The organism is Dactylosporangium sp. NPDC051087, from assembly GCF_055586325.1.
Genome location: NZ_JBVJIJ010000001.1, coordinates 143341 through 199835 on the forward strand (window position 1 = coordinate 143341; position 56495 = coordinate 199835).

Sequence of the window (56495 nt, forward strand, 5' to 3'; positions counted from 1 at the left end):
GATGTTGTGGGCGGTCACGGTGCAGGTGAGACCGGCGGCGGGTCTGGCGGCGCGGAGGATCGTGGCGCACGAGGCGACGGCGGGTCTCGTGGTGCGGAGGGCCCAGGCGCTGTCGGCGGTCGCGGTCCAGGTGAGACCCGCGGCGGACCTCGCGGCGCGGAGGATCGCGGTGCGGGTGAGACCGGCGGCGGGTCTGGCAGTGCGGGGGATCGCGGCGCAGGGGATCGCGGCGCAGGGGACAGCGGCGGGTCTCATGGCGCGGGCGACGGCCGCGGCGGGTCTCGTGATGCGGGCGACGGCCGCGGCGGGTCTCGTGATGCGGGCGACGGCCGCGGCGGGTCTCGTGATGCGGGCGACGGCCGCGGCGGGTCTCGTGGTGCGGGCGACGGCCGCGGCGGGTCTCGTGGCGCGGGCGACGGCCGCGGCGGGTCTCGTGGCGCGGGCGACGGCCGCGGCGGGGTGAGTGGTCGTGCGGAAGCCCCCGGCGTTGTGGGCGGTCGCGGTGCAGGTGAAACCGGCGGCGGGTCTCGCGGTGCGGAGGGTCGTGGCGCAGGGAATGGCGGCGGGCCTCGCGGTGCAGGGAGCGACCACCCGGCCGGTCCCGGCGTTGCGGAGGGTTCCGAGGCGGAGGGTGGTGCCGGGGAAGGGGAAGGCCGCGAGCAAGGGCACGCCGCTGCGGACGGGCGCGACACGGAGGGACGTCGCGGTGCCGAAGAAGGCGACGTGCTCGCGGCGCGGCTCGGTGCGGCGGGGACGTTGTTCGCCGTGGAGGAGGCCGTGGAGGAGGACGTCGACGCCGAGCGGCTGGCGGAGGCGGTGGCGCCGTTCGCGGCGATCGCTGAGGCCATGACCGTGGTCAGGGCACACGCGCCGGCGCCGCCGGAGGCGGAGCGGGTCGACGAGGAGCGGCGCGAGGCGCACATGCGGCAGGCGCTGCGGGCGGCGATGAAGGAGTTCGACAGGGTCGCCGTCGTGTGCGGGGCGTGGCACGTGCCGGCGTTGGTCGCGCCGCTGCCCAGCGCGGCGTCCGACGCCGCGGTGCTCAAGGGGCTGCCGAAGGTCAAGGTGTCGATGACCTGGGTGCCCTGGACGCACGCGCGCTTGGCGTCATGGCAGGGGTATGGCGCGGGTGTCCGGTCGCCGGGCTGGTATCACCACCTGTTCACGGCGGTCGACGAGCACGTCGTGGCTCGCTGGTTGGTGAAGGCCGCCGGCGTACTGCGAAAGGACGGCGTCCCCGTCTCCAGCGCCCACGTCATCGAGGCGACCCGGCTGGCGGAGGCGCTCGCCACGATGCGGGGCCGGCCGCTGGCCGGGCTCGCCGAGGTGACCGACGCCGCGCACGCGGTGCTCTGCGACGGCGACGACCTGCGGCTCAGCCTGATCAATCGGCGGCTGGTGGTCGGTGACCGGCTGGGGCGGGTGCCGGACCAGACGCCGGGTGTGCCGATCGCCAAGGACGTGGCCAGCAGCCAGCGCCGGTTGCGGCTCCAGCCGGCGGTCAGCAGCCGGGAGATCGACCTGGACCTGCGCAGGGACCTCGACCTGCAGCGCAGCCAGCTGCTGCACCGGCTGCGGCTGCTCGGCGTGGACTGGGGGCAGGTGCTGGCCAACCGCAAGGGGCGCGGCACGTTCTGGGAGTCGTGGCAGATCGCGTGGCAGCCGGAGTTCGCGGTCGATCTGGTCGAGGCCGGGGTCTACGGCACGACGGTCCGCGAGGCGGCGACCGCGCGGGTCGCTGAGCAGGCCGTGGAGGCCGAGACGCTCGCGGACGTGACGGCGCTGGTCGAGCGGTGCCTGCTGGCCGACCTGCCGGACGCGCTGCCGGGGGTGCTCGACGCGCTCGACGAGCGGATGGCCCTCGACGCCGACGTCGCGCACCTGATGGACGCGCTGCCCGCGTTGGCCAGGACGTTGCGGTACGGCGACGTGCGCGGCACCGACCTGTCGGCGCTGCGGTCGGTGACCCTCGGCATGATCACCCGTGTCTGCGTCGGGCTGCCCGCGGCGGTCGGCGGGCTCGACGACGCGGCGGCCACCGTGATGCGCGACAGGATCGACGGGGTGCAGGGCGCGCTCGCGCTGATCGACGACGACGATGCCAGCCGGCGGTGGCAGGCGCTGCTCGGCGGCCTGTCCACCCGCGACGACCTGCACGGTTTGCTCACCGGGCGGATGAGCCGGCTGCTGCTCGACGCCGGCACCGTCGACGCCGACGACATCGGGGCCAGGATGGCGCTGGTGCTGACGGTCGGCGTGCCGGTGGCCAAGGCGGCCGCCTGGATCGAAGGCTTCCTCGCCGGCGACGGGCTGCTGCTGGTCCACGACGAGCGGCTGCTCGCACTGGTCGACGCGTGGCTGACCGGCATTCCCGCGGACGGGTTCGTGGAGGTCCTGCCGCTGCTCCGGCGGACGTTCAGCGGCTACCCGGCACCGCAGCGCCGCATGATCGGCGAGCGGGCCGCCAACATCGGCACCGGCGGCCGGCCCCGCGCCGGCGACCACGACGACCAGGTCGACCCCGATCGCGGCGCCCTGCTGCTCCCGGTCGTGGCCCGGCTTCTGGGTAAGGAGCTGCACCGTGGATGACGAGAGCGACGAGCGGCTCCGCAGGTGGCGGCTCGCTCTGGGCGGCGCGCAAGGGGGCGAAGGCACCGGGTATGGCCTCACCGGCGCCGACGTGTCGATCGACGCCGCGCTCGGTGCCCTTTATGACGGCGGCGACGTCACCGGCAGCCAGCGCGGTGCGGGGCTGGGCGCCTCGGCGCCGCGGGTCGCCCGGTGGCTCGGGGACATCCGGCATTACTTCCCGTCGACGGTCGTGCAGGTCATGCAGGCCGACGCGATCGAGCGCCTCGACCTGACGAGGCTTCTCCTCGAGCCCGAGATGCTCGACGCCGTCGAGCCCGACGTGCACCTCGTGGGGACGCTGCTGTCGCTGAACCGGGTCATGCCCGACAAAAGCAAACGGGCCGCGCGCAAGGTCGTGGCCAAGGTCGTCGCCGAGCTGGAGCGGCGCGTCGCGCAGCCGACCAGGACGGCGCTCGCCGGCGCGCTCAACCGGGCCGCGAGGATCAACCGGCCCCGGCACCACGACATCGACTGGAACCGGACCATCCGGGCGAATCTCAAGCACTATCAGGCGGAGCATCGCACGGTCGTCCCGGAGCGGCTGATCGGATATGGGCGGCGGGCGCAATCGGTGCAGCGCGACGTCGTGCTGTGCGTTGACCAGTCCGGCTCGATGGCGGCGTCCGTCGTCTACTCGGGCGTGTTCGCCGCGGTGCTCGCGTCGATGCGGTCGCTGAAGACGTCGCTCGTGGTGTTCGACACGGCGGTGGTGGACCTGACGGACAAGTTGCAGGACCCGGTCGACGTCCTGTTCGGCACCCAGCTCGGCGGCGGCACGGACATCAACCGGGCCATCGCGTACGGCCAGCAGCTCATCACCTGTCCACGCGACACGATCTTCGTGCTGATCAGCGACCTGTACGAGGGCGGCGTGCGCGAGGAGATGCTCCGGCGGGTCGCCGCGATGACGTCCGCGGGCGTGCAGGTGATCGCGTTGCTGGCGCTGTCCGACGAGGGCGCGCCGGACTACGACCACGAGAACGCCGCCGCGCTCGCGGCGCTCGGGGTGCCGGCGTTCGCCTGCACACCGGACGTCTTCCCCGACCTGATGGCCGCCGCCATCGAACGCCGGGACCTGCGTGCCGTCATCGAGAGGGCAAAGGCCTAAGGCGTGTTGGCCAGTGGATGCCGGGCTGCGACCTCGCCTCGCTCCGACCCCACTGACCAAACACGCCTTAGTCGGCGGGCTGCGAGCGGATGTACCGGGCGAAGTGCGGCACCGTGAAGGCGACGGTGCCGCGCTCGCCGGAGTAGATGAGGCCCTTCTTGATCAGCGCGTCCCGGGCCGGGGAGAGGCTGGCCGGGCGGCGGCCGAGCGAACGGGCGATCTCCGCGGTCGGCACCGCCTCGGACACGTCGACCGCCGGCAGCAGGGTCGCCATCGAGCGCATGTACTCGCGTTCGGCGGGCGTGGCCCGCTCGTAGCGGGAGCCGAAGAAGCCGACGGCCAGCTCAGCCTCGGCCTCCGGCGCCGCCACCCTGACGTCCGCCGCGGTGATCGGCGAGTGCGGCGCGTGGTCCCAGGTCGCCTTGCCGTAGGCCTGCACGAAGTACGGGTAGCCGCCGGAGGCCTCGTAGAGCGCGTCGAGGGCCTTGGCCTCGTATTCGACCTCCTCACGCAACGCGGGCGCGGTGAGGGCGAGGTCGGCCGCGATCCGGTCGAGCCGGTCGATGCGCTGGTAGCGGAAGAGCCGCTCGGAGTAGGACTTCGACGCGGTGAGCAGCGCCGGCAGGTGCGGCAGGCCGGCGCCGACCACGATCAGCGGCGCGCCGGTCTGCGACAGCTCGTGGCAGGCCGCGCACATGGCCGAGATGTCGTCGGCGGACAGGTCCTGCATCTCGTCGATGAAGATCGCCACGCCGGTGCCGACGTCGGTCGCCACGCTCGCCGCGTCGGTGAACAGCTCGACCAGGTCGATCTCGATGTCGCCCGAGTCGGCCCGGCCGGTCGCCGCCGGCACGTCGATCCCGGGCTGCCACCGGTCGCGCAGCTTGCTCGGCGGTTTGTTGGGATCCTCGCGTACCGCGAACGCCTTCAGCACCCCGAGGAACTCGTCGATCCGGTCCGGCGCGCGGTGGTGCGGGGCGAGCTCACGGATCGCCATGTGCAGCGCCGCGGTCATCGGCCGGCGCAGCGACTGGTCGGGCCGGGCCTCGATCTTGCCCGTGCCCCACAACCGCGAGATCGCCTGCGAGCGCAGCGTGTTGAGCAGGACGGTCTTGCCGACGCCGCGCAGACCGGTGAGCATCAGCGAGCGCTCGGGCCGCCCACGGGCGACGCGCTCCAGGACCACCTCGAAGGCCTGCAGCTCACGGTCACGGCCGGCGAGCTCAGGGGGCCGCTGCCCGGCGCCGGGCGCATACGGGTTGCGAACGGGATCCACGCTCGCACAGTATCGGCGTCTCTAGCCCAAACGCTAGAACCGCATAGAGATGCCTTGTGGCGTGTCGTGCCTTATCTAGCAAAGTCTAGGGCGCACGCAAGACAGCCTTAGAGCAGGCGATCGAACACCTGTTCACCAAGCTCGAACTAATGTACTACAGCCTCTGAGGGGTCCTGCGCAAGGGGGTCCCTGTGGCGTGGCGACGGACCGCAGTCGTCCGGTCGCACATAGAAATATCGAAACCCTTGAACTATCGTCCGAACCGGCAGGCATCGATAGTGCTTACCGAAACGGGGATCAGCAATGATACGCAGAACGATCAAGGCTGCGCTCGCAGCGCTGGTCGCCACTGTGGCGACGCTGGCGCTCATGCCCGAGGCCGCGCACGCGGAAAACCTTCCCTACGACGGACAGTATGCCGAAGACACCAACTGCGGCGGCATCCAGTCACTCGAGATCGTGTACATCAAGCAGGGCTCGCTCATCATCGGCACCATCGACCTGCGCTACAGCTCGGTCTGCAAGACCGTCTGGGCCCGCACGCTGGCCTTCGGGTGCAACGGCTGCATCAACCCGCGCATGGAAAGTGTCGTCAACCGGCAGCACGACAACAAGGCCCTCTACTGCGGCAGGTCCGGCTGGAGCAACGACCTGCAGAGGGTCTACTGCCTCACGCCGATGTTGAACGACAAGGGTCGTCTCTCGCGGGCCCTCGGTGCGGTCTGGGGCTCGGACGGGCAGCAGTACACCTCCTGGACCGGCTACCACTAAAACGAACTGAGACGGGCACCCCCGGAAGCCTGCCTGGGAGTGCCCGTCTCGACGTGTCCTGCTCTACGTGTCCGGCGGGGTCAGCTCCGGAGCTTCATGCAGAGCACGAAGGAGAAGGTCTCCGGGGTGGCCTTGTAGAAGTAGTTGTGCGTGTAGCCGGAGACGCCGTTGCACTTCTCCTTGTCGGAGGTGCCCTCATACCGCTTCAGCACCTCGAACGTGCCGGCGCCGCAGGCGGTCTTCTGCATCACCGGGGCGGTGGCCGTGCCGATGTTGGTCAGGCACTCCCCGATCTTGACGGTCTTGGCGTCGCCCGGCGAGACGCCGGCCGGCGACGAGGCGGCGCCGCTCGGCGCGGAACTCGCGCCCGAGGAGGGCTTCGCCGAGGTGCTCGCCTTCGGGGTCGGCGACGTCGTCGTGGGGGTGGTCTTGTTGTCCTTCAGGACATACCAGATGCCGGCGGCGCCACCGCCGCACAGCAGCAGCACCAGGATGATGACCAGCGCCACCGTGCCACCGGAGCCCCTGCGCTGCGGCGGCGGTGCGGCCGGCGGGCCCCACTGACCACCACCGGGCCCACCAGGCCCACCGGGGCCGGGCGGCTGACCATAGGCCGGCTGCTGATAGGTGCCCGTCTGCCCGTAGTTGCCCCCATAGGGGCCCCCGGACTGCGGCTGCTGACCCCACTGCGGCTGTTGGCCATAGGGGTCAGGCTGCTGCCCATACTGTCCGGGCGGCGGACCATAAGGGTCCGGCTGTCCATAGGGATCCTGCTGGCCGCCCTGCCAGGGGTCCTGGGGTTGGCCCTGGTACGGGCCCGGCGGTCCGTAACCCGACATGTGATCCTCCTGCTCCGCGAAGCTCCAGGCAGCCTAGTTGCGTCAATGCAGCAACGGTAGCGCCACCCCCCGACAGTTCCACCTCACGGTTTCGCGCCAGGTCCCTGTTCAAACGCGGATCAGATGAGTCGGAGCTGCCGGTCCTTGGGCTTCCGGGGTGCCGCGGGGCCGCGCCGCTCCAACAGTCCGGGATCGATGGACGACAGGAACGGGGTGGGCGCCATGTCCCGCTCGGACCCGTGCCGGAAGCGGGTCCTGCTGTGCGACAGGAAAAGCCGGTCCTGCGCCCGGGTCAGCCCGACGAAGAAAAGCCGGCGCTCCTCCGCGACGCTGTCCTCCGAGAAGCCCTGCGAGCCGGGCATCCGCAGCGGCAGCAGGCCGTCCTCGCAGCCGACCATGAACACAACGGGAAACTCGAGTCCCTTCGACGCGTGCAGTGTCAGCAGCGTCACCCGGTCGGCGCGCGGATCCCAGCCGTCGACCTCGGCGCCGGTGGCCAGCGCGCCCAGGAACTCGTCCAGGTCGCTGCCCGCCCGCAGCGCCGGCGGCGTCATCAGCTCGACGGCGGTCCACACGTCGGCCTCGGTCAGCCCGATCACGTCGGTGTCGAGCTGGCCGCAGCGGCCCGCGACGACCTGCCCGGACAGCCGCACCCTGGCGGCGATCGACCCGCCGAGCCCCGTCGCGAAGCGCAGCTCACGGGCGATGGCGGCGACCCCCGGCCGGTCCAGCAGCCGGTCGTGCGAGCGCTTCTGCACCGGTACGCCGGCCCGCGACAACGCGTCCACGATCGGCGCTGCCTGCGAGTCGGTGCGATAGAGCACGGCGATGTCGGAGAAGGACATCGCGCCGACGGCCGCCCGCGAGTCGACCCGGTTGTCGTGCGAGCGGTGCGACAGGCCGCCGACCAGCTCGTCGACGGTGCGCACCACGAAGTCGGCCTCGTCGGCGACCGAAGTGGCCGGATACAGCCCGACCATCGGCGCCTCCAGGTCGAGCCTGGCCGGGTCGAGGCGCCGCCCCGGCACCAACGTCGTCGGCGCGATCGCCTGGACCGCCGCGGCGAGGATCGGCGCGGACGAGCGGTAGTTGCGCGTGAGCCGGACCACCCGGGCATCGATCTCGGAGGTGGAGAAGTCCGTGGCGAAGCGCAGGAAGAACGAGACCTCGGCGCCGCGGAACGAGTAGATCGCCTGGTCAGGGTCGCCGATCGCGCAGAGGTTGCCGCCGGGCGGGCACAGCAGCCGCAGCAGGTCGTACTGCACCGGGTCGACGTCCTGGTATTCGTCGACGAAGATCCACTGCCATCGGTCCCGGTAGCGGTCGACCAGCGCCGGGGAATCAGTGAGCAGCTGCACACTCAACGTCAGCAGCTCGTCGAGCGACACCATGTCCTTCGCCCGCAGCGCCTTGGCCAGCGCCTCCGCGGTCGACGGCTCCATCGCCGCCAGGGCGCGCTTCGCCTCCCGCTCCGACAGCGGCTCGAGGGCCGCGAGCAGGTCGGCCTCCTCCGCGATCCGGAACTTCGGGGTCAGCCCGACCGCGCCCGCGTGCTCCCGCAGGATCGACAGGCCCAGAGCGTGGAACGTCGACACCGTCACGGCCTCGGTCACCGGTCCGAGCAGCCCTTCGAGACGCTCCCGCAGCTCCTCCGCGGCCCGCCGGGTGAACGTGATCGCCAGGCACTCCTCCGGATACACGTCCAGCTCGGCACACAGGTACGCGATGCGATGCGTCAACGTGCGGGTCTTGCCGGTGCCCGGACCGGCCACGATCAGCAACGGGCCGCCGGGCGCGGACGCCGCCACCCGCTGCAGCGCGTCGAGCCGGTCGAGCAGGCCGGTGCCGACCTCCTCCATCCCGGCCAGCATCGGCTCGAGCGGCTCATGCGGCGAAGCGGGCGCCGAGATCGGCGGTGGCGGCTCGGGCGCTTCGGCGGGCGCGGGCCGGCGGCGCTTCTGTGGCGCCTTCGGAGTGGCCTCGGCCTTGCGCTGTTTCGGCAGCTGCGGCATCGGTACGTCGAACAGCACGTCCTCCTGGACGCCGCGCGAGCGCAGCTCGTCCGGCGCGAAGAGCTTGATGACGCCGTACTCGCCGTCGTAGCCGGGTGTGCGGCTGACCTCACCACGGCGCAGCCTGGCGATGCCCTCGCCGAGCAGCTCCCCGCCGACGCGGGTGATCTCCTCGACCGGCACCTCGCGCAGGATCGCCAGCTCCGCGCCCAGCTCCGCGACCAGCGAGGTCAGCTGGGTGTCGACGGTCTTGGACTTCGCGCCGACGCCGTGGATCTCGCCGAGGATCTCGTGCAGCTGGATCAGGTGCGTGACCTGCGGGGCGCCGGGCGGCACGTACCCGTCTGGACGGTCGGCGAGCTCCTCGACCCGGTGCAGCACGCCGACGGTCAGCGCCTTGCCGCAGACCGGGCACAGGCCCTCCGCCTCGCGGGTCTGGGCCGGCAGCCAGTTCACGTCGCAGGCGCGGTGCCCGTCGCCGTGATACTTGCCCTCCTCGGGGAAGAACTCGATCGTGCCGGCGAGTCCGTCGCCCGTGCGCAGCGCGTCCCGCACCTTGAAGTAGTCCAGCTCACTGGTCAGCAGCGTCGCCTCGCGGGCCAGCGCCGGCGGGGAGTGCGCGTCGGAGTTGGAGACCAGTCGGTACCGGTCCAGCGACGACACCCGCCAGTTCATCGCGGGGTCGGAGGACAGCCCGGTCTCGACCGCGAAGATGTGCTCGGCGAGGTCGGCGTAGCAGTCGGCGATCGCGTCGAAGCCCGACTTGGAGCCCAGCGCGGAGAACCATGGCGTCCAGATGTGCGCCGGCACCAGAAACCCGTCGGGGCTCGCCTCCAGCGTGATCTCGAGCAGGTCGCGGGAGTCGAGGCCGAGGATCGGCCGGCCGTCGGATCCGAGGTTGCCGATCCTGCCGAGTGCGGTGTTGAAGCGGGCGGCCGCCTCGAAGTCGGGCTGGTAGATCAGGTGGTGGACCTTGCGGGTCCGGTCGCCGCGTTTGTAGATCGTGGAGATCTCGACCGACAGCATGAACCTGACCGGCGCGCCGTCGGCGGCGTTGGACAGCCGGCCGGGCAGACGGCGCAGGATCTCCGTCTCGCGGTCCGGGTGGAGGCGGAACAGGCCCGGCTCCGCCGGGACCAGCGCCTCACGCAGGTGGTCGTGCCAGGCCGGATGGGTGAAGTCGCCGGTGCCGAGCAGCGTGATGCCCTTGCGCCGGGCCCACCAGGTGAGCGTCTCGATGCTGAGGTCGCGACTGCACGCCCGGGAATACTTCGAGTGGATGTGCAGGTCGGCAACGAACGAAGGGTTGGAGACGTTCGAAGGCACGACGCATCCTGTCACACGCCGCCCGGCCAACGCCCGCTACGCGCCGTGCAGCTCGACGACCGAGATGTCCGGCGGTGCCCCGAAGCGCACCGGCGGCCCCCAGAACCCTGCACCACGGGTCACGTAGACCTGCGTGCCGTCGACGTTGCCGAGCCCGGCCACCACCGGCGCCTCCAGACCCACCAGCAGGTTGAACGGCACCATCTGCCCGCCGTGCGTGTGGCCGGACAGCTGCAGGTCGACGCCGTGCTTCGCGGCCTCATGCGCCTGCACCGGCTGGTGAGCGAGCATCACGACCGGCCGGGACGCGTCCCGGCCGTCGAGCGCCTTGCCGAAGTCGGGCCCGTCGCCCACGTCCTCGCCGGACACGTCGTTGACCCCGGCGAGGTCCAGCCCCTGGATGTCGACCCGCTCGTTGCGCAGCACCCGGACGCCGAGCGAGTTGACCTCGTCGACCCACTCCTGATAGCCGGAGAAATACTCGTGGTTGCCCGTCACGAAGAAGCTGCCCTGCCGCGCCCGCAGGTCCTGCAGCGGCTCGGCGGCCGGCCCGAGCTCCGCGACCGACCCGTCGACCAGGTCACCGACGATCGCGACGATGTCCGCCTCGACCGAGTTGATGATCCTGACGATCCGCTCGGTGTGCGACCTGCCCAGCAGCGGCCCGAGGTGGATGTCGGACACCAGCGCGATCTTGAACCCGGCCATGCTCGCCGGCAGCTTCGCCAGGCGGATCGGCACGCGCTTCACCTGCGGCGCGCTCTTCGCCTGCCAGGTGCCGATGCCGACGGCCGCCACCGACAAGACCCCGGCCGTCGCCGCGAGCGACCGCCCGAGCAGCAGCCGCCGCCGCGGATCGAACCGCTCGTCCACCGCGCCCGGCGCGGGCAACGGCTCGGCCGACGACCGAGCCGGCGCGCCGGCCCCGTCATCCACAGCCCGGTTGTCCACAGCCCCGTTGTCCACAACCCCGGCGGTCACGCCTGCTTCCCCGGTCACCGCCGCTGCCGGACCGGCCGGGTTGTCCACAGGTCGATCCACACCGTCCACAGCCCCCTGCACAGGTCGGGGACCTTTGTCCACAGGCCGTGCACCGCTGTCCACAGCGTTATCCACAGCCTGCGCCGCACTGTGCACAGCCGCCGGCGCATCGCTCTGCGGCGCCGGGCGGCGGGTCCAGCGGCGCAGCGCCAGCCGCGGCAGCTCCAGCAGTGCGAGCGTCACCAGCAGGTAGAACATCAGGGCCAGCCACAGGAAGCCCGGCCACGCCAGGATCGGCTGCTGGTGCAGCGGCAGCACCCGGGACCCGACCATCGTCACCGGGATCAGCACCGCGAGCAGCACCACGACCAGCGCGCCGACCCGCCGGCCGCGCCGGGTGGTGACCACGTCCTTGACCAGCCGCTTCCACAGATACCAGTGGATCGCGCCAACCACCAGCAGCACGATGACCAGGAAAAGTGCGATGAACACGTGCTCAGCCGCCCGCGAATGGTGGAAGGACGTCGACGGTCGCCGCCGAGGGCAGGGCCGCGTCGCGGTCCCGCCAGGACGTGCCGTCGACCAGGAACGAACAAGCAGTGATCACCGAGGCCAGCTTCGGCCGGCCGTCGGTCACGGTGGCCACGAGCTCGCCGAGCGTCGCCGCTTCGACCTTCTCCTCGGCCAAGCCGGCGGCCGCCCGGGCCCCGGCGAAGTAACGGACAAGCAGCACGTCGGTCATCCCCCGATCCCGGCCGCGTCGAAGGCGGCGTGCCCCCCGGCGGAACAGTCCACGAGCAGCACGGCGGTCATCCCCCAGACCTCGGCGGTGCCGGAACCAGAGCGGCTCCCGGCAGAACAGCGAACCAGCAGCACCGAGGTCATCCCCGGTCCCCGGCGAGGAGCACCGCGCTCATTCCCCGAAATCCGGCCACGACGCCGAAGTCAGCGCGCCCTCCGGTGGAACAGTGCACGACCAGCACGACGGTCATCCCGCGATCCAGGCCGCGACGCCAGAGGCCGTGACACCAAAAGCCGCGTCGCCCCGGGCGGAACAGCGCACGAGCAGCACCGCGCTCATCCCCCGATCGCCGACATGGGACGCGCGGGCTGCAGGAACTTCGGGTCGTCGATGCCGTGCCCGGCCGGCTTCGCCCACATCGCCTTGCGCCACAGGTCGGCCAGCTCGCCGTCGGTCGCCCCGGACCGCATCGCGCCGCGCAGGTCGGTCTCGTCCTGGCTGAACAGGCACGAGCGCACCGCCCCGTCGGCGGTCAGCCGGGTGCGGTCGCAAGCGCCGCAGAAAGGCTGCGACACGCTCGCGATCACGCCGACCCGCGCGGGCCCGCCGCCGACCGCGGTGTGCCCCTCGACCAGCCACGTCTCGGCGGGCGCCCCACCGCGCGACACAGGATCGGGCCGCAGGTCGAAGGCCGAGCGCAACCGGCCGAGGATCTCCTCGCCGGTCACCATCTCCTCGCGCCGCCAGGTGTGCCCGGCGTCGAGTGGCATCTGCTCGATGAACCGCAGCTCATAGCCGTGCTCGAGGGCGAACCGCAGGAGCGGCACCGCCTCGTCGTCATTGACCCCGCGCAGCAGGACCGCATTCATCTTCACCGGCAGCAGCCCGGCCGCCGCCGACGCGGCGAGTCCGGCGAGCACGTCGGCGTGCCGGTCGCGGCGGGTCAGGGTCTGGAAGCGGGCGGGGTCGACGGTGTCCAGCGAGACGTTGACCCGGTCGAGCCCCGCCTCGGCGAGCGTCCCGGCGAGGCGGGCCAGGCCGACCCCGTTGGTCGTCAGCATGGTGCTCGGGCGCGGCGAGAGTGCGGCGATGGCCCGCACGATCCCGGGCAGCCCCCGGCGCAGCAGCGGCTCGCCGCCGGTGAAGCGGACCTCGGTCACGCCGAGATGGGCGACCGCGACCCCGATCAGCCGGACGACCTCGTCGTCGGTGAGCAGCGTCGGGCTCGGCAGCCAGTCGAGCCCCTCGGCGGGCATGCAATAGGTGCAGCGCAGGTTGCACCGGTCGGTCAGCGACACCCGCAGGTCGGTCGCCACGCGGCCATGACGGTCGGAAAGACCGGCACCGGGTGGCTCCGAAGGCGTCATGCCCGAAACGGTACCCCAGCGCCATGACAACTCAGAGAGCTCGCAGTGTGGAGCGCACCGACTCCCGATACGAGGCCCCGAACAGGGCGGTGTGCACCAGCAGGAGGTACAGCCGGTGCAGCGCCACCCGGTCCTGCCACCCGTCCTGCAGCGGCCACGCCTCGCGGTACGCGGCCAGGATCCGGTCGAGGTGCGGCGCGCCTCCCCACAGTCCGAGCAGCGCCAGGTCGGTCTCCCGGTGCCCGCCGTGCGCGGCCGGGTCGACGAGCCAGCCGTTGCCGGAGCGGTCCCACAGCACGTTGCCGGGCCACAGGTCACCGTGGATGCGGGAGGGGGGTTCGTCGCCGCCGTACGTCTCGATGCCCTCGATGACCCGCTCGACTCCGGTGGCATCGGAGCCGGTGAGCGCGCCGTTGTCGATCGAGGTGCGCAGGAAGGGCAGCAGCCGCCGCTGCGCGAACCAGGGCGCCCACGGCCCGTCCGAGGGGTCGTTGGGCAGCGGCGCGGTGCCGATGTATCCGGTCCAGGTCGCGCCGAACGCCGCGGCGCCGGTCCGGTGCATCGCCGCCAGCTGCCGCCCGAGCCGGGAGGCGCCTTCGGGGGTCGCTTCGCCGTGGTCGATCCACTCCAGGGCGAGCATCGAGGGCAGTTCGGCGATCACGACAGGTACCGACACCGTGTCCGACGATCGAAGCCACCGCAGGCCCGCCGCCTCGGTGGCGAAGAACCCCGCGGGCGGGTCCTCGAGGGACTTGCAGAAGATCGAGCTGCCGTCGTCGAGCGTGAGCCGTTGCGCCGTGCAGATGGACCCGCCCGGCACCGGCGTCTCCCGGATCCGCTGATGCTGGATGAACATCGGCAGCTGAGCCGGATGCTCCTTCAGGTACTCCAGGTCCATCAGCGTCGCCTCTGCATGAAGGGAAGGTGGGTCGCGGCCAGCGCCGGCGGCACGAGCGCCCCGGCCACCAGGCTCAACAGGCTCAGCACCCGGTCGGTCGTGCCCATGTGCCCGGCGTGCAGCGCGTGATAGCCGAAGTGCAGCGTGCCGAAGACCGCCGTGGCCGCCCCGGCCAGCCAGCTGATGGCGGGCCGGTCGAGCACGGCCGCGGTGCCGCACAGCACCGCGATCATGAGCATCGTGGCGCCCAGGTCGACGATCAGGTGCTGGTTGTACGGCGGATACGCGGCCGTCCAGTGCAGTCCGAGCCCCGGAAATGTGGCAAAAAACCCGTGTGGCGCCAGAACCGCCCAAAACCCCCACACCGCATTTATAGCGGCAATGGCGAAAAATCCGAATCGGCGGCTAGCGGGCAGCAGCGCGGAGAGCGTCACGCGCGTCATCGTACGAGCGCAGCACCCCACGCATCGGTGCCACGATGTGCACGTCCGCCACCTCGGCGATCGCGCCCCGCAGCCGCCGGTCGGCGCGCGCCTTCGCCCGGCGGGCGGCGAGACCGACGATGGGGCGGACGACGATCGACAGCAGCACCCCGAAGAGCAGCCCGCCGGCGAGCAGGGTGGTCGGCAGCGGCAGCCGGCCGACGTGCGGCGCGGTGACGTCCGGCAGTCCGAGGAACGCGAAGACCGCCCGCACCGCCAGCCACAGCAGCCCGACCAGCGCAGTCGCGGCGCCGAGCCACTGCAGCGCCCCCACCAGCCGCCACCAGAACGGCCGGCGGGTCATGCCGAGGTCGGCCGAGGCGACCGCGACGTCGAGCGCGTCGGGCACGTCGTCGAGGTGGGAGCGGGAGGCGGCGGTGACCGCGGCCGGCCACGGCTCCGGCAGTCCGGCGGACGCCTGCTCCGCGACCTCCCGGGACGCGAGCGCCACCGCGGCCTTCTGGGCGGCGGTGCTTTCCGGGAGTGAGGATGCGGCAGGTGTACTGCCCACAGGCTGATCAAGATGAAGCCGCCGCAACGGGTCGGGGCGCAGTTTGCGGACCCATCGGGCGACCGGCCAACCAAGGACGCCGGTGGCCCGGTGCCGGTAGGTGCGCTCCGTCGCGGTGACGACGATCGGGACCCCGGCCGCGACCGCGAGCGAGTCGGCGAGCCGGTCGACCGCGGCGGCCTGGATGCGATCGCCGCGCACCTCGGCGGCGACCAGCGGCTCCAGCTCGCCGACCGCGCCCTGCACGTCGCCGGCGAGCCGCTGCAGGAAGGCCTGCCGCTGCTCCACCGTGCGCTCCAGCGTGGCCCGCAGCGTGTCGAGCCCCGGCTGGCCCTTCGCGGACGTCGCGAACGCGGGCACCCCGCCGAGCCCGTCCGCTTCCAGCAGCCGGCGCAGGTCGGCGACGAGCCGCTCGCTGTCGCCCCGGTTGAGCCGGTCGGCCTGGTTGAGCACGACGACGGTCACGTCCCGGTGCCGCTGGAACTGCGACAGATACTGCTGGTGGACGACCCGGTCCGCGTACTTCTGCGGGTCGAGCACCCACACCACCAGGTCGACCAGGCGCAGCAGCCGGTCGACCTCGAGCCGGTGCCGGGCCTCGATCGAGTCGAAGTCGGGCAGGTCGAGCAGGACCAGGCCGCGCAGGCCGGCCTCGTCGTCGCCGTCGAGCGCGCTCTCCCTGGTGAAGCGCCGGTTGGGCGGCACACCGAGCCAGTCGAGCAGCGGGCCCGCGCCCTGCGCGCCCCACACGCAGGCGTGCGCGACGCCGGTCGTCGGGCGGCGCACCCCGACCCGCGACAGCTGGAAGCGGCACAGCGCGTTGAAGAGGCTGGACTTGCCGCTGCCGGTGGCCCCCGCGAGGGCGACGACGGTGTGCGCGCGGGACAGCGCGAGCCGCTCGCCCGCCCGGTCGATGACGGTGCGGGCCGTGACCAGCTGGGCGTCCGGCACGTGGTCCTCTGCCGCCTGTACGAACCGGCGCAGCGCCTCCACCCGGTCGGCCAGGCGATCGGCGTCCACCGCGCCGCCCTGCCGGGGGATCACCTGCTTGATCTTGTCCACGAGACTCATCCCGTCGCCTCCGCTGCGCTCCGGCGCTCACGATGAGCAGGCACTCCGCCGCGCTCCTGACTGCTCACTGCGGCTCCAGCCGGACGTCGGCACGGGCGAGTTGCACCGCGGTGCTGGCGGCGCGCAGCCTGCCCGCGAAGTCGTCGTCGATCCCTGCGCCGGCCAGCGCGCTACGGTAGCGCCCCGCCTCCTCGTCGAAGAGGGCGGCGACCCGCTCCAGCAGATCCTGCCTGGCCCGCTCGGCGAGCGACCGCACCGCCTGGTCGCCGAAGATCGCCTCCAGGACCTTCTGCGCGGTGACGGTGGTGCCGCCGGCGACCACGATCTCCAGGCCGGTCGGGATGAAGGCGGTGGCGGCGAAGACCGAGACCATCACCAGCAGCCCGGTCGCGTTGACCGCATAGGCGCTGGCCCGGGCGATGACCCGCTTGTCGCCCGCCTCGGTGCGCACCAGGTCGAGGACCGAGCGCTGCCAGTCGCGGGTGAGCCGGGAGATCCGCTCGTCGAGGTCGTCGGAGGGGTGGGTCAGGTTGGGCGCGGCGGCCAGCAGCGCGGCGCCGGCGGGGTGCGCCTTCCAGGCGAGGCCCGCCCGCTCGGCGGCGTCGGTCGCGGCGCCCTTGAGCAGGATCGCCAGGCCGGAGCCGATCGCCTCCTTGAAGCGCTCGCCGGGCGCCGGCCGGCCGGTGATCGCGGCGACGATCCGGTCCCGGGCCCTCCCGACGCGGGCCTGCAGCGCGCGCATGATGTCGCCGGTGCCGACGAGCTCCTGCCAGCGGGCGAGCACCTCGCCGCGCAGCAGCGCGCCGTCGTGGATGCCCTGCTCCACCGAGGAGGTGGCGGCCCGGTAGGACCCGCGGACGGCGTCGTCGAGCGCCTTGCCGGCGGTGACCTGGTCCTCGGCCGCCGCGGCGAGCACGCCCACGTCCATGGTCAGCGCGTCGACGGCGCCGCCGACGGTCTGGCGGACCACCGCGGCGCGGGCCTCGGCGGAGCGGGCCAGCTTGCCGAACCAGTCCCGCAGCGGTGCGACCTGCGTCTCGCTGAGCAGCCCCTGACTGTCGAGCCGGGCCTCGGGCAGGATGAACAGCGGCACCCCGCCGAGCTCCTGCGCCTCCAGCATGGCGGTCAGGTGCGGGCCGATCTCGTCGGCCGCGCCGCCGCCGGGCACCCGGTCGAGCACCAGCGCGATGGCGGTGCCCCGGCTGCGGGCCGTGCGCAGCATCCCCCACGGGACGGCGTCGGCGTAGCGGGCGGCGGTGGTGACGAAGAGCCAGAGGTCGGCGGCGGCGAGCAGCTGCGAGGCGAGCTGCCGGTTGGCGTCCACGACGGAGTCGATGTCGGGCGCGTCGAGCAGCGCCAGCCCGGCGGTCAGCGCCTGGGCGGACACCACCTGCAGGGTGCCGGTGTCGCTGCTCGCGCCGCTGGTGCGCATGAGCGACGGCAGCACGTTGGCCTTGGAGAACCAGGACATGTCGGTGGGGTGGCAGACCAGGACCGGCGCGCGGGTGGTGGGCCGCAGCACGCCCGCCGGGCTGACCGGGGTGCGGATCAGGCTGTTGACCAGGGTCGACTTGCCGGCGCCGGTCGAGCCGCCGACGACCACCAGCAGCGGCGCGTCGAGCCGGTCGAGCCGGGGCAGCAGATAGTCGTCGAGCTGGTCGACCATGGCGGCGGCGACCGCCGTGGCCCGCTCGGCGCTGGGCAGCGGCAGCGCGAAGCTGGTCGCCTTGCCGAGGTCGCGCAGATCGACCAGCGCGGTGACGAGGTCGGCGACGGGGGACCGCTCCGGCTCCCGGGCGCGCGGGGGCCGACCGGTGGACGGGCCATCAGCTGAAGGGCTGGCGGCCGCCGACCGGGCGGACACCGACTCGCCCTGTGTGGTCACGGGTAAAGCGTGCACGATGTCGCTGTCCAGCGCCATGCAATGGCCGTAAGCATCGATGTCACCCAGCGCAATCTCACCCAGGACCTACCACAGGAACCCTCGCGGGTGTGACAAGTTGCGCCGAGGTCACTCAAGGTTGGACTTGACGATCGAGACTTGCGTGGCACTATTGAGTGACAGTCACTCAACTTCGCAGCCGGGCGCTTCGCACCGACTGCCTCCTGGAGGTCAAGCAGCTATGGCACGTGCGGTCGGCATCGACCTCGGAACCACCAACTCGGTGGTCAGTGTCCTGGAGGGCGGCGAGCCCAGCGTCATCGCCAACGCCGAAGGTGCGCGCACGACGCCGTCCATCGTCGCCTTCGCCCGCAACGGCGAGGTGCTGGTGGGCGAGGTCGCCAAGCGCCAGGCGGTCACCAACCCGGACAGGACCATCCGCTCCGTCAAGCGTGAGATGGGCACCAACTGGGCCATTGACATCGACAGCAAGAAGTACACCCCGCAGGAGATCTCCGCGCGGGTGCTGATGAAGCTCAAGCGCGACGCCGAGGCCTACCTGGGCGAGCAGATCACCGACGCGGTCATCACCGTGCCGGCATATTTCAACGACTCGCAGCGCACCGCCACGAAGGAGGCCGGCGAGATCGCCGGCTTCAACGTGCTGCGCATCGTCAACGAGCCGACCGCGGCCGCCCTGGCCTATGGCCTGGACAAGGGCCCGAAGGAGCAGACCGTCCTGGTCTTCGACCTCGGCGGTGGCACGTTCGACGTGTCGGTCCTGGAGCTCGCCGAGGGCGTCGTCGAGGTCAAGTCGACCTCCGGTGACAACCACCTCGGTGGCGACGACTGGGACGAGCGGGTCATCGACCACCTGGTCAAGACCTTCCGCGGCCAGCATGGCATCGACCTGTCCGCCGACAAGATGGCGATGCAGCGGCTGCGCGAGGCCTCCGAGAAGGCCAAGATCGAGCTGTCGGCCGCCACCACCACCTCGATCAACCTGCCCTACATCACCGCCGGCGCCGACGGCCCGCTGCACCTGGACACCCAGCTGTCGCGCGCCGAGTTCCAGCGGATGACGCAGGACCTGCTCGACCGCACCAAGGTGCCGTTCGAGAGCGCGATCCGCGACGCCGGTATCAAGGTCGGCGCGCTCGACCACGTGATCCTCGTCGGTGGCTCGACCCGTATGCCGGCCGTGACCGAGCTGGTCAAGCAGCTCACCGGCAAGGACCCCAACAAGGGCGTCAACCCGGACGAGGTCGTCGCCGTCGGCGCCGCCCTGCAGGCCGGTGTCCTCAAGGGCGAGGTCAAGGACGTCCTGCTGCTCGATGTCACCCCGCTGTCGCTGGGCATCGAGACCAAGGGCGGCATCATGCACAAGCTGGTCGAGCGCAACACGACCATCCCGACCAAGCGCTCCGAGGTCTACACCACCGCCGACGACAACCAGCCGTCGGTGCTCATCCAGGTCTTCCAGGGTGAGCGGGAGATGGCCTCGGGCAACAAGCGCCTCGGCACCTTCGAGCTGACCGGCCTGCCGCCGGCGCCGCGTGGCGTGCCGCAGATCGAGGTCACCTTCGACATCGACGCCAACGGCATCGTGCACGTGTCCGCCAAGGACCTCGGCACGGGCAAGGAGCAGTCGATGACGATCACCGGCGGCTCCGCGCTGCCGAAGGACGACATCGAGCGGATGATGCGCGACGCGCAGGACCACGCCGACGACGACAAGCGTCGCCGCGAGGACGCCGAGACCCGCAACCTGGCCGAGGCGCTGCAGTGGCAGACCGAGAAGTTCCTCGCCGAGAGCGGCGACAAGATCCCGGCCGACGCCAAGGACCAGATGAACGAGGCGCTGGGCGACCTGCGCAGCGCGCTGGGCGGCAACGACACCGAGCGGATCAAGGCGGCGCACGAGAAGCTGGCGCAGGTCTCGCAGCAGGCCGGCAGCGCGCTCTATGAGCAGCAGCGGCAGCAGAGCGCCGGTGGCGAGGCCCCCGGTGCCGGGTTCGCCGGCGGCGACACGGCCGGCGCGCAGGCCGGTGCCGCGGGCAATGGCCCGGATGACGTCGTCGACGCCGAGATCATCGACGAGGACAACAAGAAGTGACCGACGAAGCCCGCGCCGCCGGCCCGGAAGGGCCGGCGGAGCGCGTTGTGATCAAGGACAAGCGGAAGGTGTCGGCCAACGGCAAGCCGGCCGACACGACTGACGCCGGACACACCGCGGAGGAGGCCGACGTGGAGGTCGAGGAGACCGAGACCGTAGCCGAGCAGGCCGGGGTAGCAACTGAAGAGGAGCCGGTCGAGGGCGAGATCGTGGACGAGGCGTTCACGGTCCACGCGCCCTCGAGCGGGGCGCCGGGCGAGGCGGCCGCGCAGGGCACCACCGACGACGCGCACCAGCACGGCCTCGGCGCCGAGCTGGCCGCGCTGCGCACCGACCTCGAAGAGCGCACCCGGGACCTGCAGCGGGTCACCGCCGAATACGCCAACTACCGCAAGCGGGTCGACCGCGACCGGTCGCTGGTGGTGGAGCAGGCCAGCGCCAACGTGCTCGGCGCCCTGCTGCCCGTGCTCGACGACCTCGACCGGGCCCGTGACCACGGCGACCTGGTCGGGCCGTTCGGCGCGGTCGCGGAGCAGCTCAACGCGGCGCTGACCAAGTTCGGGCTGACCGTGTTCGGGGCCAAGGGCGACCCGTTCGACCCGACCCGTCACGAGGCGGTGGCCCACCTGACCTCGGCCGAGGTGACCGAGCCGACCTGCATCGACGTGATGCGGCGCGGCTATCTCCTCGGCGAGCGGCTGCTGCGACCGGCTCTGGTCGCCGTTGCCGACCCGGAGTAAGAGACGCCTGGAGGAGGTGGCGCAATGAGTTCGAAGGACTGGTTGGAAAAGGATTTCTACGCGGTTCTGGGCGTCACCAAATCCGCTTCCACCGACGAGATCAAGAAGGCGTATCGCAAGCTCGCGCGCGAGCTGCACCCCGACCGCAACCCCAACAACGCGGCGGCCGAGGAGCGGTTCAAGGCGGTGTCGGAGGCATATGACGTGCTGTCCGACACCGGCCGGCGCAAGGAATACGACGAGATGCGGTCGCTCTTCAGCGCGGGTGCGTTCCGGCGCAACGCGCGGGCCGGCAACCACGGGGCCGGTCCCGGCTTCGACTTCTCCGACCTGTTCGCCAATGGCGCGCAGGGCGGCGGGGCGGGCCCCGGTGCCGGTGTCGGTGGCGACCGCCGCTTCGGCGGCGCGGGTTTCTCGGACCTGTTCAGCTCGATCTTCTCCGGTGGCGGCGGGGCCGGCGCGGGTGGGCCGGGCGCGGCCCCCGGACGCCGTGGCCGCGGCCGCGACGTCGAGACCGAGGTGGTCCTCAACTTCGCCGACGCGGTGCAGGGCGCGACGCTGCCGATCACGCTGCGCACGCCCGGCACCTGCGAGACCTGCCACGGCAACGGTGCGGCTCCCGGCTCCACGCCGCGGACCTGCCCCAACTGCCGCGGCCAGGGCGTGGTCAGCAGTAACCAGGGCTCGTTCAGCTTCACCGAGCCGTGCCGCGAGTGCCAGGGCGTGGGCACGATCGTCGACGAGAAATGCCCGGAGTGCGTGGGCAGCGGCGGCGTGACCAAGACCCGCACGATCAACGTGCGCATCCCCGCCGGGGTCGCCGAGGGTCAGCGGATCCGGTTGAGCGGTCGCGGCGAGCCGGGCACGCGTGGCGGCGCGGCCGGCGACCTGTTCGTGTTGATCAGGGTGCGTCCCGACTCGGTGTTCGGCCGCAGCGGCGACGATCTGACCCTGACGGTGCCGGTGTCCTTCGCGGAGGCGGCGCTCGGCGCCGACCTGCGGGTGCCGACCCTCGACGCGGCCGTGACGCTGCGGGTGCCCCCGGGCACGCCGAGCGGGCGGACGCTGCGGGTGCGCGGCAAGGGGGTCGCCCGGCGCGACGGGAAGGTCGGCGACCTGCTCGTCACGATCGACGTCCACGTGCCGGCGGAGCTGTCCGAGGCCGCCCGGCAGGCACTGTCCGACTACGCGGCCGCGGCGCCGCCGGCTCCGAGGGAGCGGCTCGACGCGATCGCACGGGAGCGCAGCAGCTATGAACGATGAGGGAGCACGTCGCACAGGAGCGCCGCAGTCATGACCGGTGACCAGGCACATCGCATGGGAGCGCAGCAGCCATGAAGGATGAGGAGCACGAGATCTTCATCAGCTTCGAGGCGGTCTCCGACGCCAAGGTGCTGATCATCTCGATCGCGGCCCGGCTGGCCGGGATGCATCCGCAGACCCTGCGGCAGTATGACCGCATGGGGCTGGTGCAGCCCGGCCGGACCTCCGGCGGCGGCCGTCGCTACAGCGAGCGTGACGTGGCCCTGCTGCGCGAGGTGCAGCGGCTCAGCCAGGAGGAAGGCGTCAACCTCGCCGGTATCAAACGGATCATCGAGCTCGAGGGTCTCGTCGGCGACCTGCGCCAGCGCGTCGCGGACCTGGAGGACGAGCTGATCCGCACCCGGCACCGGCTGGCGCAGGTGGAAGCGGCCGGTTTCCCGCGCCGTGACCTGGTGCCGACCCATCAGCACCCGACCGCGCTCGTGGTGTGGCGGCCGACCCAGAAATAGGCGTTTGCCCCGGCGCGCCATGGGGAATCAGGTGCGCAGGGAATGGTGTGGTCATCCGGAGGGCTGACCGGATGCTCGCAGGGTGTGGTCAAGTCGAGAGGGCGCCGTCACTGACGGCGCCCTCTCAGCTGATTCTGCGTGGTGAGCGGGTCAGGCCGCCCTCGCACCAGTCGTGATATTCGAAGAGCTCCGGCCGGGCCAGCAGCATCCGGGCGTTGTGCGCCCAGGTGGTCAGCAGCTCGTCCCCGTGCTCCTCGGCCTGCTCGACAAACTTGCGGAGCCGCCGCTTCGGGTGCGCGCGGAAGTGCGTGCGGATCCCGTCGGCGGCGTAGATGTACAGGCAGTGCAGCGCGAACCGGCGGGCCGGGCACGCCGGGTCCATCGCCAGGTCGAACAGTGTGCCGATCAGTCGGTCGCCGGCGACCAGGAGATCCCAGTCGGGCGGCATGGTCTGCAGCACCGACGCATCGGGGTGGTAGGCCCACGCACGCAGCTCTGCTGGAGTAGGGTCGACCGGATTCGCAAAGCCTCGGAATCCCGCTTGTTGCACGCTCACCGTCAGCTCCCGTGGCCAGCGGGTATGTGATCGCCAGAGGTTCTGGAGTCGGCGACAACTTAGCCCGCCACCTGGCGACTGCGGAAGAGCCGAAGGGACCGCTTACTCTCCGGATACCGCCATACGGGTGGCTTTAAGGTGATAAGTCCCTCGGGATCTGGGCTATATCAATGGCTTCCCGGCTGGGTCTACAGTGTCGTCGTGAGCACGGACCATCGCGGCATGCGCATTTCCGACGCGGAGCGCGAGCGTGTGGTTGCCCAGCTGAACACGGCGGTCTCCGAAGGTCGGCTCACCCTCGCGGAGTTCGAGGAGCGCGTCGACGGGGTCCTGCGGTCGCGCACGTTCGGCGAGATCGAGCCGTATGTGATGGACCTGCCGGTGCAGCAGATCACGGCGCCCAAGGCCGTCGAGATCCGTAACCGTTCGTCGTCGCTGAAGCGCCAGGGCCGCTGGACGGTCCCCCGCGTGCTGTCGATCACGACCAGATCCGGTTCCGTGAAGATCGACTTCACCGAGGCGATCTTCGCTACGACCGTCGTGGACGTCACGCTCGACGCGCAGTCCAGCTCGGTCGAGCTCGTCCTCCCCGCGGGCGCCGCCGCCGACCTCGATGGCATCGACGCCGACGCGAGCAACGTGCGGTCGCGGGTCGAGCCGTCGGGCCAGGGGATCACCTTCCACATCGCCGGCCAGGTCAGGAGGAGCAGCGTCAAGGTGCGCTATCAGCGGAGATTCTGGCGGTGGCGCTGGTGAGGCGGCGCGCGCTCGCCTCCGCTCTCGCCCTCACGCTGACCATGACGCTGACCGCCGGGTCCTGCAAGCCCGACGAGGAGCCGGTGGCGGAGCCCACCTCGGACGTGTCATACCAGGAAGAGCCGCCGCCCGCGCCGCCCGGTCCGGAGGACCCGCGCAACCGGATGTCGGTGGTCCAGGTGCCGAAGGGCACCTCACCGCGCGCGGTCGAGTTCGCCGACGCCGACACCGGCTATGCCCTCTTCAGCTCGTGCGTCAGCGGCCAGGCCTGCCAGGTCGGCCTGGTCATCACCCTGGACGGCGGCCAGTCGTGGGTGCCCCGCAAGGTGCCCTTCGACGACGCCACCGAGGTCGAGATGCGCCTCGGCCGGGGCAACGTGCTGCTGCTGCGCACGGTGCCCGGCGGCTGGTATGTCTCCCGCGACACCGGCCACACCTTCAAGCAGTTCCCGATCCTGCCCCCGCCGCCGGAGCTCAACCTCACCGAGCCGCGCTTCAGCATCGGCTGCCTCGACGGCTCGGTCGACTGCGCGGCCCGGCAGCCGATGGAGGTCACCGACGAGGGCAAGCGGGTGGCGCTGCCCAGCCAGCCCGCCGGCAACCAGCGCTTCACGAGCCTGGTCGCGCAGGCGGACGGCAAGCTGTGGCTGACCGCGCAGTCCGTCGAGACCTCCGGCTCCGCGCCACCGACGATCACGGTCGCGGTCTGGAGCAGCGCCGATCACGGCCGCACCTGGCGGGCCGAAGGCTCGGCCCGGCTGCCGCAGCACAGCGGCGTCGAGCCGCACGTGGTGGTGGCCCCCGACGGCTCCGACGTGTGGCTCGCCGGCAACCAGTTCGCCGCCCGCCGTAACGCGGGTGGGGCGTGGGTCGAGGCCAGCGCGATGCGCGAGATCGCGGATGTGTACAGCGCCGAGGTCCTGCCCGGAGGCACCCTGCTCGCGGCCACCGGCCAGGGCGTCCTGATGATCGACGAGGACCGGCGCGCCCGCGACCAGGGCGGCCGGCTGGTCTTCCGGCTCCGCAGGCTCTCGGAAACGATGATCCTCGGCTATCCGGCGCAGCAGTCGGGTGAGGTGTGGCTGTGCGAGGTGAAAGACAAGATTTGTGAGTGGTCGAGGGTCGCTGTCTCTGCGCGATAAGACTTGAGTGGAATAGACTCAACCTCGGGAGCGTCGTACCTGGTGCACAGGTATGGACCGGAACGAGGAGCCGATGAACGCCGAACGACTGACCACCAAGAGTCGCGAGGTCATCAAGGCCGCCGTTGACGCGGCGAGCCAGCGCGGACACGCGACCGTCGAACCATGGCACCTGCTGCTGGCGCTGCTGGACACCGGCGGCTCGACCGCCGCGGGCCTGCTGCGCGCCGTGGGGGCCAACCCAGCCGACATCCGCCGCGCGGCGCTGCACGCCGTCGACAGACTGCCCAGCGCCAAGGGTTCCAGTGTCGTCGAGCCCAATGTCGCCCGCGAGTTCGCCAACGCGATCGCGGCCGCGGAGCAGATCGCCCGCCCGCTCGGCGACGAATACACCTCGACCGAGCACCTGCTGGCGGGCCTCGCCCGCGTCGGCGGCGCGGTCGCCACCCGCCTCAAGGACTCCGGGGCCACCGAGCAGACGCTCGTCGCCGCGTTCCCGCAGGTCCGCGGCGGTGACCGGCGCGTCACGACGGCCGACCCGGAGCAGACCTTCCAGGCGCTGGAGAAGTATGGCGTCGACCTCACCCAGGCCGCCCGCGACGGCAAGATCGACCCGGTCATCGGCCGGGACTCCGAGATCCGCCGGGTGATCCAGGTGCTGTCGCGCCGCACCAAGAACAACCCCGTGCTGATCGGCGAGCCCGGCGTCGGCAAGACCGCGATCGTCGAGGGCCTCGCCCAGCGGATCGTGGCCGGCGACGTGCCCGAGTCGCTGCGCGACAAGCGCCTGGTCAGCCTCGACCTGGCGGCCATGGTCGCCGGCGCGCAGTATCGCGGCCAGTTCGAGGAGCGGCTCAAGTCCGTCCTGGAGGAGATCAAGAGCTCCGACGGGCAGGTCATCACTTTCCTCGACGAGCTGCACACGATCGTCGGCGCCGGCAAGGGCGAGGGCTCCATGGACGCGGGCAACATGCTCAAGCCCATGCTGGCCCGCGGCGAGCTTCGGATGGTCGGCGCGACCACCCTCGACGAGTATCGCGAGCACATCGAGAAGGACCCGGCACTGGAGCGCCGCTTCCAGCCCGTCGTGGTCGGCGAGCCCTCGATCGAGGACACCATCGGCATCCTGCGCGGCCTCAAGGAGCGCTACGAGGTGCACCACGGCGTGCGGATCACGGACGCGGCCCTGGTCGCGGCGGCGACGCTCTCCGACCGGTATATCGCCGACCGCTTCCTGCCGGACAAGGCCATCGACCTGGTCGACGAGTCCGCGTCCCGGCTGCGGATGGAGATCGACTCGCGGCCCGTCGAGGTCGACGAGGTCGAGCGGATCGTGCGCCGACTGGAGATCGAGGAGATGGCGCTGGCGAAGGAGCCCGACGCCGCCTCCGCGGAGCGGTTGCAGCGGCTGCGCGCCGAGCTGGCCGACCGCCGCGAGCACCTGACCGCCCTGACCGAGCGCTGGCAGAACGAGAAGCAGCACATCTCCGCCGTCTCCACGATCAAGGAGCAGCTGGAGCAGCTGCGCGGCGAGGCCGATCGCGCCGAGCGCGACCTCGACCTCGCGAAGGCGTCCGAGCTGCGGTATGGGCGGATCCGCGACCTCGAGCAGGAGCTGCGCACCGCGGAGGTGGAGCTCGAGGAGCTGCAGTTGTCCGGGTCGATGCTGAAGGAGGAGGTCGGCGCCGACGACATCGCCGCGGTGGTCGCCTCGTGGACCGGCATCCCCGCCGGCCGCCTCATGGAGGGCGAGACGGCGAAGCTGTTGCGGATGGAGGAGTCGCTGCGCAGCCGGGTCGTCGGGCAGGAGGCCGCGGTGCAGGCCGTCTCCGACGCGGTGCGCCGCGCCCGCGCCGGGATCGCCGACCCCGACCGCCCCACGGGCAGCTTCCTCTTCCTCGGCCCGACCGGCGTCGGCAAGACCGAGCTGGCCAAGGCGCTCGCGGAGTTCCTCTTCGACGACGAGCGCGCCATGGTCCGCATCGACATGAGCGAGTATGGCGAGAAGCACACGGTCGCCCGGCTCGTCGGCGCGCCGCCCGGATACGTGGGCTACGAGGAGGGCGGCCAGCTCACCGAGGCGGTCCGCCGCCGGCCCTATTCGGTGGTGCTGCTCGACGAGGTCGAGAAGGCGCACCCCGACGTGTTCGACGTGCTGCTGGCGGTGCTCGACGACGGCCGGCTCACCGACGGGCAGGGCCGCACGGTCGACTTCCGCAACGCCATCCTCATCCTGACCTCCAACCTGGGCTCCGAGGTGCTCGCGGACGACCCGACGCTGACCGCGGAGCAGCGGCGCGACGCCGTGATCGCCTCGGTGCGGGGTCACTTCAAGCCCGAGTTCGTCAACCGGCTCGACGACATGGTCGTGTTCGACGCCCTGTCGCCCGCCGACCTGCGCCTGATCGTCGACATCCAGCTGCAGGCCCTCGGCCGGCGCCTGGCGGAGCGGCGGCTGACGCTCGACGTCACCGACGCGGCACGTGACTGGCTCGCCAGTCTTGGGTATGACTCGGTGTATGGCGCCCGACCCCTGCGGCGCCTGGTCCAGACGTCGATCGGCGACCAACTCGCCAAGGCGCTGCTGGCCGGCACGATCCGCGACGGCGACCGCGTCGTGGTGGACCTGGCGGACGACAAGAAGGCGCTCGCTGTCAGCGCCGGATAGGGACGTGGGCGATGCTGTGGAAGAAGAGCGGTGCGTTCGATGAGGAATTGCGCCAGCTCGCCGACGCCGAGACATTGGCGTTCGGCGGGGTCGGCATCGCCGGCACGGTCCTGCCGGCCACCAAGGCGTATTTCGCGGTCGAGGAGGGCCTGCGCCAGCACGGTGCCGAGCTGCGGCCCAAGCTGGAGCGGCTCCTCGACCACGCCAAGCCGGCCGGCCGGCTCTACGCGGCCGAGCTGCTGACCCACATCGACGCCGACGCGGGCCGGGCCGCCTGGCAGCACCTTGCCAGGCAGGACGCCGAGGTGACGACCTTCAGCGGCTGCATGATGGGCAGCACCACGCTCGCCCGCTACGCGCAAGATCGGCTCAACACGTGAGCCCTGGTCCTGCGCCAACACCCCGACGTCGATACGGTTGATCCTCAAGGTTTCCTGGGAGGAGATCCGATGGCATTCGCCGACCCAGCGTCTGGGCCGCGTGCCCGACCGTCCACCGTCAACCTGGCCGTCTACCTGCTCTACGCGGCGGCCGCGATCGAACTGATCAACGTCATCATCGGCCTTGTGTATTCCGGCAAGCTCACCGAGGGTGCGAAGAAGGCCGTGGCCGGCACGTCCCAGGAGGGTGCGGCCGACAACCAGTCCCTCAACGGGACGATCAGCCTTGTCGTCGGGGTGCTGCTCATCGCCCTGTTCGTCGTGCTGGCGATCTACGTCGGCAAGGGCAAGCAGATCGCCCGCATCCTCACCTGGGTCCTCGGCGGGCTCGCGACGTGCTGCACGGCCGGCATCTTCGGCCTGGCCTTCGTCGGCGAGGCCGGCTGGGAGCAGCTGCGCAAGGACGACCCGACGCTGCCGACCTACGACGAGTACAACAAGCTGATCTACTCCGAGGTCCCGGGCTGGTATCAGCCGGTGACCACGCTGCTCGGAGTGCTGCTGATCCTGGCGATCCTGGGTGCCATCGTGCTGCTCGCGCTGCCGGCGTCGCACCCGTACTTCCGCAAGGTCGAACCGCAGTGGGAGCCGCCGGTGCCCGGCGCTTCCGGTGACCCCGGCTACCCGCCGCCGCCCGTCGACGGCCCGCCGCACCAGCCGCCGCCGGCACCGTAGGACAGACCGCACAAGGCAAGCGAAGGCCCCGGGGAGACCCGGGGCCTTCGGCGTGCCTGGGGCTAGATTGGCCCGCATGACCGAGCGGCCAGTCGCACTGATCACCGGCGCCACCGCGGGCATCGGCGCCGCGTTCGCGCGCGAGCTCGCCCGCAGCCACGACCTGGTGCTGGTGGCCCGCGACAAGGGCCGCCTCGAGGCGATGGCGGCCGAGCTCGGGCGCGAAGGCGGCGCCGAGGTGCTGCCCGCGGACCTGTCGACCCCGGAGGGCTGCGACCTGGTCGCAGCCAGGATCGCCGCGCCGGAGCGTCCCGTGGACCTGCTGGTCAACAACGCCGGGATGAGTCTCAACACGCCGCTGTCGCGATCGACCGTGGAGCGGGAGGAGCTGCTGCTGCGGCTCAACGTCCACGCGGTCATGCGGCTCACGCTCGCGGCGCTGCCCGGCATGACCGCCCGCGGGCGCGGCGACATCATCAACGTCTCGTCGGTGTCCGGGTTCGCCGCGATGATGCCCGGCTCCACGTATCCGGCGAGCAAGGCGTGGGTCACCAACTTCAGCGAGTCCACCGGGCAGCTGGTGCGCGCCAAGGGGGTCCGCGTGATGGCGCTGTGCCCCGGCTACACCCGCACCGAGTTTCACGAGCGGGCCGGCATCAGCACGGCCAAGATGCCGGCGTGGCTGTGGCTCGACGCCGGCGGCGTGGTCCGTGACGGGCTGCGCGATCTGCGGAAGGGCAAGCTCGTCAGCGTGCCCAACTGGAAGTACAAGATGGCCGTCTTCGGCATCCGGCACGCGCCGCAGAGCCTGGTCCGGCGTGTCTCGAGCGGCACCCGCTCCCGCATCGGCCGAGATGATCATTGAGTGGGGCGAACATCGAGCATGATTGTGGTCACCGTGCCGCCGAACGGTCGGATTTGGACGGCGAAGGGCTGACTCCCTGGACCTGGAGCCCTCGAAAATGGGTGTTTGTGCAGGTCAGGGTCCATGTGACGGGTCCTCGAGGGGTACGCGGAAGCGTCGAAACCAACGCGAACCCCCCTCATGTGTGCTTCGTTGACCCCTGTCACCGTCACCCCTCGCGTCACTCGTGGTGATCGCTGCGATCACCTTCGTATTCCTCCTCGTCCACTTGACGGCCCTATATTTCTGCGAGAGTGCGGGTCATCGATTCGCTCGGCAGATTTAGCGCGTACGCTTCGGTCATGACCGACCGTGACGACCTGCTGAAACTCGTGCTCGACCTGGCTGTGGTCCGAGGCAAGGTGACGCTGTCGTCAGGACAAGTAGCCGACTGGTACGTGGACCTACGTCGCTTGACGCTGCACCATGCCGGTGCGCCGCTTGTCGGCCGGGTGCTGCTCGATCTGGTCGCCGACTGGGATTTCGACGCTGTGGGAGGGCTGACCCTCGGCGCCGATCCGGTGGCCACCGCGATGCTGCACGCGGCTGCCGCGCGGGGGACGGGACGCAAGCTCGACGCGTTCGTCGTTCGGAAGAGTGACAAGGCTCACGGTCTGCAGCGCCGGGTCGAAGGACCCGACGTCAAGGGCCGGCGGGTGCTTGCGGTGGAAGACACCTCCACGACAGGGGGAAGCGTTCTCACTGCGGTGGAGGCGTTGCGCGAGGCCGGCGCGGAAGTTGTCGGTGTCGCGGTTATCGTCGACCGTGGGGCGGAAAAGGCGGTCCGCGCCGCGGGGCTGAGCTATCGCTCAGCATTTTCGTTGGCCGACCTCGGCCAATAGGGCTGAAAAATTGTCGATTCGGACCTGCGGATATGCAGGCGGGTCGATGGTGTTGGTGGAAGGATGGAATACGTGGGAACTGCGCTGGCTGAGATGACCCTGCCCCAGATCTCGCCGCTTGCTGGCGAGCCGATTGATCGCGCCGATGCCGAGCGTCTTGCCGGCGTCCTGAAGGCACTTGCCGACCCTGCCCGACTCCGGCTCCTGAGCCTGATCCAGTCGGCACCGGACGGCGAGGCGTGTGTTTGTGACCTGACGGCCCCGCTCGGGCTCTCGCAGCCCACGGTGAGCCACCACCTGCGAATCCTGACCGAGGCTGGGCTGCTGGAGCGCGAGAAGCGGGGTGTCTGGGCGTTCTACCGCCTGGTGCCCGCCGCCATCGGCACCATCGCCGACCTTCTGACGCCGCCGCGCAAGCGGGCGACCAAGAAGGCTCCTCGGTAGGTGCTCGAAGAGTCCGACGATCTGCGCGACCAGCTTGCCCGGCTCGGGCAGGCGGTCGTGCAGGCCGGACTTGTCGTGGGCTCGGGCGGCAACCTGTCCGCCCGGGCACCCGGGTCCGACGACTGCTGGGTGACTGCCGCCGGCACCTGGCTCGACGGACTGTCCCAAGATTCGTTTGTTCGGGTCCGAATCAGCGATGGTGCGGTGCTTGACAACACTGCCGCGCCATCATCTGAGCTCGGGCTCCACCTGGCGACCTACCGCGTCCGGCCCGACGCGAACGCGATCGTGCACCTGCACCCGCAGACGGTGCTGCTGCTCGACGCCATCGACGAGCCGATCAGGATCGTCACCACCGACCATGCCTTCTATCTGAGGCAGGTCGTGACCACGCCCTTCAGCCCGCCCGGTGACCCCCGGGTCGGTGAGCTGGCCGCCGCCGCATGCGCGGACGGCGTCAACTGCGTGGTCCTTTCCCACCACGGCTGCTCGGTGATCGCCGACTCGGTCGAGCTCGCCCACAAGCGCGCCTTCTATCTGGAAGAAGCCGCACAGCTGACCTACCGGGCATTGACCCTGGGCCGCCCACTGCGGCCGGTGCCGACCGACTGGCTGAACCTTCCCTCAGCCACCGCCTGACCTGCGCCTACACTCGTCCGATCGCACGGACGTGAACGCCGTGCGGCACACGGAGCGGCGAAGGGCAGGGCGAGCGGGTGAAGCTGCGTGCACCATTGGCGGTCGTCGGGATCCTGGGGCTGATCGGCATCACCGCCGTCGGCGTGCGCGCCGTGGCCGGCGGTGACGGCGACTGCGACAGCGGCGTCAGGCTCGTCGTCGCGGCCGCCCCCGACATCGCGCCCGCCGTCCGCGACGCCGCGGCCCGCTGGAGCGCCACCAAACCCAAGGTCAGCGGCGACTGCGTCCAGGTGCAGGTGCGCGCCGCCGAGCCGGCCGACGTCGCCAACCAGCTCGCCGCCCGGGCCGGCGGCGCGATCAACGTCGCCGCCACCGCGCTCCCCTCGCCCGCCGACGCCGACGTACCGTCCGTGTGGATCCCCGACTCGACCGCCTGGCTCGTGCGGATGCAGGCGGTGAGCCGCGAGGCGTTCGAGCCCGACGCCACCTCCGTCGCCGCCAGCCCGGTCACCCTCGCCGTGCCCGAGTCCCTCCTGAGCACCCTCGACGCCGGCGGCGGCACGGCCGGCGCGCCACAGGTCGCGGCGCTGCTCGGAAAGGTCGCCGGCAAGCAGGTCCAGCTCGCCGCGGTCGACCCGCGCCGTAGCACCGCCAGCCTCGCCGGGGCGGGGCTGCTCTACGACTCGATCGTCACCGAGCCCAAGAAGCTCGTCGACGTGGTCAAGGCCTACCGGTCGATCGCCGTCGCCACCGACCAGGCGGCGCTGGTCAAGACCGCCGGCCCGGCCCAGGTCGCGCCGATGAGCGAGCAGGCCGTCATCGCCCACAACATGGGCGGACCGGCCGCGCCGCTCGCCGCGCTGCCCGTGGAGCCGCCCGTGACGCTCGACTACCCGTACGCCACCGTCAGCGGCAAACCGAGGGCCAACATCGAGGCGGCGGGGCTCTTCCGCACCGCCCTGACCGCCGAGGGCAACCGGGACCTCTTCGCCAAGCTCGGCTTCCGCGCCGCCGACGGCTCCACCAGCGCCGGCTTCCCGTCCGGCCGTGGGGCGGCCACCGCCCCGGTGGCGGTCAAGCCGCTGGCCGAGGCGCAGAAGATCAACGACATCCTCGGCTACTGGAACGCCACGACCGCCCCGTCGCGGGTCCTCACCCTGGTCGACATCACGTCGTCGATGAACCGGCCGATGGGCGGCACCGGCTCCCCGTCGCGGCTGCAGGTGCTGCGCAAGACCGCCACCGACGGGCTCGGCCTCTTCACCGACGACAGCGAGCTGGGCCTGTGGGCCTACGGCTCCGGTCATCAGGAGGTCGTCCCGCTCAACCCGCTCAACCAGGGGCAGCGGGCCAGGCTGACCACGGCCGTCTCCGCCGCCAAGGCCGCCCCGAGCGACGTCTGCGGCCTGTACGAGACGGTGCTGGCGGCCTACAAGGCGCTCAAGGACGGCTACAAGGAGGGGCGGTCCAACACCGTCGTGGTCTTCACCGACGGCGCCAACTCCAAGCCCGGGATGAGCCTGGAGACGCTGAAACTGGAGCTGGAACGGGCGACGGACCCGACCCGCCCAGTACGCGTGGTACTGCTGGGGGTCGGGCCCGACGTCAAACAACAGGAGCTGGCGGAGATCGCCGCCGCTACGGGCGGCCGGTCCTTCGTCGTCACCGACCCCGAGCAGATCGGCAACATCTTCCTGCAGGCGCTGATCAGGACGAGCTAGCCGCTACTCCGCGGCCCGGTGTGCCCCGGCGCGGCCGTCCTCCACCGGGGCGGCGGCCGGCAGGCCGTGGTTGCGGCGCCGCTCACGCCACCCGCGGAAGATCTCGATGAAGATCGGCATCGCCGAGATCAGGACGATCAGCAGGACCGCCGGCAGGAGGTACGTGTCGATCTTCTCCGGCGGGATCAGGTCGCTGATCTGCTTCGCGAGCGCCCACCCGGCGAGCAGGATGCCGTCGGTCCACAGGATGCCGCCGATCACGTTCCACAGGAAGAACTGCTTGGCCGACATGCCGATGGTGCCGGCGACCGGGTTGAGGAAGGTTCGCACGATCGGGATGAACCGGGCGAGCACGACCGCCTTCGCCGGGCCGAACTTCACGAAGTAGTACTCGGCCTTCTCGACGTACTCCTTCTTGAAGAGCCTCGAGTTGGGCCGGTCGAACATCCTGCGGCCATATCTGGCACCCAGGTAGTGACCCAGCTGCGCGCCGACGATCGCGCACAGTGGCGCGCCGATGAGCAGCTGGGTCAGGCTCAGCCTGGTGCCGAGCAGTTCTTCCGCGACCGATGACGCTCCGACACCGGCCAGGAACAGCAGGGAGTCTCCGGGGAAGAAGAAGCCCACGAGCAGGCCCGTCTCCACGAACATGATGATCCAGACGCCGATCACACCGAACGTGTTCAGCAGGCCCTTCGCGTCCAGCGGGTTGAAAGCGAGCAGCTCGCTGATCGCGCGAGTCTTTTCTTCCATGGCGACCTAGGGTACGTGAGCCCCGCTACAAACGGGGATCGACCGGCTCGCTTTCACATGCCAGCAGCGCGAATACCAGCTGATGCACGGCTGCCTTGGCGCCTCCGGACGCCAGAAGGTCCAGGGCGGCGAGGCCCAGGCCCTGCTCGCGCAGCGCGAGGTTGCGCTTGCGCTGAAGGTGCCTGCCGCGGAGCTGGTCCAGCCGAAGCGGGTAGTCCGGGCCGTAGATGATCCGCAGGTAGTCCCGGCCGCGGCACTTCAGCGCCGGCTGGACCCGCGGTCCGGCGTCGGCGGCCGGCTTGAGCACCATGCCCTCCCCGCCGGCCCCGGTCAGCTCCAGCCACCAGTCGGTCGCCGCCGACACGTCGGCCGGGGACGCGGGGTCGACCACCAGCCGCCGGGTGGTGGCGAACAGCCCGGGATCGGCGGAGACCAGCCGGTCCATGAGCGTCAGGTGCCACTCGTGGTCCTGGCGCAAATAGGAGTGGCCCTCCCCGGCCAGCACGTGGAACGGCGCCAGTCGAAGCCCGTCCAGGCCGTCGGTCGGCCAGCAGTACCGCCGGTACACCTCGGTGAACGCCGCCATCGCGGTCACCCGGTCGGTGAACCGCCCCGCCGGCCCGGTCACGTCGATGCCCCGGGCGGAGGCGGCGGCCAGCGCGGCGACGGCGGCCGGCAGCGCGGCACCGGCGGCCGCGGCGACGCTCGCGTACTGCTCCCGGATCAGCGGCCCGGCCTTCGCCGACCACGGCAGTACCTCGGCGTCCAGCAGCAACCAGTCGGTGCGCAGCTCGTCGAAGAGCGCCCCGGCGGCGGCACGCACCCGATCCAGGATCGCCGTCTCCGTCACAGGAGCGAAGAACGGCCGTCCCGTCCTCGTGTAGATCGTCCCACCCGACCGGATGCCGAACCGCCGCTCACCCACCTCGTCGGAGCGGCAGACCACGATGACCGCCCGCGAGCCCATGTGCTTCTCCTCGCACACGACCCGCGGCACGCCCGCCCTGGCGTAGTCGGCGAGGGCCTCCACGGGGTGCTCCAGGTAGCCCTCGACCGCCGACGTGGACGCGGGCGCCATCGTCGGCGGCAGCCACACCAGCCAGCGCGGGTCGACCGCGAAGCGGCTCATGACCTCCAGGGCCGCCGCCGCGTTCTCGGCCGCGACCGTCACCCGGCCCGCGGGGGTGACCAGCGTGCGCCGGCCGGTGACGTCGGCGATGTCCAGTCCGCGTTCCTGCGGCGCCGGTACGACCAGCGGCCGCACCGGCTCGTAGTGGGCCCGGACGGCCGGCACCGAGACGAGCTCCCGGGACGGGTACCGCAGCGCGGTCAGCGCGCCACCGAACACGCAGCCCGTGTCGACGCAGATGGTGTTGTTGACCCACTCGGCCGCCGGGACCGGCGTGTGGCCGTACACGACCGTTGCCGCGCCCTTGTACTCCTCCGCCCATGGGTAGCGCACCGGCAGCCCGTATTCGTCGGTCTCGCCGGTGGTGTCGCCGTACAGCGCGAAGGACCGCACCCGCCCGGACGCCCGCCCGTGGTAGGCCTCCTTGAGCCCGGCGTGCGCGACGACGAGCCGCCCGCCGTCCAGCACGTAGTGGCTGATCAGAGCGTCCAGGAAGGCCGGCAGGGCGGTGCCGAGGTCGTCGTTGCCGAGCTGGTCGAGGGTCTCCTGCAGGCCGTGCGTCGGCTTGACGTTCGCCCCGCGCAGCGCCCGCAGCAGCTTCGCCTCGTGGTTGCCCGACACGCACAGCGCGTGCCCGGCCGCGACCATGCCCATCACCAGGCGCAGGACGCCGGGCGAGTCGGGGCCGCGGTCGACGAGGTCGCCGACGAACACAGCGGTGCGACCGTCCGGGTGGTGGGCGTCGACGGCGCGCCCGGAAGCGTCCCGGGCCGTGACGTAGCCGAGCCGGTCGAGCAGCAGCTCCAGCTCCTCCCGGCAGCCGTGCACGTCGCCGATGACGTCGAACGGGCCGGTCAGGTCCTTCTTGTCGTTGTAGAGCTTCTGGTACCCCACGACCGCCGCCTCGACCTCGGCCACGTCACGTAGCACGTGGACCTGGCGGAAGCCCTCCCGGCCGAGGGACTTGAGCGAGCGGCGCAGGTCGCGGTGCTGCCGGGACAGGACGGGCCGGCCGAAGGTCCGGTCGGGGCGCCGCTCGGTGCGCGTCCAGCATTCGCTTTCCGGTACGTCCAGAACGATCGCGACGGGAAGGACGTCGTGCGCCCGGGCCAGCTCGACGAGGCCCTTGCGCGCGTGCGCCTGCACGTTGGTGGCGTCGACGACGGTGAGCCGGCCGGCCCGCAGCCGCTTGCCGGCGATGTAATGCAGCGCGTCGAACGCCTCCGCCGACGCGGACTGGTCGTTCTCGTCGTCGGCGACCATCGCCCGGAACGCGTCGGAGGACAGCACCTGCGTCGGGGCGAACTGCCGGCGCGCGAACGTGGACTTGCCGGAGCCAGAGATGCCGACGAGGGCCACCAGGCAGAGCTCGGGGATCTCGATCGTGGTCACTGCTTGAACACCGCCATCTGGGTGGACGTGCCGACTTCCGGGTCTTCCTCGCCGATGCCGTGGCGGGTCACGGTGTACCCGTAGCGCGCGGCGACCTCGTCGCACCACGCGCCGAACTGCGCCCGGTCCCACTCGAAGCGGTGGTCGTGATGGCGCATGCGGCCGTGGTCCAGGCCCGGATAGCGGACGTTGTACTCGACGTTGGGGGTGGTGACGACCACCGTCGCCGGGGCGGCGTGGCCGAAGACGCTCGCCGCGAGCGCGGGCAGCCGCGGCGGGTCGACGTGCTCGATGACCTCCATGAGCACCGCCGCGTCGTAGCCGCGGAGCCGGTCGTCGCGGTAGGTCAGCGCGGTCTGCAGCAGCCGGATCCGCTCCCGCTGCCGGTCGGGGAGCCGGTCCAGCCGCAGCCGCCGGGCGGCCATGTCCAGCGAGACGGTGGACACGTCGGCGCCGACGATCTCGGTGAAGCGCCGGTCGCGGATCAGCTCGCCGAGCAGCGCACCCGGCCCGCAGCCGAGGTCCAGGACGCGGCGCGCGCCGGCCTCGGTGAGCTGCCGGACGACCGCGGCGCGGCGCAGCGAGGCGAGCGACTCGGGCCGGGGCCCCGCCCGCTCCGCCTCGATGACCGAGTCGGCGTCGAGGTCGTCGGACAGCCGGGACAGCGCCTCGTTGGTCAGCGATCTGCGGTGCGCGAGGTACCGGTGGGCGATGGTCGCCCTCGCCGGGTGCTCCGCCAGCCACCCGGTCCCCGCCCGCAGCAGCTTCTCGACCTCGTCGGAGGACACCCAGTAGTGCTTCGCGTCGTCGAGGACCGGCAGCAGCACGTACACGTGGTTGAGCGCGTCCGCGAGCCGCAGCGTGCCGCGCAGGGTGAGGTCGATGTACCGGCTGGCACCCCACTCGGGGTGCGCGGTGTCCAGCGGGATGGGGGTCGCCTCGACGGCCCAGCCGAGCGGGCCGAAGAACGTCTCGGCGTCGCCCTTGCAGCGCAGCGCCGGGATCCGCAGCTCGAGCGGGATCGGCCCGGCGGCGAGCTCGGGCCGGTCGCGGGAGTCGCCGCGCAGCGCGGTGCGCAGCACCCGGCCCAGCGCCGCGGACAGCAGGCTCGACGCGGCGTACGGCCGGTCGTTCACATGCTGCCGAAGGGTGAAGGTGTCCGCCTGCTTCGACGGCCGGGCCGCCGCCGGATCGGCCTCCAGCAGCAGCGCCGCCGTGCACCGGTCCTCGGTCGCCTCGGGGTAGAAGACGTGCGCCGTGCCGCCGCTGACCTCGAAGGACTGCAACCTGTCGGGATGCTTCACGAGCAGATGGCCGAGGTCCGTCGCGGGGCGGTGGGTGGTGGTGATCGTCAGCAGCACGCGGCCATCGTCGCGCCCGGATTATCGCTGGGTCAGGCGGTTTTGCCGACCGTACAATCCGGGCCGAGGCGTACAGTCGGAGACATGGCGACGGTGCCGACCGTGCACTGGCACCGGTTGGCTGACGGCCGGGTGCAGTGCGACGTCTGCCCCAGAGCGTGCCGGCTGCACGAGGGCCAGCGCGGGTTCTGCTTCGTCCGGGAGCGCCAGGGCGACGAGATCGTGCTGACGACCTACGGCCGCTCGTCCGGCTTCTGCGTCGACCCGATCGAGAAGAAGCCGCTCAACCACTTCCTGCCGGGCTCGCCGGTGCTGTCGTTCGGCACCGCCGGCTGCAACCTCGGCTGCCGCTTCTGCCAGAACTGGGACATCTCCAAGAGCCGTGAGGTCGACACCCTCGCCGCCGCGGCCGACCCTGCCCAGCTCGCCGAGACCGCCGCGCGGCTGGGGTGCCGGTCAATTGCGTTCACCTACAACGATCCCGTGATCTTCATGGAGTACGCGATGGACGTCGCCGACGCCTGCCGCGAGGCCGGGATCAAGGCGGTGGCGGTGTCGGCCGGGTACATGAACCCGGCGCCGCGGGAGGAGTTCTACCGGCACATCGACGCCGCCAACATCGACCTGAAGGCGTTCAGCGAGCGGTTCTACGAGAAGGTGACCTTCGCCCGGCTCGACGCGGTGCTGTCCACACTGGACTATCTGCGCGGCACCGACGTGTGGCTGGAGATCACGACGCTGCTCATCCCGGGGCAGAACGACTCCGACGACGAGCTGCGCCGCCAGTGCGACTGGCTGCTGGAGCACCTGGGCACCGACGTCCCGCTGCACTTCTCCGCGTTCCATCCGGACTTCAAGATGCGTGACATCCCGCCGACGCCGCCGGAGACCCTGCGGCGGGCCCGGAAGATCGCGCTGGACGCCGGCCTGCGGTTCGTCTACACCGGCAACGTCCACGACCCCGACGGCGGGACCACCCACTGCCCCGGCTGCGACCGGCCGGTCATCGTCCGCGACTGGTACGACCTGCGCGCGTACCAGCTGACCGACGACGGCGACTGCGCCCACTGCGGCCACCGGCTGCCGGGTGTGTTCGACGGCCCGGCCGGCGCGTGGGGCCGCCGGCGCCTGCCGGTGGTGGTCGCGTGACGACCCGGCCGGCCGCGGTAGCCGGCACGTTCTACCCGGCTGACCCTGCCCGGCTCGAGGCCTCGGTCGACGCGATGCTCGACGCGGTCGCCGCGCCCGCCGATGCCGCGGTGGCGTATGTCGTGCCGCACGCGGGCCACCGGTACTCCGGGCCGACCGCCGCGCACGCCTACCGTGCGCTGCGCGACCGCTCCGAGCCGTTCGAGCGGGCGGTCGTCATCAGCCCCGCCCATCAGGTGCCGCTGCGGGGCGCCGCCGTGTCCACCGCCACCGCCTGGGCGAGCCCGCTCGGGGAGATCGCGATCGACACGGAAGGCGTCCAGTTGCTCGTCGACCGCGGGCTCGCCGTCGCCGACGACCGGCCGCACGCCCCCGAGCACTCGATCGAGGTGCAGGTGCCGTTTCTGCTGCGGGTACACCTGCGGAAACTGCTGCCGGTGGTGGTGGGGCAGGACGATCCGGCCGCGACCGCCGCGCTGCTCGACGCGGTCGCCGGACCCGGCACGGTGATCCTCTGCAGCACCGACCTGTCGCACTACCTGCCGGAGGCCGACGCCCACCGCCGTGACGCCCTCACCGCGGCGGCTATCGCCGACCTCGCCCCGGAGCGGATCGGCACCGGCGACGCCTGCGGCCGCTACGCGCTGCGCGGCCTGCTCGCCTGGGCGCGGCTTCGTGGGCTGCGGGCCGAGTGTCTCGCCCTCGCCACGTCCGCCGACACCGGCGGGCCGAGCGACAGGGTCGTCGGCTACCCGGCGTTCCGCCTCACCGCGTGATCCTGCGGGACGCCTTTCTTCAAAGACGTCCAAGGTGGGTTCGACCGTTGCACGCGGAATGTCCAGAAATTGCCGGACGAACAGCCGACCACGACAGTGAAGCTCGCTCACGTCTGGTGCGGTGAGGGCGCCTGCGGACGGCGCCGGAACTGGAGACGGGGATGTCAGCGATTGCGGCAGCGCCCGACAACGGCACCGCGACCTGGGCGCCGATGACCCGCGAGCAGCGCGAGCAGTTCGACGCCGACGGATACCTGGTGATCAAGGGTGTGCTCGCCCCGGACGAGGTGCGCCACTACGCGTCGGTCCTCGAAACCGCGCACCGGCAGCACCCCCGCGCCGCGGACGGCTCGCTGCACCTGCTCAGCCCGGTCACGAACTACCCGGACCTGGTCGACCTGATCGACCACCCGGCGACGTTTCCGCTGGTCTGGTCGATCCTCGGGTGGAACGTCCACATCTACCACTCGCACCTGGACGTGCACCCGCCGCTCGCCGCGCCGAAGCCCGACTGGTGGCACTGGCACCAGGACGGCGGCCGGCAGAACCGCGAGCTGGAGACCGACCCGCGGCCGCGGCTGTCGGTGAAGCTCGCCTACTGGCTCTCCGACGTCTCGGAGACCGGCCGGGGCAACCTGACCCTGGTCCCCGGCAGCCATCGCACCAACTGGCTGCCCGGCCCGCCGACCCGCGACGTGCCGTGGCCGACGCCCGACGGCGCGCGGCAGGTCACCGTCGACGCCGGTGACGTCGTGTTCTTCGACCGGCGGATCTGGCACGCACGGTCGGACAACCTCTCGGACATCACGCGCAAGTGCGTGTTCCTCGGCTACACGTACCGCTGGATCGCCATCCGCGACGATGTCGCCGGCCTGCCGCAGCGCCCCTGGTGGTCGGGCCTGAACCCGGTCCAGCAGCAGCTGCTCGGTGGCGTCGGGAACATCGGTGGCGGCCACGGTCACGACAACGGCACCGACGGCGACCACCACTGGGGCCACTACCCGCAGACGACACCGCTCTACGAAGCGCTGCGCGACCGCGGACTGTTGGATCCCGCTCACCCGCCGTTGATTCCCTGACCGACCGCAACAGATCCCTCCCTTGACCCGTCATTAGGGTCAGGGGAGGGGGTCTGGGGTGACGTTCGAGGAGTTCGTCGAGGCGCGGTTGCAGGCGCTGCTGCGCTACGCCGTCATGCTCACCGGCGATCCGCACACCGCGCAGGACCTCGTGCAGGAGACGATGATCCGGGCGCAGCTCAAGTGGCGCCGGATCGCCGCGGCGAGCGTGCCCGAGCACTACGTCAAGCGCATGCTCACCAATGCCTACATCGACCTGCATCGCGGCTCGTGGCTGCGGCGGGTGGTGCTGCGGGCGGAGCTGCCGGAGACCCCCGGCATCGTCGACCACGCCGTGGAGAGCGCCGACCGGGACCAGATGTGGGTCTGGCTCTCCCGGCTGCCGCGCCGCCAGCGGGCCGCCCTGGTGCTGCGGTATTACGAGAGCCTCAGCGACGTCGAGATCGCCGAGGTGCTCAACTGCGCGATCGGCACGGTCCGCTCGCTGATCTCCAGGGCGCTCGCGACGCTGCGCACCGAGGTCGTGCCCGAGCTGATCGGCGGTGACGCCCGATGAGCGACCCGGTCACCACCGCCCTCGCCGCCGCCTTCAAGGACCACGAGCAGGACGTGCCGGACGCCATGGCGTTGCGCCCGGCGATCGCCGCCGGTGCCCGCAGGCGCCGCGCCCGCCGCCGCTGGGCCGTCTCCGGCGCCGCCGTGGTGCTGGCGCTGGTCGCGTCGCTTGGACTGGTGCTGCAGCAGGACAGGACCAACCCGCCGGTGACCACGGAGTCGCTGCTGGAGGCCGGCGCCCCCACCGTCAGGAACTTCCTGATCCTCGGCACCGACCGGCGCCCCGACGCGGCCGGCGAGACCGTGCGCGCCGACGCGATCCTGGTCCTGCACGTCGACCCGGACAGCCGCACCGTCTACCAGCTGTCGATCCCCCGCGACGTGCCCGTCGACGTGCCCAACTTCGGCCGCCAGCAGGCCGGCAACGCGTTCGTCTTCGGTGGCTTCGACCTGACCGCCCGCATCGTGGGCAACCTGCTCGGCGTCCGGATCGACGGCGGGGTGGTCGTCGACTTCACCGGCATGGAGAAGGTCACGGACGCCGTCGGCGGCGTCGACCTGTGCGTCGACCGGCAGACCGTCTCCCAGCACCTGGGCTATGACAAGTCCTCCGGTCGCGTCGGGCCGCTCCGGGTCGGCATGCAGCCGGTGGTGTACGAGCCAGGCTGCCGCCACTTCGCCGGCTGGCAGGCCCTCGACTACCTCCGGCAGCGCCAGCCGCACACGGACGGCGCCGACGACCGCGACACGCACGTGCGGCAGTTCATCGCGGCGCTCGCGCGGCGGCTCGACGACCCGGCGAAGCTCTCCAAGGCGCTGCTGACCGTCGGGTCCGCGCTCGACGTGCACCTCGACGACGCGTCACTGGCGTCGGCGGAGCTGTTCCGCAGCCTCGACACCGGGCGCATGCCGAGCCTGAAGCTGCCGCTCGGGCAGGACCGTGCGGTCCTGCCCGGCGGCGACGGCCTGTTCGCCGCCATGCGCGACGGCGCGGTGCCCGAGTGGGTCACCGCGCATCCGCAGTACGTCGTGGACTAGCGGTATTCGTCGTCCTGGCCGGCGTCGCGGTCCTGCTCGACGGCGTCGTATTCGTTGGCGTCCCACGGGTGCGCTCGGCTGATCACCGCCGAGCGGTCCGTCGGGTCGGCCGGGAGCGCCTGCTCGGCGGCGTCGGCGGGCGACGCCTCCGGGTCGCGCACGTCCGGGTCGAGCCGGTCGTCGAACGTCAGCAGGTCCTCGTCGGGCTGCGTCATGGGGTCCTCCCTCAGGTCACTCCAACCGTACGACCGAATCGACCGTAACGCGGCTGAGCCGGGCAATTCACCCTGCACCCACCCTCCCGCGTTACACGGGCTCCGAGCGCTGCGAGATACTCCGTTGCAGGACAGCGCGGTCCTCGACGAGCCGCGCACGCCCGGCTCCAACACCGCACGATCCAAACAGCCAAGGAGCGCCGTCATGCCCATCGCCTCTCCCGATGTCTACGCCGAGATGCTCGATCGCGCCAAGGCCGGCGCCTTTGCCTACCCCGCGATCAACGTGTCGTCGTCGCAGACGCTGAACGCGGCGCTGCGCGGCTTCGCCGACGCGGAGAGCGACGGCATCATCCAGGTCTCCACCGGTGGCGCCGAATACCTCTCCGGCCCGACCGTCAAGGACATGGTCACCGGCTCGGTCGCCTTCGCCGCGTTCGCCCGTGAGGTCGCCAAGAAGTACTCGATCAACGTCGCGCTGCACACCGACCACTGCCCGAAGAACAACCTCGAGAAGTTCGTCCGGCCGCTGCTCGCCATCTCGGCCGAGCGGGTCGCCAAGGGCGAGGAGCCGCTGTTCCAGTCCCACATGTGGGACGGCTCGGCGGTGCCCCTGACCGAGAACCTGCAGATCGCCGAGGAGCTGCTGGCGCTGACCGCCGCGGCCAAGATCGTGCTGGAGATCGAGGTCGGCGTCGTCGGCGGCGAAGAGGACGGTGTCGTCGGCGCGATCGACGAGAAGCTCTACACCACCGTCGAGGACGGCCTGGCCATGGTCGACGCGCTCGGCCTCGGCGAGAAGGGCCGCTACATGGCCGCCCTGACCTTCGGCAACGTCCACGGCGTCTACAAGCCGGGCAACGTCAAGCTCAAGCCCGAGATCCTCAAGACCATCCAGGACGCGGTCGGCGCCAAGTACGGCAAGGACAAGCCGCTCTCGCTCGTCTTCCACGGCGGCTCCGGCTCGCTGCTCGAGGAGATCCGCGAGGCGCTCGACTACGGCGTCGTGAAGATGAACATCGACACCGACACGCAGTACGCCTTCACCCGCCCCGTCGCGGCGCACATGTTCAGCAACTACGACGGCGTGCTGAAGGTCGACGGCGAGGTCGGCAACAAGAAGGCCTACGACCCGCGCGCCTGGGGCAAGGTCGCCGAGGCCGGCCTGGCCGCCCGCGTCGTCGAGGCCTGCGAGCACCTCCGCTCGACCGGCACCACGCTGTCCAAGTAGTTCCCGCACGCTCCGAAGGGGGCCCGGCGACCTGCCGGGCCCCTTTCTCATGCGGTCAGCAGCTCGGCTTTCATGCGGTGAGCGGCTCGGCTTTTATGCGGTCAGCAGCTCGGCGGCCTCGGCGACGTCGTCGGTGATGTGCAGCAGGTGGCGCAGGTCGCCGATCGGGGACGCGGCCAGCAGCGGCTCCAGCAGGCCGCGGACCGGCAGGCGCTCGGTCCAGTGCTCGACGTCGAGGAAGACGAACGGGCCGCTGCCGCCGTCGGTCGCGTAGAACGTCTTCGTCGCCGCCTGGAAGACCTCCTGCACCGTCCCCGCCATGCCGGGCGCGAAGACGATCCCGCCCCGGGACAGGCGCAGGATCGTGTCCTCCCGGATCGCGTTGGAGAAGTACTTCGCGATCTTCGCGGCGAACAGGTTCGCGGGCTCGTGACCGTACAGCCAGGTCGGGATCGCCAGGCCGCCGCGGCGGGCCCAGGTCACCGGGTCGACGGCCACCTGGTCGGCGGGCTCGACCGAGTCCGGCGTCGGCGGGACCGGCCGGGCGAAGGCGGCCCGCACGTCCAGCGCCGCCCGCGTGAACGGGTCGTGGTCGTGGAAGTCGGGGGCCACCGACAGCCGGTCGATCGCCTCGGTCAGCGTGGCCAGCGGCTGGTCAGCGAGGAACGCGCCGAGGTTGGCGGCCTCCATCACGCCGGGGCCGCCGCCGGTCACCACGAGACGGTCCGCGCCGGCGAGCCGCCAGGCAAGCTCCGCCGCGTTGCGGTAGTCGGGCGCGCCGCGCAGCACGGCGTGACCGCCCATGATGCCGACCGCGGCGGCCGGGCCCCGCGCGCCGATCCAGCCGGCGGTCACGTTGGCCAGGGCGTTGTCGATCCCGGAGTCGTGCATCCGCTGCGCGATCGCCTCACGGATCTCCGGGGTAGCCCCGCCAGTAGCCCGGAAGTGCTCGTAGACCAACGTGTCGAACATGCCGGCGAACCCGTCGGAGTCGAACCCGGCGGCCAGGTTGTCCGGCACGTACAGCTGCGAGGGATGCGTCGGGTAGGGCACCCCGGCGAACTCGGGGACCACCACCGCCCGCCGCAGCAGCAGGTCGACGACGGCGTCAGTGGCCGCGAAATGGCAGCCGACGAAGAGCGTGTCCTGCACGTCGACGCTCGTCAGGTCTACGGCGGCAAGGTCGAGACCCTGCACGACCTTCGTGGCGATGGAGCCGGTGCTCAGGTGGAACCGCAGTTCCTCCTGCGACTCGATCTCGTCCGGCGAGTGGTCGTGCAGCGCAACCACGTCTGGCGGGGGCGGAGTGGGCACGAACGTCATCTTGCCAGGGCCGGTAAAGGGCGATGGCCCGACCATGAAGATCGGACCATCGCGGAACCGGGTCCTGGGGAGGCTCCGGACTTCCCTTTCTAGTACTCCCGCGAACGGGGCACACCCCCCGGTCGCGGGACGTTCCCTCCACCGTTCAGCCAACCTGGTTGAATGGCTGGATGCAGAACCTGCTGCCACAGCCATCACCGACGCTGCTTCCCGCCGAGCCCGAGGCCGCCGCGAAGCTCGCCGCCGCCGCCGGTTCCGAGAAGGACGTCAAGGACGTCGCCGCGGCCCACCCGTCGTTCAGCGCCGCCTGGGCCGAGCTCGCCGAGACCGCCCTCGCCGACGGCGAGCCGGTGACCGCCTATGCCTATGCCCGCACCGGCTACCACCGCGGCCTCGACCAACTGCGCCGCAGCGGCTGGCGCGGCGCCGGGCCAGTGCCGTGGTCGCACGAGCCCAACCGGGGCTTCCTGCGGGCGCTGAACGCGCTCGGCCTGGCCGCCGAGTCGATCGGCGAGCAGGACGAGGCCGAGCGCTGCGCCCAGTTCCTCAACGACAGCGACCCGGCCGCGACCGCCGCCCTGCGCTAGTCACAGCCCTTCGGAAATGGCCGCGGCGACCTTCAACCAGGCGTCGCGGCTCGCCGAGGTGAGGCCCGCGTAGCGGATCGGCTCGCCCGAGTCGATGAAGCGTTCGTAGGGGGCCAGCAGCACCGTCCTCGTCCGCGCCGCGAAGTGGCGCGTGATGGCGGGGATGTCGAGATGCCTGCGGCTCGGCGGCATCGACACGACCGTCACCGCCTGCCGGACCAGCCGCTGGCGGCCGTGCTGCTCCAGGTGGTCGAGCATCCTCGACGCCGTCTCGGCCGAGTCGTTGCGCGCGGACATCGTGACCACCAGCTGGTCGGTGGCGTCGATCGCGGCCTGCCAGTTCTCCGCGCGCACGTTGTTGCCGGTGTCGACCACGATCAGCTTGTAGAAGCGGCTGACGACGTCGCGGATCTCCCCGAACGACTGCGCCGTGAGCATCTCGCCGGCCGTCGCGGACTCGTCGCTGGCCAGGACGTCGAACATGCCCTCGCCCTGCGCCCTGACGTACTGCGACAGGTCGCCGACCCGGCCCTGCGCGCCCTGGAAGTGGTCCATGTCGCGCAGCAGGTCACGGACCGTGCGGGTGTGGAAGTCCTGCTGCGCCCGCATGCCGAGCGTGCCCTGGGTCTCGTTGTTGTCCCAGGCCAGGACGTACCCGCCGCGCTTCTGCCCGAACGTCATCGCCAGGAGCAGCACCGCGACGGTCTTGCCGGCGCCGCCCTTCGGGTTGACGACGGTCACCTGCCGCAGCCCGCCGAAGTTGCGCCGCACGAGGTCGACGTCGTGCCGGAACTCCAGCTCCCGCCGCCCCGGTGCGAGCGACAGCATGCCGAGCGTGCCCTTCGCCACCGCGCCCCGGACCCCGCGGGCGGCGACCGGGTCGACCGGCCTGCTCTGCCTGCGCCGGGAGAACTCCTCCGCGGTCGGCGTGCTCCCGTCCGACCAGCTCGACACCGGCGGCGGCTCGCTCGGCGGCCGGTGCGCCACCGGCGGCGCGGGCGGCGCGGGCGGCATCGGCGGCAAAGGCGGCACGTGCTGCACCGGCGGTCCGGGCGGCGCCTGGCCAGCCGGCGGGGGGCCGTATGCAGGCGGGGCCGCGTGAGTGGGTGGGGCCGCGTGAGTGGGTGGGGCGGCGTAGGTGGGCGGCGCGGCATGCGCCGGCGGCGCGGAGTGGGCCGGCGGCGCGGCGTAGGTGGGTGGCGCGGCGGGGGTCGGTGGCGCGGCGTAGGTGGGCGGGGTGGCGTGGGAAGGCCGGTGGCCGGGCGGGGCCGGAGGGGGCGGCAGCGGCGGCTGCACCGGCTGCGGAGGATGCATCACGGGAGGCCGCGGCCCCGGCACCCCGTTGTTGGGCAGTGCGCTGCTCCCCGGCATGGAGATCGGACCGCCACCGGAGACCGGGATCGGACCGGAGCCAGCGCCGGCTCCCGAGACCGGGACAGGACCGGCTCCCGAGACGGGGACCGGGCCGGCTCCCGAGACGGGGACCGGACCGCTACCGGGCACAGGACCAGGGCCGGACCCTGAGACCGGGACAGGGCCGGCTCCCGAGACCGGGATCGGGATCGGACCGGCACCGGAGACCGGGACAAGGCCCGCTCCTGAGACCGGGATGACACCGGCGCCGGACACCGGGATCGCCGCGGCACCCGCGATGGGCACCGGGGCGGGACCGGACGACGGCGACCTCACCGGAGCGCCCGAGGCCGGCACGTGGGGGACCGGCTGGCCGTGCTGGATCGCCTCGCCGAGCTGCTCGCGATGCAGCGACGACGCTTCCACCCACGGCCCCGCGGGTCCTTCACCGTCGCCCTGGCCGGCTGCCGCGAGGTCCGGCCGCCGTGCCGGTGGTTGTGACCACGGCGACCCGACGTGCTCCACCACCTCACCGCCCGAGGCCTCGGAGGTCTCGTCCGCGGGCACCGGGCCCGCCGAGGTGCGCCGGCCCGAGATGTCCTCGTCGGGCGGCCAGAGTGCGTCGTTCACAGCTGTTCCCCTCCCGCGCTCCCCCACCGTATGCGAGACGACACCGTATGCGAAGGCGCCGTCAGGGCACGTAAACGGCCCAGGCGGCCCGCTCCATCCACCAGGATCGCTTGCGGGAGAGGGTCGCCTCGGCACCGTCGTCGACGAATGGGACCTCGGAGCGCGGGGTGACCGAGACCGCACGGCCGTGCGCGCGGCGGACCTCGATCTCGACGCGGGGCTGGCGGAAGAGCGACCGGGACGCCCGCGGCACCGCGACCGCCACGTCCAGGACGCCGTCCTCCATGGAGGGCGAGAGGACCAGCGGCAGGCCGTCGACGGTGGCGTACCGCGACGCGTTCGCCACCACCGACATCAGCACCGGCTCGGTGCCGTCGGCGAGGACGGCGTCGTCGACCTCGACCCGGGCCAGGAACGTGCTGGCCGAGCCGCTCGCGTCGACCCCGCCGACCAGGACGCCGTCGAGGGTGACCCCGCCGCCGTCGTTGCGGAGCAGGTCGAGGCGGCGGACATTGCCGCCGAGCACGGCGGCGGCCACGTCGGCGGGTCTGCGGGGCAGGCCGAGGCGGGTCACGAGGTCGGTGGAGTCCGGGCCGAGCGGCTGGATCCCGATCGGCGGCAGGTCAGGCAGGGTCCGGTCGTCGGGGATGACCGCGTCGGACGAGGACCGTTTGCTGGGTGCTGGGGCGTACATGCGGACCAACCGCCGCATGACCGCCCGGAGCTGCCCGTCGGCGGCGGTCGCCACGATGAGCCGCACGTCGGGCAGGGCCTTCAGGGCGGCGTCGATCTCCGCGTCGGTGTGCGCGACCACCGTCTCGACCTGGGCGCTTGCCATGCGCAACGCGTCGCGGCAGGCAAGAATAGGGGTACGCGTGCCGCACGCGCCTCCATCGCAAGCACATTCCGTGCTGTCGCCGAGCGCGAGCACCACCACGTCGACCACCGTTGTCAACCTGCCTTTCACGCGGTTGTTAGCCTGGCATCCCGGGCGACCCGCTGGGGCGCCCGACCCTTTGGAGAGGGCAACAGACGATGCCAGCGATCGTGCTCATCGGCGCTCAGTGGGGCGACGAGGGCAAGGGCAAGGTTACCGACATGATTGGCGGCGACGTCGACTACGTCGTGCGCTATTCCGGCGGCAACAACGCCGGTCACACCGTGGTGACGCCGGACGGGCAGAAATTCGCCCTGCACCTCATGCCGTCGGGGGCGCTGTGGCCCAACGCGGCGATCGTCATCGGCAACGGGGTCGTGATCGACCCGAAGATCCTGCTGATCGAGATCGACGGTTTGGCGGAGCGCGGCGTCGATGTGTCCCGCCTGATGATATCGGGTGACGCACACCTCATCATGCCGCACCACCGGGCCCTGGACCGTGTCGTGGAGCGCTACCTCGGCTCGTCGCGGATCGGCACTACCGGCCGCGGCATCGGCCCGGCCTATGGCGACAAGGTCGCCCGCATGGGCATCCGCGTCCAGGACCTGCTCGACCCGGGCATCCTGCGCAAGAAGCTCGAGATCGTGCTGCGCGAGCGCAACCAGGTCCTCTTCAAGGTGTACAACCGCAAGGAGCTCGACGTCGACGCGACGGTCGAGGAATACCTGACCTACGCGGAGCGGCTGCGTCCCTACATCACCGACACGCGTCAGGTGCTGTGGAAGGGCCTGGAGGAGGGCCGGACGGTCCTGCTCGAGGGCGCCCAGGCGACGATGCTCGACATGGACCACGGCACCTATCCGTTCGTGACGTCGTCCAACCCGACCGCCGGCGGCGCCTGCGTCGGCGCGGGCGTGCCGCCGACCGCGATCACCCAGGTGATCGGCGTGACCAAGGCGTACACGACCCGGGTCGGCTCCGGGCCGTTCCCCACCGAGCTGTTCGACGAGCACGGCGTGCACCTGCGCAAGATCGGCCGGGAGTATGGCACGACCACCGGCCGTGAGCGGCGCACCGGTTGGTACGACGCGGTCGTCGCCCGGTATGCCACCAGGCTCAACGGCATCACCGACCTGGTCGTCACCAAGCTCGACGTGCTGTCGGGCCTGGAGACGGTGCCGCTCTGCGTCGCCTACGAGATCGACGGCAAGCGCACCGACGAGATGCCGATGACGCAGACCGAGTTCCACCACGCGACCCCGGTCTACGAGGAGCTCCCCGGCTGGTGGGAGGACATCTCGAAGGCGCGCGAGTTCAGCGACCTGCCGGCCAACGCGCAGCGCTACATCGAGCGGATCGAGGAGCTCGCCGGCACCCGCGTGTCGATCGTCGGGGTGGGCCCGGGCCGTGACGAGAACGTCGTGCGGCACAGCCTGCTTTAATCTGTCGCGTGCGCGTACTCCTGCTCGGCTCCGGTGGTCGTGAACACGCCATCGCCGCCGCCCTGGCTGCCGACCCGGCCGTGACCGACCTGATCTGCGCCCCGGGCAACCCGGGCACGGCTGCCATCGCGACGAACGCCGAGGTCGACGCGCTCGACCCGGACGCGGTGGCAGCCCTCGCCGTCGAGCTCGGCGCGGATCTGGTCGTGGTCGGCCCCGAGGCGCCGCTCGTGGCGGGGGCCGCCGACGCGGTCCGCGCGAAGGGCATCGCCTGCTTCGGCCCGTCGAAGGCGGCCGCGCGGCTGGAGGGCTCGAAGGCGTTCGCGAAGGACGTGATGCGGGCGGCGGGCGTGCCCACCGCCCGCTCGTTCGTCTGCACCTCACCCGAGGAGCTGGCGACGGCCCTCGACACGTTCGGCGCGCCCTATGTCGTCAAGGACGACGGCCTCGCCGCCGGCAAGGGCGTCGTGGTCACCGACGACCGCGACGAGGCCCTCGCGCACGGCGCGGCCTGCGAGCGGGTCGTCGTCGAGGAGTATCTCGCCGGCCCCGAGGTCTCGCTGTTCGTCGTCACGGACGGCACCGCCGCCGTGCCGCTGCAGCCCGCTCAAGACTTCAAGCGGATCGGCGACGGCGACGCCGGGCCGAACACCGGCGGGATGGGTGCCTATTCACCGCTGGCCTGGGCGCCCGCAGGGCTGGTCGACGAGGTGATGGCGGCGGTGGTGCAGCCGACCCTCGCCGAGATGCGCGAGCGCGGCACGCCCTTCTCGGGGGTGCTGTATGTCGGGCTGGCGCTGACCGCCCAAGGCCCGAAGGTCATCGAGTACAACTGCCGCTTCGGCGACCCGGAGACCCAGGTCGTCCTGGCCCGGCTCGAGACGCCCCTCGCCGGGGTGCTGCACGCCGCCGCCGTCGGCCGGCTCGCCGAGGACCCGCCGCTGGCCTGGCGTCCGGGCTCGACCGTGTGCGTGGTCATGGCCAGCGCCGGCTACCCGGAGTCGGCCCGCAAGGGCGACGTCATCACCGGCGCCGACGGCGTCCCCGGTGTGATCCACGCCGGCACCGCCCGCGGCGAGGACGGCGCCCTGGTCACCGCCGGCGGGCGGGTCCTGACCTGCACCGCGACCGGCGACACCCTGGCCGACGCCCGCGCCGCCGCCTACCGTCTGGTCGACGCGATCAGCTTCGACGGCGCCCAGCACCGCACGGACATCGCGCTCGCCGCAATGGAAAACAGAATCACCGTTCCGTAGGCAACCCCGGGTGCCCCGGCCTCCGTTCACCCCATGAACCTGGATGGGGAGGGAGCACGGATGCCGACCGATCAGGCATACCGCGACTACGTCGCGGGCAACCTGGACCGCCTGCGCCGCACCGCCTTTCTGCTCTGCGGCGACTGGCACCTGGCCGACGACCTGACGTCGACGGTCCTGGTCAAGCTGCTGCGGCACTGGAAGCGCGCGTCGCGGATGGAGCACCTCGACGCGTACGTGCGGCGCATGCTCATGTCCGCGTGGCTCGACGAACGCCGCCGCCCGTGGCGCCGCGAGTCGTCCACCGACCGCCTGCCGGACCGCACCGCCCCGACCGGCGACGTGGACCAGCGGCTCGACGTGATCTCCCTCCTCGCCGGGCTGCCCCCGCGCCGCCGGGCCGTGCTGGTCCTGCGGTACTTCTGCGACCTGTCCGTCGAGGAGACCGCCGCGGCACTCGGCTGCAGCGAGGGCACCGTCAAGAGTCAGGCCGCCCGGGCGCTGGAGTCGCTGCGGGCCGGCCTCCAGGAGGGAGACCCGCTGTGGATCTGACCCAGGCCATGCACGCCGCCACCGCCGACCCGCCGCCCACCGACATCGACGTCGACCAGCTCATCACCGGCGAGCGACGCCGCACGCGTCGCCTGACCGCGCTGACGGGTGCCGCGCTCGCCGCCGTGCTCGTCGCCGGCGGCGTCGGCGCCGTGACCTGGCGGCACCAGCCGTCCCCGCAGTCGCCGGGCGCGCCACCGGTCGGCGCGCCGCCGGTCGTCGTCACCGCCTCGGAGGATGCGCAGTCGTGCGGGATCACGACGGCGGTCGACGACGGGCTGCTCACCGGCGCGGCGCCGCTCGTGCCGGTCGACGAGTCGTGCTTCCTCGCCGTGGTCCGCCTCGGTGACGCGCTCACCACGGCCCTGACCGCCCAGCTCCCGGACGCGACGATCACACCGCCGCTGCCGGCCGAGATCGCGCCGGTCGTCGGTGCCCACGGCTACTTCACCGCGTTCCGGGTCGCCGGCGGCGATCTCGAGGTGCGGCTGCGGGGCAGCGAGACCACCGCCGCCGGCTTCGACGCCTGGCGGGCGAGCCGGTGCCAGCAGGCGACCTGCCGGGTCGACGTCCGCGGCGACCAGAAGCTGCTCGTCCGCAGCACGCCCGGCACCATCGAGGTGGTGGCGTTGCACAGCGACGGCACGATGGTCTCGGCGCTGGCCCGGGGCGGGCTGACCGAGTCGCAGCTCATCGACCTCGCCGTGGTGCCGGAGCTGACCGTCTACCCCTGATCGCCGAAGAGCCGGCGGCGGACGACCTTGCCGGTGGCGTTGCGGGGCAGGGCGGCGATGAAGTGGACGTCGCGCGGGACGGAGAACCTGGCGAGGCGGTGCCGGACGTATTCGCGCACCGCCTCCGGGTCGACGTACTCGCCGTCGTGCAGGGCGATCCACGCCGCGAGGCGCTGGCCCCACTCCTCGTCCGGTACACCGGCGACGGCGACCTCCCGGACCTGCGGCAGCTCGGCGATCACGTCCTCGACGGCCGCGGGGTAGACGTTCTCCCCGCCGGAGATGACCATGTCGTCCTCGCGGCCGTCGACGAAGAGCAGGCCGTCGGCGGAGACGTGGCCGAGGTCGCCGGTGGCCAGCAGCTCGCCGTGCGACTCGCGGCCGGTGCCGTTGGTGTAGCCCTCGAAGAGCATGTCGTTGCCGACGAAGATCCGGCCGATGACGCCGGTCGGCAGTTCGGTGCCGCTGTCGGACAGGATCGCGACCCTGGTGCCGTGGGGTGGGCGGCCCGCGGTGCCGGGGGACGTCAGCAGCTCGTCCGGCGTGGCGATCGACGCCCAGGACGCCTCCGTGGAGCCGTACAGGTTGTAGAGCACCGGGCCGTACAACTCCATGAAGCGCGAGGCGAGAGGGCCGGTGAGCGCGGAGCCCGACGTCGCCACCACCCGCAGCGTCGGCATGGGCAGCGGCGTCTCCAGCAGGCGCTGCAGCATCACCGGCACCGCGAACAGCGCCGTGCAGTCCGTCGCGCGGATGGCGTCGACGGTCGACCGCGGGGTGAAGCGGTGGGCCACGACGATCGTGCCGCGCAGCGCGAGGCACAGTTGCAGCGCGGCCAGCCCCCACGTGTGGAACAGCGGCGCGGCGACGAACATCCGCTCGCCGGCGTAGAGCGGGATGCGGGACACGACGGACGCGAGCGGCCCGAGCCCCGACGGATTGCGCCGCCGCGCGCCCTTCGGCGCACCGGTCGTGCCGGACGTCAGCACCACCACGGACCCGGCCGCGGCGGGCGGCTCGAGCTCGGCGGACGGCGCCCGGTGGATGAGGCCTTGCGTCTTCGACATCGCCAGTCGCGGCAGATTCGGCGGTACCGCGGCGAGCATGCCCAACAGGTCGTCGTCATGGACGAGCAGGGTCAGCGACTGGTCGTACGCCACGGCCTCCAGCGAGGTGTTGCCCAACCCCGTGTTGACCAGGACTGCCTGCGCGCCGAGGGCGATCAGGGCGAGCATCGCCTCGACCATGCCGGCCGAGTTGTTGCACAGCAGGCCGATGCGGTCGCCGGCGCGGACCCCGTGCTCGGCGCGCAGGGCGTTGGCGAGGCGGCGGACCCGCGCGTCGAGCTCCGCGTAGGTGACCTGGCGGTGCTCGTCGACGACGGCGACCCGGTCGGGGTCGCGCGCCGCCGTGGAGCGCATCTCGCCGTACAGGCCGAAACCCCACCGTCGCAGGGCGTTGAGCTGCCTGACGATCCGTGCGGGGCTGCCCGGGTGCAGCAGCTTCCGGCTGGCCATCGTGCGCAGGATGAACGGCGTGTCCATGGCGGGGACTCGCTTTCTGTGAAGGCCGGCCCCAGGGACCGGCCTTCATGCGTCAGCGGATGTAGGTGCCGGAGATAGCGCGGGCGACGACCAGGCGCTGGATCTCGCTGGTGCCCTCGAAGATCGTGTAGATCTTGGCGTCGCGATACCAGCGCTCGACCGGGTGCTCCCGAAGGAAGCCGGCCCCGCCGAGGATCTGCACGGCCTTCTCGGTCGCCGCGACGGCGACCTCGCCGGCCTTGAGCTTGCTCATCGAACCCTCGCCCGCCTCGAACGGGCGGTTGTTGCGTCCCATCCAGGCGGCCCGCCACACCAGCAGGCGCGCGGCGTCGATCTCCATGCGCAGGTCCGCCAGGGCGAACGCGATCGCCTGGTTCTCGATGATCGGCCGGCCGAACTGGACCCTGTCCTTCGCGTAGTCCAGCGCGTACTCGTATGCCGCGCGGGCCACGCCGAGCGCCTGCGCGCCGACCGCGGGCCGGGACAGCTCGAACGTGCGCATCGCGGCCTGCCCCTGCGCCTTGCGGCCCTCACGGGCGCGGGCGAGCCGGGCATCGAGGGCCTCCTTGCCGCCGAGCAGGCACCGGCCGGGCACCCGCACGTCGTCGAGGAACACGTCGGCGGTGTGCGAGGCGCGCAGCCCGAGCTTCTTCAGCTTCTTGCTGCCGTTGAGTCCGGGTGTCCCGGGCGGCACGACGAACGCGGCCTGCCCGCGCGATCCCAGCCCGGGCTCGACGCTCGCGGTCACCACGTGGACCTCGGCGATGCCGCCGTTGGTCGCATACGCTTTCTGCCCGCTGATCACCCACTCGTCTTTTGCTTCGTCGTACCGCGCGCGGGTCTTCATCGAGCCTACGTCGGAGCCCGCCTCGGGCTCGGTGGTGCAGAACGCCGCGACCTTCGGGTCGGCGGCGTCGCCGAAGCACTGCGGCACCCACTCGAGCATCTGGTCGGGCCGGCCGGAGGCGTAGATCGCGGCGACCGCGAGACTGGTGCCGAAGATCGCCATGCCGATGCCGGCGTCGCCCCAGAAGAGCTCCTCGTTCGACAGGCACAGCGACAGGCCGGTCGGGTCGGCCCAGGTGTTGGCGAGGAACTCGAAGCCGTAGAGGCCGATCTTCGCCGCTTCCTGGATCACCGGCCAGGGGGTCTCCTCGCGGGCGTCCCACTCCGCGGCGGCCGGGCGCACGACGTCGGCAGCGAAGCCGTGCACCCAGTCGCGGAGGTCCCGCTGCTCCTCGTTCAGGTCGAGCGAGAACTCGGGCATCAGGTCATCAGGCCTTCGGGATGTCGAACAGGTTCGCGATGTTGGCGGCCAGGCCCAGGTCGCCCTTGGCCTTGAGCTTGCCGGTCATGAACATCATCATGGGGTTGCCGGCGCCGGAGACGACCTTGAGGAAGTCGACGGGGCCGACGGTGATCGCGAGCTTCGGCTCCTGGTCGGGGCTCGGCGAGAGCGTGCAGGCGCCGTTGGCGATGACCAGCTCATAGGTTTCGGCGCCGCCGTCGGGCGCGCCGGTGATCGTCCAGTGGATGATCGCGTTGGTGGAGCCGGCGCGGTCGGGGCGGAACAGCTCCGGGAAGCGGGAGAAGATCGTGTCGAGGATCGCCTTGCGCTGCGGCCCGGCCATGAGCTCGCCGAGCTGGGCGTCGGAGGCGCCCTTCACGAGCTGGGCGAACTGCTTCGGGTCGACGTTGTTGAAGTCGCCCAGGGCGTCGAGGTCGGCCATGTCGGTGTGCCCTTCGTCTTCACTTCATGGGGTTAAGCTACTGACGCGTAACATTACGCACGAGTAAGTATGGTGACAAGATGTTGAAACGACTTCCGCGGGTGGTGCGCGAGCAGCAGATGCTGGACGCCGCGGTGCACGTCTTCTCCGATCGTGGCTTCCACGCCGCTTCGATGGACGAGATCGCGGAAGTCGCCGGCATCTCCAAGCCGATGGTCTACGCGTATCTCGGCACCAAGGACGAGCTGTTCGTGGCGTGCCTGCACCGGGAGGCGACCCGTCTCATGGAGGCGGTGGCGGCGGGGGTACTGCCCACCGCGAAGCCCGACGAGCAGCTGTGGCACGGCCTGCGGGCGTTCTTCACGTTCGTCGGCGCGCACCGTGACGGCTGGCGGGTGCTGTATCGGCAGGCCCGCAGCGAGCCGCACTTCGCCGGGGAGCTGGCCGGGATGCGGGCCCGGATCGTCGAGGTGG

Annotated in this window: 51 protein-coding genes and 1 pseudogene (2 of these 52 only partly in view); 29 read left to right on the plus strand and 23 right to left on the minus strand. The window is 71.7% G+C overall.

Annotation, left to right across the window (positions count from 1 at the left end; translation table 11 throughout):
* Positions 1-669: the 5' portion of a hypothetical protein gene (locus ACZ6TV_RS00650; protein ID WP_465294924.1), read on the minus strand. 279 nt of this gene lie to the left of the window's left edge; 669 of the gene's 948 nt are visible here — the first part of the coding sequence; its start codon is at positions 667-669; its stop codon lies beyond the left edge, outside the window.
* Positions 670-723: 54 nt separating this feature from the next.
* Between ACZ6TV_RS00650 and ACZ6TV_RS00655 the strand changes: the two genes are divergently transcribed.
* A complete protein-coding gene (locus ACZ6TV_RS00655) occupies positions 724-2589 on the plus strand; it encodes a DUF5682 family protein (protein ID WP_465294870.1) in 1866 nt (621 codons plus the stop codon).
* Positions 2582-3739 carry a VWA domain-containing protein gene (locus ACZ6TV_RS00660; protein WP_465293828.1) on the plus strand — a complete coding sequence of 386 codons (1158 nt, stop codon included), beginning with the start codon at positions 2582-2584 and terminating at the stop codon, positions 3737-3739. Before ACZ6TV_RS00655 ends, ACZ6TV_RS00660 begins: the two co-directional genes overlap by 8 nt.
* Before the next feature lie 67 nt (positions 3740-3806).
* On the opposite strand, the gene ACZ6TV_RS00665 is transcribed toward ACZ6TV_RS00660, so the two are convergent.
* On the minus strand, positions 3807-5015 hold the full coding sequence (locus ACZ6TV_RS00665; RefSeq protein WP_465293830.1) for an ATP-binding protein: 1209 nt from the start codon (positions 5013-5015) through the stop codon (positions 3807-3809).
* Between the two features lie 303 nt (positions 5016-5318).
* Between ACZ6TV_RS00665 and ACZ6TV_RS00670 the strand changes: the two genes are divergently transcribed.
* A complete protein-coding gene (locus ACZ6TV_RS00670) occupies positions 5319-5786 on the plus strand; it encodes a DUF2690 domain-containing protein (protein WP_465293832.1) in 468 nt (155 codons plus the stop codon).
* Between the two features lie 80 nt (positions 5787-5866).
* Here ACZ6TV_RS00670 and ACZ6TV_RS00675 read toward each other — a convergent pair whose 3' ends face one another.
* From ACZ6TV_RS00675 to ACZ6TV_RS00720, 10 genes are all read right to left on the minus strand, one after another.
* Positions 5867-6295, minus strand: a complete 429-nt coding sequence (locus ACZ6TV_RS00675) for an LppU/SCO3897 family protein (RefSeq protein WP_465293834.1) — start codon at positions 6293-6295, stop codon at positions 5867-5869.
* Positions 6296-6744: 449 nt separating this feature from the next.
* Positions 6745-9963 carry a UvrD-helicase domain-containing protein gene (locus ACZ6TV_RS00680; RefSeq protein WP_465293836.1) on the minus strand — a complete coding sequence of 1073 codons (3219 nt, stop codon included), beginning with the start codon at positions 9961-9963 and terminating at the stop codon, positions 6745-6747.
* Between the two features lie 36 nt (positions 9964-9999).
* Positions 10000-11277, minus strand: coding sequence for a metallophosphoesterase (locus ACZ6TV_RS00685; protein ID WP_465294872.1), 1278 nt, complete (start codon positions 11275-11277; stop codon positions 10000-10002).
* Between the two features lie 163 nt (positions 11278-11440).
* Positions 11441-11686, minus strand: a complete 246-nt coding sequence (locus tag ACZ6TV_RS00690; RefSeq protein ID WP_465293838.1) for a MoaD/ThiS family protein — start codon at positions 11684-11686, stop codon at positions 11441-11443.
* Entirely contained in the window at positions 11683-11829 is a 147-nt protein-coding gene (locus ACZ6TV_RS00695; protein WP_465293840.1) for a hypothetical protein, read from the minus strand. Before ACZ6TV_RS00695 ends, ACZ6TV_RS00690 begins: the two co-directional genes overlap by 4 nt.
* A 192-nt stretch (positions 11830-12021) precedes the next feature.
* Complete coding sequence (gene moaA / locus ACZ6TV_RS00700; protein ID WP_465293842.1) at positions 12022-13053, minus strand: GTP 3',8-cyclase MoaA; 1032 nt, start codon at positions 13051-13053, stop codon at positions 12022-12024.
* Between the two features lie 31 nt (positions 13054-13084).
* Positions 13085-13951, minus strand: a complete 867-nt coding sequence (locus ACZ6TV_RS00705; protein WP_465293844.1) for a fructosamine kinase family protein — start codon at positions 13949-13951, stop codon at positions 13085-13087.
* Entirely contained in the window at positions 13951-14385 is a 435-nt protein-coding gene (locus ACZ6TV_RS00710; protein ID WP_465293846.1) for a hypothetical protein, read from the minus strand. The genes ACZ6TV_RS00705 and ACZ6TV_RS00710 overlap by 1 nt, the downstream gene beginning before the upstream one ends.
* On the minus strand, positions 14357-16015 hold the full coding sequence (locus ACZ6TV_RS00715) for a GTPase family protein (RefSeq protein WP_465293848.1): 1659 nt from the start codon (positions 16013-16015) through the stop codon (positions 14357-14359). Before ACZ6TV_RS00715 ends, ACZ6TV_RS00710 begins: the two co-directional genes overlap by 29 nt.
* Before the next feature lie 64 nt (positions 16016-16079).
* On the minus strand, positions 16080-17900 hold the full coding sequence (locus ACZ6TV_RS00720) for a GTPase family protein (RefSeq protein WP_465293850.1): 1821 nt from the start codon (positions 17898-17900) through the stop codon (positions 16080-16082).
* Positions 17901-18138: 238 nt separating this feature from the next.
* Between ACZ6TV_RS00720 and dnaK the strand changes: the two genes are divergently transcribed.
* From dnaK to ACZ6TV_RS00740, 4 genes are all read left to right on the plus strand, one after another.
* Positions 18139-20013 (plus strand): molecular chaperone DnaK, encoded by a 1875-nt coding sequence (gene dnaK, locus ACZ6TV_RS00725; RefSeq protein WP_465293852.1) that lies wholly within the window; start codon positions 18139-18141, stop codon positions 20011-20013.
* Positions 20010-20753 (plus strand): nucleotide exchange factor GrpE, encoded by a 744-nt coding sequence (gene grpE / locus ACZ6TV_RS00730; protein WP_465293854.1) that lies wholly within the window; start codon positions 20010-20012, stop codon positions 20751-20753. Before dnaK ends, grpE begins: the two co-directional genes overlap by 4 nt.
* Positions 20754-20777: 24 nt before the next feature.
* Positions 20778-22016 carry a molecular chaperone DnaJ gene (gene dnaJ / locus ACZ6TV_RS00735; protein ID WP_465293857.1) on the plus strand — a complete coding sequence of 413 codons (1239 nt, stop codon included), beginning with the start codon at positions 20778-20780 and terminating at the stop codon, positions 22014-22016.
* 71 nt (positions 22017-22087) lie between these two features.
* Positions 22088-22525, plus strand: a complete 438-nt coding sequence (locus ACZ6TV_RS00740) for a heat shock protein transcriptional repressor HspR (RefSeq protein ID WP_465293859.1) — start codon at positions 22088-22090, stop codon at positions 22523-22525.
* Between the two features lie 124 nt (positions 22526-22649).
* Here ACZ6TV_RS00740 and ACZ6TV_RS00745 read toward each other — a convergent pair whose 3' ends face one another.
* On the minus strand, positions 22650-23081 hold the full coding sequence (locus ACZ6TV_RS00745; protein WP_465293861.1) for a hypothetical protein: 432 nt from the start codon (positions 23079-23081) through the stop codon (positions 22650-22652).
* A gap of 222 nt (positions 23082-23303) precedes the next feature.
* Here ACZ6TV_RS00745 and ACZ6TV_RS00750 point away from each other — a divergent pair, with 222 nt between their 5' ends.
* The 10 genes from ACZ6TV_RS00750 (at position 23304) to ACZ6TV_RS00795 (ending at position 33312) form a co-directional block, all read left to right on the plus strand.
* Positions 23304-23837 (plus strand): DUF1707 SHOCT-like domain-containing protein, encoded by a 534-nt coding sequence (locus ACZ6TV_RS00750; RefSeq protein WP_465293863.1) that lies wholly within the window; start codon positions 23304-23306, stop codon positions 23835-23837.
* Positions 23834-24979, plus strand: coding sequence for a sialidase family protein (locus ACZ6TV_RS00755; protein ID WP_465293865.1), 1146 nt, complete (start codon positions 23834-23836; stop codon positions 24977-24979). The genes ACZ6TV_RS00750 and ACZ6TV_RS00755 overlap by 4 nt, the downstream gene beginning before the upstream one ends.
* Positions 24980-25052: 73 nt before the next feature.
* Positions 25053-27647 (plus strand): ATP-dependent chaperone ClpB, encoded by a 2595-nt coding sequence (clpB, locus tag ACZ6TV_RS00760; protein ID WP_465293867.1) that lies wholly within the window; start codon positions 25053-25055, stop codon positions 27645-27647.
* 11 nt (positions 27648-27658) lie between these two features.
* The gene (locus tag ACZ6TV_RS00765) at positions 27659-28027 is read left to right on the plus strand and encodes a hypothetical protein (protein ID WP_465293869.1); all 369 of its coding nucleotides are present in this window, start codon (positions 27659-27661) and stop codon (positions 28025-28027) included.
* 69 nt (positions 28028-28096) lie between these two features.
* Complete coding sequence (locus ACZ6TV_RS00770) at positions 28097-28762, plus strand: hypothetical protein (protein WP_465293871.1); 666 nt, start codon at positions 28097-28099, stop codon at positions 28760-28762.
* A 76-nt stretch (positions 28763-28838) separates the two neighbouring features.
* Positions 28839-29627, plus strand: coding sequence for an SDR family NAD(P)-dependent oxidoreductase (locus ACZ6TV_RS00775; RefSeq protein WP_465293873.1), 789 nt, complete (start codon positions 28839-28841; stop codon positions 29625-29627).
* A gap of 341 nt (positions 29628-29968) precedes the next feature.
* A complete protein-coding gene (gene pyrE, locus ACZ6TV_RS00780) occupies positions 29969-30508 on the plus strand; it encodes an orotate phosphoribosyltransferase (RefSeq protein ID WP_465293875.1) in 540 nt (179 codons plus the stop codon).
* Positions 30509-30571: 63 nt separating this feature from the next.
* Positions 30572-30952: an ArsR/SmtB family transcription factor gene (locus ACZ6TV_RS00785; protein WP_203848243.1), complete on the plus strand. Its 381-nt coding sequence runs from the start codon at positions 30572-30574 to the stop codon at positions 30950-30952.
* Positions 30953-31591 carry a class II aldolase/adducin family protein gene (locus ACZ6TV_RS00790; RefSeq protein ID WP_465293878.1) on the plus strand — a complete coding sequence of 213 codons (639 nt, stop codon included), beginning with the start codon at positions 30953-30955 and terminating at the stop codon, positions 31589-31591.
* 77 nt (positions 31592-31668) lie between these two features.
* Positions 31669-33312 (plus strand): VWA domain-containing protein, encoded by a 1644-nt coding sequence (locus ACZ6TV_RS00795; protein ID WP_465293880.1) that lies wholly within the window; start codon positions 31669-31671, stop codon positions 33310-33312.
* A gap of 3 nt (positions 33313-33315) precedes the next feature.
* On the opposite strand, the gene ACZ6TV_RS00800 is transcribed toward ACZ6TV_RS00795, so the two are convergent.
* From ACZ6TV_RS00800 to ACZ6TV_RS00810, 3 genes are read right to left on the minus strand one after another with little or no spacing between them, the layout of a single operon-like run.
* On the minus strand, positions 33316-34065 hold the full coding sequence (locus tag ACZ6TV_RS00800; RefSeq protein ID WP_465293882.1) for a DedA family protein: 750 nt from the start codon (positions 34063-34065) through the stop codon (positions 33316-33318).
* A gap of 25 nt (positions 34066-34090) precedes the next feature.
* On the minus strand, positions 34091-36586 hold the full coding sequence (locus ACZ6TV_RS00805; protein ID WP_465293884.1) for a polynucleotide kinase-phosphatase: 2496 nt from the start codon (positions 36584-36586) through the stop codon (positions 34091-34093).
* On the minus strand, positions 36583-37947 hold the full coding sequence (locus tag ACZ6TV_RS00810) for a 3' terminal RNA ribose 2'-O-methyltransferase Hen1 (RefSeq protein WP_465293886.1): 1365 nt from the start codon (positions 37945-37947) through the stop codon (positions 36583-36585). The genes ACZ6TV_RS00805 and ACZ6TV_RS00810 overlap by 4 nt, the downstream gene beginning before the upstream one ends.
* 84 nt (positions 37948-38031) lie before the next feature.
* Here ACZ6TV_RS00810 and amrS point away from each other — a divergent pair, with 84 nt between their 5' ends.
* The 5 genes from amrS (at position 38032) to ACZ6TV_RS00835 (ending at position 42544) form a co-directional block, all read left to right on the plus strand.
* Complete coding sequence (gene amrS, locus ACZ6TV_RS00815) at positions 38032-39096, plus strand: AmmeMemoRadiSam system radical SAM enzyme (RefSeq protein WP_465293888.1); 1065 nt, start codon at positions 38032-38034, stop codon at positions 39094-39096.
* Positions 39093-39872: an AmmeMemoRadiSam system protein B gene (gene amrB, locus ACZ6TV_RS00820; RefSeq protein WP_465293890.1), complete on the plus strand. Its 780-nt coding sequence runs from the start codon at positions 39093-39095 to the stop codon at positions 39870-39872. Before amrS ends, amrB begins: the two co-directional genes overlap by 4 nt.
* A 161-nt stretch (positions 39873-40033) precedes the next feature.
* Complete coding sequence (locus tag ACZ6TV_RS00825) at positions 40034-40951, plus strand: phytanoyl-CoA dioxygenase family protein (protein WP_465293892.1); 918 nt, start codon at positions 40034-40036, stop codon at positions 40949-40951.
* Between the two features lie 58 nt (positions 40952-41009).
* The gene (locus ACZ6TV_RS00830) at positions 41010-41507 is read left to right on the plus strand and encodes a SigE family RNA polymerase sigma factor (RefSeq protein ID WP_465293894.1); all 498 of its coding nucleotides are present in this window, start codon (positions 41010-41012) and stop codon (positions 41505-41507) included.
* Positions 41504-42544 carry an LCP family protein gene (locus ACZ6TV_RS00835; RefSeq protein ID WP_465293896.1) on the plus strand — a complete coding sequence of 347 codons (1041 nt, stop codon included), beginning with the start codon at positions 41504-41506 and terminating at the stop codon, positions 42542-42544. The genes ACZ6TV_RS00830 and ACZ6TV_RS00835 overlap by 4 nt, the downstream gene beginning before the upstream one ends.
* On the opposite strand, the gene ACZ6TV_RS00840 is transcribed toward ACZ6TV_RS00835, so the two are convergent.
* A complete protein-coding gene (locus tag ACZ6TV_RS00840) occupies positions 42541-42759 on the minus strand; it encodes a hypothetical protein (protein WP_465293898.1) in 219 nt (72 codons plus the stop codon). The two genes, ACZ6TV_RS00835 and ACZ6TV_RS00840, sit on opposite strands and share 4 nt — an antisense overlap.
* A gap of 205 nt (positions 42760-42964) precedes the next feature.
* Between ACZ6TV_RS00840 and fbaA the strand changes: the two genes are divergently transcribed.
* Positions 42965-43990, plus strand: a complete 1026-nt coding sequence (fbaA, locus tag ACZ6TV_RS00845) for a class II fructose-bisphosphate aldolase (protein WP_465293900.1) — start codon at positions 42965-42967, stop codon at positions 43988-43990.
* 93 nt (positions 43991-44083) lie between these two features.
* On the opposite strand, the gene ACZ6TV_RS00850 is transcribed toward fbaA, so the two are convergent.
* Positions 44084-45313 carry an LOG family protein gene (locus ACZ6TV_RS00850; RefSeq protein WP_465293902.1) on the minus strand — a complete coding sequence of 410 codons (1230 nt, stop codon included), beginning with the start codon at positions 45311-45313 and terminating at the stop codon, positions 44084-44086.
* Between the two features lie 170 nt (positions 45314-45483).
* Between ACZ6TV_RS00850 and ACZ6TV_RS00855 the strand changes: the two genes are divergently transcribed.
* Positions 45484-45900: a DUF3151 domain-containing protein gene (locus ACZ6TV_RS00855; protein WP_465293904.1), complete on the plus strand. Its 417-nt coding sequence runs from the start codon at positions 45484-45486 to the stop codon at positions 45898-45900.
* Here the strand turns inward: ACZ6TV_RS00855 and ACZ6TV_RS00860 are convergent.
* Both ACZ6TV_RS00860 and ACZ6TV_RS00865 read right to left on the minus strand, forming a co-directional pair.
* Positions 45901-47169: pseudogene (locus tag ACZ6TV_RS00860) on the minus strand (MinD/ParA family ATP-binding protein); the annotation flags it as partial.
* A 775-nt stretch (positions 47170-47944) separates the two neighbouring features.
* Positions 47945-48829 (minus strand): diacylglycerol kinase family protein, encoded by an 885-nt coding sequence (locus ACZ6TV_RS00865; protein WP_465293906.1) that lies wholly within the window; start codon positions 48827-48829, stop codon positions 47945-47947.
* Between the two features lie 89 nt (positions 48830-48918).
* Between ACZ6TV_RS00865 and ACZ6TV_RS00870 the strand changes: the two genes are divergently transcribed.
* Genes ACZ6TV_RS00870 through ACZ6TV_RS00885 form a run of 4 tightly spaced genes read left to right on the plus strand, consistent with a single transcriptional unit; the run spans position 48919 to position 52747 of the window.
* A complete protein-coding gene (locus tag ACZ6TV_RS00870) occupies positions 48919-50205 on the plus strand; it encodes an adenylosuccinate synthase (RefSeq protein ID WP_465293908.1) in 1287 nt (428 codons plus the stop codon).
* An 8-nt stretch (positions 50206-50213) separates the two neighbouring features.
* Positions 50214-51461 carry a phosphoribosylamine--glycine ligase gene (gene purD / locus ACZ6TV_RS00875; protein WP_465293910.1) on the plus strand — a complete coding sequence of 416 codons (1248 nt, stop codon included), beginning with the start codon at positions 50214-50216 and terminating at the stop codon, positions 51459-51461.
* Positions 51462-51521: 60 nt separating this feature from the next.
* Positions 51522-52013, plus strand: coding sequence for a SigE family RNA polymerase sigma factor (locus ACZ6TV_RS00880; protein WP_465293912.1), 492 nt, complete (start codon positions 51522-51524; stop codon positions 52011-52013).
* Positions 52004-52747, plus strand: a complete 744-nt coding sequence (locus ACZ6TV_RS00885; protein ID WP_465293914.1) for a hypothetical protein — start codon at positions 52004-52006, stop codon at positions 52745-52747. The genes ACZ6TV_RS00880 and ACZ6TV_RS00885 overlap by 10 nt, the downstream gene beginning before the upstream one ends.
* On the opposite strand, the gene ACZ6TV_RS00890 is transcribed toward ACZ6TV_RS00885, so the two are convergent.
* Genes ACZ6TV_RS00890 through ACZ6TV_RS00900 form a run of 3 tightly spaced genes read right to left on the minus strand, consistent with a single transcriptional unit; the run spans position 52738 to position 56021 of the window.
* Positions 52738-54291 (minus strand): AMP-binding protein, encoded by a 1554-nt coding sequence (locus ACZ6TV_RS00890; protein WP_465293916.1) that lies wholly within the window; start codon positions 54289-54291, stop codon positions 52738-52740. The genes ACZ6TV_RS00885 and ACZ6TV_RS00890 overlap by 10 nt on opposite strands.
* A 52-nt stretch (positions 54292-54343) precedes the next feature.
* Positions 54344-55558 (minus strand): acyl-CoA dehydrogenase family protein, encoded by a 1215-nt coding sequence (locus tag ACZ6TV_RS00895; protein ID WP_465293918.1) that lies wholly within the window; start codon positions 55556-55558, stop codon positions 54344-54346.
* Positions 55559-55565: 7 nt separating this feature from the next.
* Positions 55566-56021: an SCP2 sterol-binding domain-containing protein gene (locus tag ACZ6TV_RS00900; protein WP_465293920.1), complete on the minus strand. Its 456-nt coding sequence runs from the start codon at positions 56019-56021 to the stop codon at positions 55566-55568.
* A gap of 80 nt (positions 56022-56101) precedes the next feature.
* On the opposite strand from ACZ6TV_RS00900, the gene ACZ6TV_RS00905 reads away from it, so the two are divergent.
* Positions 56102-56495 carry the 5' portion of a TetR/AcrR family transcriptional regulator gene (locus tag ACZ6TV_RS00905; RefSeq protein WP_465293922.1) on the plus strand. The gene runs 221 nt beyond the window's last position, so only the first 394 of its 615 coding nucleotides appear in the window; it begins with the start codon at positions 56102-56104; the stop codon falls past the right edge of the window.

Bases quoted from the DNA above. Each gene is read 5' to 3' on its own strand.
- ACZ6TV_RS00670 (WP_465293832.1), top strand. From the start codon at position 5,319: ATGATACGCAGAACGATCAAGGCTGCGCTCGCAGCGCTGGTCGCCACT.
- ACZ6TV_RS00685 (WP_465294872.1), bottom strand. From the start codon at position 11,277: ATGGTCGGGTCCCGGGTGCTGCCGCTGCACCAGCAGCCGATCCTGGCG.
- ACZ6TV_RS00690 (WP_465293838.1), bottom strand. From the start codon at position 11,686: ATGACCGACGTGCTGCTTGTCCGTTACTTCGCCGGGGCCCGGGCGGCC.
- ACZ6TV_RS00695 (WP_465293840.1), bottom strand. From the start codon at position 11,829: ATGACCTCGGTGCTGCTGGTTCGCTGTTCTGCCGGGAGCCGCTCTGGT.
- moaA (WP_465293842.1), bottom strand. From the start codon at position 13,053: ATGACGCCTTCGGAGCCACCCGGTGCCGGTCTTTCCGACCGTCATGGC.
- ACZ6TV_RS00705 (WP_465293844.1), bottom strand. From the start codon at position 13,951: ATGGACCTGGAGTACCTGAAGGAGCATCCGGCTCAGCTGCCGATGTTC.
- ACZ6TV_RS00715 (WP_465293848.1), bottom strand. From the start codon at position 16,015: ATGAGTCTCGTGGACAAGATCAAGCAGGTGATCCCCCGGCAGGGCGGC.
- dnaK (WP_465293852.1), top strand. From the start codon at position 18,139: ATGGCACGTGCGGTCGGCATCGACCTCGGAACCACCAACTCGGTGGTC.
- dnaJ (WP_465293857.1), top strand. From the start codon at position 20,778: ATGAGTTCGAAGGACTGGTTGGAAAAGGATTTCTACGCGGTTCTGGGC.
- ACZ6TV_RS00740 (WP_465293859.1), top strand. From the start codon at position 22,088: ATGAAGGATGAGGAGCACGAGATCTTCATCAGCTTCGAGGCGGTCTCC.
- ACZ6TV_RS00750 (WP_465293863.1), top strand. From the start codon at position 23,304: ATGCGCATTTCCGACGCGGAGCGCGAGCGTGTGGTTGCCCAGCTGAAC.
- clpB (WP_465293867.1), top strand. From the start codon at position 25,053: ATGAACGCCGAACGACTGACCACCAAGAGTCGCGAGGTCATCAAGGCC.
- ACZ6TV_RS00765 (WP_465293869.1), top strand. From the start codon at position 27,659: ATGCTGTGGAAGAAGAGCGGTGCGTTCGATGAGGAATTGCGCCAGCTC.
- ACZ6TV_RS00770 (WP_465293871.1), top strand. From the start codon at position 28,097: ATGGCATTCGCCGACCCAGCGTCTGGGCCGCGTGCCCGACCGTCCACC.
- ACZ6TV_RS00775 (WP_465293873.1), top strand. From the start codon at position 28,839: ATGACCGAGCGGCCAGTCGCACTGATCACCGGCGCCACCGCGGGCATC.
- pyrE (WP_465293875.1), top strand. From the start codon at position 29,969: ATGACCGACCGTGACGACCTGCTGAAACTCGTGCTCGACCTGGCTGTG.
- ACZ6TV_RS00785 (WP_203848243.1), top strand. From the start codon at position 30,572: ATGGAATACGTGGGAACTGCGCTGGCTGAGATGACCCTGCCCCAGATC.
- ACZ6TV_RS00800 (WP_465293882.1), bottom strand. From the start codon at position 34,065: ATGGAAGAAAAGACTCGCGCGATCAGCGAGCTGCTCGCTTTCAACCCG.
- amrS (WP_465293888.1), top strand. From the start codon at position 38,032: ATGGCGACGGTGCCGACCGTGCACTGGCACCGGTTGGCTGACGGCCGG.
- ACZ6TV_RS00825 (WP_465293892.1), top strand. From the start codon at position 40,034: ATGTCAGCGATTGCGGCAGCGCCCGACAACGGCACCGCGACCTGGGCG.
- ACZ6TV_RS00835 (WP_465293896.1), top strand. From the start codon at position 41,504: ATGAGCGACCCGGTCACCACCGCCCTCGCCGCCGCCTTCAAGGACCAC.
- ACZ6TV_RS00840 (WP_465293898.1), bottom strand. From the start codon at position 42,759: ATGACGCAGCCCGACGAGGACCTGCTGACGTTCGACGACCGGCTCGAC.
- fbaA (WP_465293900.1), top strand. From the start codon at position 42,965: ATGCCCATCGCCTCTCCCGATGTCTACGCCGAGATGCTCGATCGCGCC.
- ACZ6TV_RS00850 (WP_465293902.1), bottom strand. From the start codon at position 45,313: ATGACGTTCGTGCCCACTCCGCCCCCGCCAGACGTGGTTGCGCTGCAC.
- ACZ6TV_RS00855 (WP_465293904.1), top strand. From the start codon at position 45,484: ATGCAGAACCTGCTGCCACAGCCATCACCGACGCTGCTTCCCGCCGAG.
- ACZ6TV_RS00870 (WP_465293908.1), top strand. From the start codon at position 48,919: ATGCCAGCGATCGTGCTCATCGGCGCTCAGTGGGGCGACGAGGGCAAG.
- ACZ6TV_RS00880 (WP_465293912.1), top strand. From the start codon at position 51,522: ATGCCGACCGATCAGGCATACCGCGACTACGTCGCGGGCAACCTGGAC.
- ACZ6TV_RS00890 (WP_465293916.1), bottom strand. From the start codon at position 54,291: ATGGACACGCCGTTCATCCTGCGCACGATGGCCAGCCGGAAGCTGCTG.
- ACZ6TV_RS00895 (WP_465293918.1), bottom strand. From the start codon at position 55,558: ATGCCCGAGTTCTCGCTCGACCTGAACGAGGAGCAGCGGGACCTCCGC.
- ACZ6TV_RS00900 (WP_465293920.1), bottom strand. From the start codon at position 56,021: ATGGCCGACCTCGACGCCCTGGGCGACTTCAACAACGTCGACCCGAAG.